This is a genomic window from Burkholderia sp. E168m15 (genome assembly GCF_016586105.1).
Classification (GTDB): domain Bacteria; phylum Pseudomonadota; class Gammaproteobacteria; order Burkholderiales; family Burkholderiaceae; genus Burkholderia; species Burkholderia orbicola.
This window is the reverse complement of sequence record NZ_BCPO01000063.1, coordinates 1-42374: the sequence shown is the minus strand read 5'-3', so window position 1 is coordinate 42374 and position 42374 is coordinate 1. Positions and strand designations below refer to the sequence as shown.

General features: G+C 66.2%; 36 protein-coding genes and 4 tRNA genes. 29 read left to right on the top strand and 11 right to left on the bottom strand.

What is annotated here, in order from left to right:
• On the bottom strand, window positions 1-649 hold a 649-nt coding region (locus JMF86_RS10345; RefSeq protein WP_201316985.1), incomplete at its 3' end, for a cupin domain-containing protein.
• 32 nt (window positions 650-681) lie between these two features.
• On the opposite strand from JMF86_RS10345, the gene JMF86_RS10340 reads away from it, so the two are divergent.
• Complete coding sequence (locus tag JMF86_RS10340; RefSeq protein ID WP_011694320.1) at window positions 682-1224, top strand: peptidylprolyl isomerase; 543 nt, start codon at window positions 682-684, stop codon at window positions 1222-1224.
• On the opposite strand, the gene JMF86_RS10335 is transcribed toward JMF86_RS10340, so the two are convergent.
• Both JMF86_RS10335 and mutS read right to left on the bottom strand, forming a co-directional pair.
• Window positions 1204-2451: a hypothetical protein gene (locus JMF86_RS10335; RefSeq protein ID WP_201316984.1), complete on the bottom strand. Its 1248-nt coding sequence runs from the start codon at window positions 2449-2451 to the stop codon at window positions 1204-1206. The genes JMF86_RS10340 and JMF86_RS10335 overlap by 21 nt on opposite strands.
• A 4-nt stretch (window positions 2452-2455) precedes the next feature.
• Window positions 2456-5113: a DNA mismatch repair protein MutS gene (mutS, locus tag JMF86_RS10330; protein ID WP_200093644.1), complete on the bottom strand. Its 2658-nt coding sequence runs from the start codon at window positions 5111-5113 to the stop codon at window positions 2456-2458.
• Window positions 5114-5456: 343 nt separating this feature from the next.
• On the opposite strand from mutS, the gene JMF86_RS10325 reads away from it, so the two are divergent.
• On the top strand, window positions 5457-5783 hold the full coding sequence (locus JMF86_RS10325; RefSeq protein ID WP_027805802.1) for an EthD family reductase: 327 nt from the start codon (window positions 5457-5459) through the stop codon (window positions 5781-5783).
• A 226-nt stretch (window positions 5784-6009) separates the two neighbouring features.
• Here JMF86_RS10325 and JMF86_RS10320 read toward each other — a convergent pair whose 3' ends face one another.
• Window positions 6010-7632 carry an NAD(P)/FAD-dependent oxidoreductase gene (locus tag JMF86_RS10320; protein ID WP_201316983.1) on the bottom strand — a complete coding sequence of 541 codons (1623 nt, stop codon included), beginning with the start codon at window positions 7630-7632 and terminating at the stop codon, window positions 6010-6012.
• 307 nt (window positions 7633-7939) lie between these two features.
• Window positions 7940-8743: an inositol monophosphatase family protein gene (locus JMF86_RS10315; RefSeq protein WP_011549489.1), complete on the bottom strand. Its 804-nt coding sequence runs from the start codon at window positions 8741-8743 to the stop codon at window positions 7940-7942.
• Window positions 8744-9024: 281 nt separating this feature from the next.
• On the opposite strand from JMF86_RS10315, the gene JMF86_RS10310 reads away from it, so the two are divergent.
• Together JMF86_RS10310 and cysE are read left to right on the top strand one after the other, a co-directional pair.
• Window positions 9025-9849, top strand: coding sequence for an RNA methyltransferase (locus JMF86_RS10310; protein ID WP_200093642.1), 825 nt, complete (start codon window positions 9025-9027; stop codon window positions 9847-9849).
• A 303-nt stretch (window positions 9850-10152) separates the two neighbouring features.
• Complete coding sequence (gene cysE, locus JMF86_RS10305) at window positions 10153-10926, top strand: serine O-acetyltransferase (protein ID WP_200093641.1); 774 nt, start codon at window positions 10153-10155, stop codon at window positions 10924-10926.
• Window positions 10927-10978: 52 nt separating this feature from the next.
• Here cysE and JMF86_RS10300 read toward each other — a convergent pair whose 3' ends face one another.
• The 4 genes from JMF86_RS10300 to JMF86_RS10285 form a co-directional block, all read right to left on the bottom strand.
• A complete protein-coding gene (locus JMF86_RS10300) occupies window positions 10979-11779 on the bottom strand; it encodes a UDP-2,3-diacylglucosamine diphosphatase (protein ID WP_006478427.1) in 801 nt (266 codons plus the stop codon).
• Between the two features lie 26 nt (window positions 11780-11805).
• Window positions 11806-12297: a peptidylprolyl isomerase gene (locus JMF86_RS10295; protein ID WP_006478428.1), complete on the bottom strand. Its 492-nt coding sequence runs from the start codon at window positions 12295-12297 to the stop codon at window positions 11806-11808.
• An 88-nt stretch (window positions 12298-12385) separates the two neighbouring features.
• Window positions 12386-12961 carry a peptidylprolyl isomerase gene (locus JMF86_RS10290; protein WP_006478429.1) on the bottom strand — a complete coding sequence of 192 codons (576 nt, stop codon included), beginning with the start codon at window positions 12959-12961 and terminating at the stop codon, window positions 12386-12388.
• A 39-nt stretch (window positions 12962-13000) separates the two neighbouring features.
• Window positions 13001-13723: a tetratricopeptide repeat protein gene (locus tag JMF86_RS10285; RefSeq protein ID WP_023475929.1), complete on the bottom strand. Its 723-nt coding sequence runs from the start codon at window positions 13721-13723 to the stop codon at window positions 13001-13003.
• Between the two features lie 234 nt (window positions 13724-13957).
• Here JMF86_RS10285 and cysS point away from each other — a divergent pair, with 234 nt between their 5' ends.
• The 12 genes from cysS (at window position 13958) to cyoD (ending at window position 28287) form a co-directional block, all read left to right on the top strand.
• Window positions 13958-15355 carry a cysteine--tRNA ligase gene (gene cysS / locus JMF86_RS10280; RefSeq protein ID WP_200093640.1) on the top strand — a complete coding sequence of 466 codons (1398 nt, stop codon included), beginning with the start codon at window positions 13958-13960 and terminating at the stop codon, window positions 15353-15355.
• A gap of 43 nt (window positions 15356-15398) precedes the next feature.
• A complete protein-coding gene (locus JMF86_RS10275) occupies window positions 15399-16226 on the top strand; it encodes a DNA-3-methyladenine glycosylase (RefSeq protein ID WP_006478432.1) in 828 nt (275 codons plus the stop codon).
• Window positions 16227-16329: 103 nt separating this feature from the next.
• Window positions 16330-17301, top strand: coding sequence for an acetyl-CoA carboxylase carboxyltransferase subunit alpha (locus JMF86_RS10270; RefSeq protein WP_006478433.1), 972 nt, complete (start codon window positions 16330-16332; stop codon window positions 17299-17301).
• A 46-nt stretch (window positions 17302-17347) separates the two neighbouring features.
• On the top strand, window positions 17348-18769 hold the full coding sequence (gene tilS / locus JMF86_RS10265) for a tRNA lysidine(34) synthetase TilS (protein ID WP_200093638.1): 1422 nt from the start codon (window positions 17348-17350) through the stop codon (window positions 18767-18769).
• A gap of 342 nt (window positions 18770-19111) precedes the next feature.
• Window positions 19112-20365 carry an aspartate kinase gene (locus JMF86_RS10260; protein ID WP_011549493.1) on the top strand — a complete coding sequence of 418 codons (1254 nt, stop codon included), beginning with the start codon at window positions 19112-19114 and terminating at the stop codon, window positions 20363-20365.
• A gap of 110 nt (window positions 20366-20475) precedes the next feature.
• Window positions 20476-20569, top strand: a tRNA-Ser gene (locus tag JMF86_RS10255).
• 207 nt (window positions 20570-20776) lie between these two features.
• Window positions 20777-22165, top strand: coding sequence for a hypothetical protein (locus JMF86_RS10250; RefSeq protein WP_054927949.1), 1389 nt, complete (start codon window positions 20777-20779; stop codon window positions 22163-22165).
• A gap of 478 nt (window positions 22166-22643) precedes the next feature.
• Window positions 22644-24173 carry a NuoM family protein gene (locus tag JMF86_RS10245; RefSeq protein ID WP_011549495.1) on the top strand — a complete coding sequence of 510 codons (1530 nt, stop codon included), beginning with the start codon at window positions 22644-22646 and terminating at the stop codon, window positions 24171-24173.
• A gap of 275 nt (window positions 24174-24448) precedes the next feature.
• A complete protein-coding gene (gene cyoA / locus JMF86_RS10240) occupies window positions 24449-25336 on the top strand; it encodes a ubiquinol oxidase subunit II (protein ID WP_200093637.1) in 888 nt (295 codons plus the stop codon).
• Between the two features lie 3 nt (window positions 25337-25339).
• Window positions 25340-27346, top strand: a complete 2007-nt coding sequence (cyoB, locus tag JMF86_RS10235; RefSeq protein WP_006478439.1) for a cytochrome o ubiquinol oxidase subunit I — start codon at window positions 25340-25342, stop codon at window positions 27344-27346.
• On the top strand, window positions 27346-27954 hold the full coding sequence (gene cyoC, locus JMF86_RS10230; RefSeq protein ID WP_011549497.1) for a cytochrome o ubiquinol oxidase subunit III: 609 nt from the start codon (window positions 27346-27348) through the stop codon (window positions 27952-27954). The genes cyoB and cyoC overlap by 1 nt, the downstream gene beginning before the upstream one ends.
• A complete protein-coding gene (gene cyoD, locus JMF86_RS10225; protein WP_006478441.1) occupies window positions 27955-28287 on the top strand; it encodes a cytochrome o ubiquinol oxidase subunit IV in 333 nt (110 codons plus the stop codon).
• Window positions 28288-28398: 111 nt separating this feature from the next.
• Here the strand turns inward: cyoD and JMF86_RS10220 are convergent, their stop codons facing one another.
• A complete protein-coding gene (locus JMF86_RS10220; RefSeq protein WP_053525551.1) occupies window positions 28399-28698 on the bottom strand; it encodes a DUF4148 domain-containing protein in 300 nt (99 codons plus the stop codon).
• 218 nt (window positions 28699-28916) lie between these two features.
• On the opposite strand from JMF86_RS10220, the gene JMF86_RS10215 reads away from it, so the two are divergent.
• The 9 genes from JMF86_RS10215 (at window position 28917) to JMF86_RS10175 (ending at window position 38955) form a co-directional block, all read left to right on the top strand.
• On the top strand, window positions 28917-29591 hold the full coding sequence (locus tag JMF86_RS10215) for a response regulator transcription factor (RefSeq protein WP_175681382.1): 675 nt from the start codon (window positions 28917-28919) through the stop codon (window positions 29589-29591).
• An 11-nt stretch (window positions 29592-29602) separates the two neighbouring features.
• Complete coding sequence (locus JMF86_RS10210; RefSeq protein WP_200093635.1) at window positions 29603-30994, top strand: HAMP domain-containing sensor histidine kinase; 1392 nt, start codon at window positions 29603-29605, stop codon at window positions 30992-30994.
• A 19-nt stretch (window positions 30995-31013) separates the two neighbouring features.
• On the top strand, window positions 31014-31679 hold the full coding sequence (locus JMF86_RS10205) for a response regulator transcription factor (RefSeq protein WP_200093634.1): 666 nt from the start codon (window positions 31014-31016) through the stop codon (window positions 31677-31679).
• A gap of 242 nt (window positions 31680-31921) precedes the next feature.
• Window positions 31922-32278 carry a hypothetical protein gene (locus JMF86_RS10200; protein ID WP_027808916.1) on the top strand — a complete coding sequence of 119 codons (357 nt, stop codon included), beginning with the start codon at window positions 31922-31924 and terminating at the stop codon, window positions 32276-32278.
• Between the two features lie 141 nt (window positions 32279-32419).
• On the top strand, window positions 32420-34294 hold the full coding sequence (locus JMF86_RS10195; RefSeq protein WP_200093633.1) for an extracellular solute-binding protein: 1875 nt from the start codon (window positions 32420-32422) through the stop codon (window positions 34292-34294).
• A gap of 52 nt (window positions 34295-34346) precedes the next feature.
• On the top strand, window positions 34347-35390 hold the full coding sequence (locus JMF86_RS10190; protein WP_011549504.1) for a microcin C ABC transporter permease YejB: 1044 nt from the start codon (window positions 34347-34349) through the stop codon (window positions 35388-35390).
• A gap of 48 nt (window positions 35391-35438) precedes the next feature.
• The gene (locus tag JMF86_RS10185; protein WP_011549505.1) at window positions 35439-36536 is read left to right on the top strand and encodes an ABC transporter permease; all 1098 of its coding nucleotides are present in this window, start codon (window positions 35439-35441) and stop codon (window positions 36534-36536) included.
• Window positions 36533-38155 carry an ABC transporter ATP-binding protein gene (locus JMF86_RS10180; protein WP_011549506.1) on the top strand — a complete coding sequence of 541 codons (1623 nt, stop codon included), beginning with the start codon at window positions 36533-36535 and terminating at the stop codon, window positions 38153-38155. The genes JMF86_RS10185 and JMF86_RS10180 overlap by 4 nt, the downstream gene beginning before the upstream one ends.
• A gap of 128 nt (window positions 38156-38283) precedes the next feature.
• Window positions 38284-38955 carry a C40 family peptidase gene (locus JMF86_RS10175; protein ID WP_011694316.1) on the top strand — a complete coding sequence of 224 codons (672 nt, stop codon included), beginning with the start codon at window positions 38284-38286 and terminating at the stop codon, window positions 38953-38955.
• A 153-nt stretch (window positions 38956-39108) separates the two neighbouring features.
• Here JMF86_RS10175 and JMF86_RS10170 read toward each other — a convergent pair whose 3' ends face one another.
• Window positions 39109-40026: a patatin-like phospholipase family protein gene (locus tag JMF86_RS10170; protein WP_011549508.1), complete on the bottom strand. Its 918-nt coding sequence runs from the start codon at window positions 40024-40026 to the stop codon at window positions 39109-39111.
• Between the two features lie 278 nt (window positions 40027-40304).
• On the opposite strand from JMF86_RS10170, the gene gltX reads away from it, so the two are divergent.
• The 4 genes from gltX to JMF86_RS10150 all read left to right on the top strand — a co-directional run bounded on the left by gltX (window position 40305) and on the right by JMF86_RS10150 (window position 42287).
• Window positions 40305-41714: a glutamate--tRNA ligase gene (gene gltX / locus JMF86_RS10165; protein ID WP_011694315.1), complete on the top strand. Its 1410-nt coding sequence runs from the start codon at window positions 40305-40307 to the stop codon at window positions 41712-41714.
• Window positions 41715-41843: 129 nt separating this feature from the next.
• Window positions 41844-41919 (top strand) — tRNA-Ala (locus JMF86_RS10160).
• Between the two features lie 137 nt (window positions 41920-42056).
• Window positions 42057-42132, top strand: a tRNA-Glu gene (locus JMF86_RS10155).
• Window positions 42133-42210: 78 nt separating this feature from the next.
• Window positions 42211-42287, top strand: a tRNA-Asp gene (locus JMF86_RS10150).
• Window positions 42288-42374 lie beyond the last annotated feature (87 nt).

Here is a 42374-nt window from a genome sequence, read left to right as displayed (position 1 = left end):
CCACGCCGTCGTGCGCGATGTGAGGCGGCAGGTACAGCATGTCGCCGGGCTCCAGCACCCATTCGTCGCTCGGCTCGAAGTTTTCGAGGATCTTCAGCGGCACGTCCGGCTGCAGCGACAGATCCTTCTGCGCGCCGACGCGCCAGCGGCGCCGGCCTTCGACCTGCAGCAGAAACACGTCATACGAGTCGAAGTGCGGGCCGACGCCGCCGCCGTCCGTCGCATACGAGATCATCAGGTCGTCCAGCCGCGCGTCGGGGATGAAACGGAACCGGTCGAGCAACGCGCGCGCCGCGTCGACGTGCAGGTCGAGCCCCTGCACGAGCAGGGTCCAGGATTTGCGCGTGACGGCAGGCAGCGCGTCGGGCTCGAACGGACCGTGCGCCAGTTGCCACTTGTTACGAAAATGGGTGATCAATCGCGATTCCGCGTCATAGTCGGCGGCGAGCTCGAACAGCGCATTGCGCGTGACCGGCGACGCGACGCCGGGGATCGCCTGGCGGATCAGCAGCGGCTTCTTTTGCCAGTAGCCGCGCATGAATTGCGCCGGCGTGAGGCCGCCGAGCAGCGGCGTGGGAAGATCGGAGGGCGGCGCGCCGAGCGGGGCGGCAGCGGTATCCCGTGGTTCGGCTTGAGACCGGTTGCGCATCGTATAATGAGACTTGTATTTGGGAGAATTGGATGAAAATCGCAAAAAACACCGTCGTGTCGGTCACTTACAAGCTGTCGGACGCACAGGGCAATCTGATCGAGGAAAGCGACGAGCCGATGGTCTATCTGCACGGCGGCTATGATGGCACGTTCCCCAAGATCGAGGAACAGCTCGACGGCCACGAGGCAGGCTACCAGGCGCAGATCCAGCTCGAGCCGGAGGACGCGTTCGGCGACTACGATCCCGAGCTCGTGAAGATCGAGCCGCGCGACCGTTTTCCCGAGCCGCTCGAAGTGGGCATGCAGTTCGAAGGCACGCCGGAAGACGGTGACGAGGAAGCCGACTCGCTGATCTATACGGTCACCGATATCGCCGAGGACAAAGTCGTGCTCGACGGCAATCACCCGCTGGCGGGCATGGCGCTGCGTTTCGCGCTGACCGTGAAGGACGTTCGCGAAGCCACCGAAGACGAAATCGAGCACGAGCACGCGCATGGCGCGGAAGGGCTCGAAATCGTCGACGAGGATGACGACGAAGACGGCGAAGCGCCGTCAGGGCGTACGCTGCACTGAGCTTGCCGGCAGGCCCGGCGCCGGCCCTGATGCGGCGGGCGGTGCCGGCCACGACGCGCCGCCCGGTGCGGCGCCGTCACCCTGCAACGGCGGCGCGACCGACGACGCGTCGGGCAGCGCCGGCAGCGCGGGGATTTCCGGCATCTGCGGCAGCGGCACGTCGTCGCGCGGCACGAGCGGCAGCGTGGGCGGCACCGGCAGGTTCTTCGGCACCTCCTGCAGGCTGACGTTGAAGATCGTCTGCCGTGCCGGCGATACGCTCACCTTCACCCACTGATTCGCCGGATGGCGCGGTCCGATCGCGACGCGCGTGACGTTTCCTACCAACTCACCGTCGTCGGCATGCAGCGGACGGTCGATCAGAAAGCCGTTCGGCAGCGGTTCGCCGCTCGCGTGCATCACCAGAATGGGCCCGCGGAACGTCGCCGCCGCCTTCACCAACGTTCGTTTCAGCTCGCGGAAGCCGTCGCGCACGCGCGGCCGGTTGAAACGCAGCCACGCAAAGCGTTCCGCGCGTTCATAGCGCTCGAACTGCGGATCGCCTTCGAACATCACGACCATCGCGCGCGCTTCGCGCCGCTTCGCATACTCGGCCGCGTGATCGATCCAGAAGCCGTTCGCGATGATGCGGTCCTCGAATTCGCCGTTGCGGCCGCCCGCGGTCAAATAATGGTTGTTCGGCGCCGGCGCATTGAGTGCGACGTACACGATGTCGTCGCGCATCCAGCGTGCGTTCTCGCGATACGGCCGGAACCGTGCGACTTCGCTCTCCCGCGTGATCTGCAGTGCACCGGGGTCGGGCAGTGCCGAATCGGCGAGCAGCGTCTGCCGCAGGAAGTCGAGCCGCTCGACCGGGTCGTAGCCGCCGCCGGCCGCGGTGTTGCAGGCGATCCAGTCGTCGTGGCCGGGAATGAACACGAGCGGCACGCGCGCCGCATCCAGGATCGCCCCGCGCTGCGAATACAGCGCGTCGCGGCATGCTTCCTTCGAGCCTTTGAGATCGCCTGCGTAGACGACGAACGCGAGATTGCGCTCGCGCGCGATCGCATCGAGCAGCCGCTGCGCAGCCGGTTCGTCCGCCGGAGCATTGATGACGCCCGACACGACCGCGAACGAGTAGGGCGCTGCGCTGCGCTTGGGTGGCGCGGCTACTGCATCGGCCTGCGCCAGCGCAAGCGCCGCCGCGACGAGCGCGGCGGCGGCGCGGGCCGGCAGGCCCCGCGGCATGCGCTTACGCGTGCCCGTCGGCATCGTGCGACCGGACCAGCGTGCGCAATTCATACAACAGGTCGAGCGCCTCGCGCGGCTTCAGATCGTCGGGGTCGATGTCGCGCAGCTTTTCGAGCGCCGGATGCGGCGTGTCGGGCAATGCCGGCGCGTCCGCGCATTCGAGATCGTCGACGGCCGCGGGCGGCGCGCTGAAGAGATCGAGTTGCGGCGTGTGCTGGGATGCCGACTGCTGTTCGAGATACGCGAGGTGCTTGCGTGCGGCGCGGATCACCGGTGCCGGGACGCCCGCGAGTTGCGCAACCTGGAGGCCGTAGCTCTGGTTCGCCGGGCCTTCGTTGACCGCGTGCAGGAACACGATGCCGTGGCCGTGCTCGACGGCCGACAGGTGGACGTTGGCCGCTTGCGGGAATTCGGCCGGCAGTTGCGTCAGCTCGAAGTAGTGCGTCGCGAACAACGTGTAGCACGCGTTGTGCGCCAGCAGGTGGCGCGCGATGGCCCAGGCGAGTGCAAGGCCGTCGAAGGTCGACGTGCCGCGGCCGATCTCGTCCATCAGCACGAGGCTTTGCGGTGTCGCGTCGTTGAGGATCGCCGCCGCTTCGGTCATCTCGACCATGAAGGTCGAGCGGCCGCCCGCGAGATCGTCGGCCGCGCCGATGCGCGTGAAGATCCGGTCGATCGGGCCGAAGCACGCCGCCTTCGCCGGCACGTAGCTGCCGACGTATGCCATCAGCGCGATCAGCGCGGTCTGCCGCATGAACGTCGACTTACCGCCCATGTTCGGCCCGGTGATCAGCAGCAGCTTGCGCTCGGTGCCGAATCGGCAGTCGTTGGCGATGAACTGCTCGACCTGCGCTTCGACGACCGGGTGGCGGCCCTGTTCGATTTCGATGCCGATCTCGTCGGTGAAGGTCGGCGCAACCCAGTCGAGCGCCCGGGCGCGTTCGGCGAAGGCGGCGAGCAGGTCGAGCTCGGCGAGGGCCGAGGCGACGCGCTGGCATTCGGGGATGAACGGCAGCAGTGCCTGTAACACCGAGTCGTACAGCGCGCGCTCGCGCGCCAACGCGCGTTCCTGCGCGGACAGTGCCTTGTCCTCGAAGGTCTTCAATTCCGGCGTGATGTAGCGCTCGGCGTTCTTCAGCGTCTGGCGGCGGCGGTAATCGTCGGGCACCTTGTCGGTCTGGCCGCGCGTGACCTCGATGTAGAAGCCGTGCACCTTGTTGTATTCGACGCGCAGGTTCGCGATGCCGGTGCGCGCGCGCTCGCGCGCTTCGAGATCGATCAGGAACTGCCCGCAGTTCTCCGAAATGTCGCGCAGCTCGTCGAGCTCGGCATCGTAGCCACGTGCGATCACGCCGCCATCACGCACCATCGCGGCCGGCTCGGGGGCGATCGCACTCGTCAGCAGGTCGAGGCATTCGGCGGGCGGTGCGAGTGCCGCGTCGACGCGTGCGAGCGCATCCGCGTTCGCCACGATCGCAGCGATGCGCTCGCGCAGCGCCGGCAGTGCGGCGAACGTGTCACGCAAGCTCGACAGGTCGCGCGGGCGTGCGGACAGCAACGCGAGCCGCCCGGTGATCCGTTCGACGTCGGCGATCTGGCGCAGCGCGCTGCGCAGCGCATCGAGGCTCGCGTTGGCCGGTGCATCGAGCAGCGCGCCGATCGCCTGCTGGCGCGACTGCGCGGCGACCGACGCGCGCGGCGGGTGATGCAGCCAGTGACGCAGCAGGCGGCTGCCCATCGTCGTGCAGCAGGTGTCGAGCAGCGAATACAGCGTGGGCGACTCGGTGCCGCGCAGCGTTTCGGTCAATTCGAGGTTGCGGCGCGTGGCCGGGTCGAGCCCGATGTATTCGGTTTCGTTCTCCACCTTCAGGCTGCGCACGTGCCGCAGTTGCTGGCCTTGCGTGGCCGCGGCATAGAGCAGCAGCGCGCCGGCCGCGCCGCACGCGCTCGTCAGCGAATGCGCGCCGAACCCGTCGAGGCTCGCGACGTCGAGCTGATCGCACAGGCGCTGCGTGCCCGACGCGATGTCGAAGTGCCAGGCCGGCACGCGCTTGCTTGCGCCCGCGCCGGCGGGAATGGCGTCGGTTGCGCCGTCCGGCGTCAGGATTTCGGCCGGCCGGATGCGTTCGAGCGCGGCGGCAAGCTGGTTGGGCTCGATTTCCGCGAGACGCAATGCGCCGCTCGCGAGGTTCAGCCATGCAAGGCCGATATTGACCGCGACGCCGCGCTTGTTGTGGCCGGTACACATCGCGAGCAGGTAGACGTCGTTCTTGTCGGACAGCAGCGCGGCATCGGTCAGCGTGCCGGGCGTGACGACGCGCACGACCTTGCGCTCGACAGGGCCTTTCGACGTGGCGGGGTCGCCGATCTGCTCGCAGATCGCGACCGATTCGCCCATCTTCACGAGCTTCGCCAGATACTGCTCGACCGCGTGATGCGGGACGCCGGCCATCTTGATCGGCGTGCCGGCCGACGCGCCGCGCTGCGTGAGGGTCAGGTCGAGCAGGCGTGCCGCTTTTTCTGCGTCCTCGAAGAACAGCTCGTAGAAGTCGCCCATCCGGTAGAAGACGAGCGTGTCCGGATGATCGGCCTTGATGCGCAGGTACTGCTGCATCATCGGGGTGTGGCCGGCAAAGGCCTCGGGCGACAGCGTGGTCATAGATCAGGCATGAAGTTGTTGCTTGGGTTGCCCGAGTTTACCAGTGGCTTCGACGTCCACGCGCGAAGTTCGCCGTTTGGCCGATGGCCGGTGATGCCGCGTCGTCGCGATTTGACGGATGTACTCGCCCGACTGCCCACCCACGAAGCGTCCGGGATCGCCGGGCCGCTCCCGCGGCGTCGGGCATCCGGCGCCACCAAACCGGCAAGACGGGTTCACTTACAATCAGCGGAATGCGCTCGCCGTGTCCGGGAGCAATCTTGACCACGCCTATATCGGCGGCCTCGATGTCGTCTCGCGCGCGACGGCGCCTCGATTACCGTGCGGCAACAGGAGAACCTCGATGATCAAAGTCAGTGTCATGTACCCGTACGCCGCAGGCGCGCGCTTCGACCATGCTTACTATCGCGATACGCACATGCCAATGGTGAAACAGCGGCTCGGCGCGGCATGCCTGTACTACACGGTGGACAAGGGTATCGCAGGCGGCGCTCCCGGCGCGGACCCTGTTTACGTCGCCAAGTGTGACTTCGTCTGCACTTCCATCGAAGCTTTTCAGGCAGCCCGCGATCCGCACGCGCAGGAGATCATGGCCGACATCGCCAATTACACGGATATACGCCCCGTGCTGCAAATCAGTGAGGTGGTCGTGGAGCGTTCGGAAGGCTAACCAGGGTTCGGATATCGCCAGGCATCGCATCCGCGTATGACGCAGCGCTCGCGCTATCGTGGCGCGGGTCGCGCTCGCTCGGCCTGATCGGGTACGCTTGCCGCCGCGGAAAGGGCGGTACGAAATTCCGTGCGTCGAGCCACGAGTGAAGCTCCATGAAGCCACGGCGGGGCAGGCCGGCGGCGCTCAGGTCACGAACCTGCGCGCCCCGACCCGCCACCGCAGGTCAGGACGCGTGCCCCGACGTCAGACTGAGCGCCACCGCCTGCGCGACTTCGATGCCGTCGATCGCCGCCGAATAGATGCCGCCCGCATATCCCGCGCCTTCGCCGGCCGGATACAGGCCTTCGACGTTCATGCTCTGGTAGTCGTCCTTGCGTCGAATCCGGATCGGCGACGACGTGCGCGTCTCCACGCCGGTGAGCACGGCGTCGTGCATCGCGAAGCCGGCGATCTTCTTGTCGATCTCGGGCAGCGCTTCGCGGATCGCTTCGATCACGTAGTCCGGCAGTGCGGTACTGAGGTCGGTCGGATTCACGCCGGGCTTGTACGACGGCTCCACCGAGCCCAGCGACGTCGACGGCCGGCCCGCGATGAAATCGCCGACCAGCTGGCCCGGCGCGCGGTAGTCACCGCCGCCGAGCTCGAACGCGCGTTCTTCCCATTTGCGCTGGAACGCGATGCCGGCGAGCGGGCCGCCCGGATAATCGTCCGGCGTGATGCCGACGACGATGCCCGCATTCGCGTTGCGCTCCGCGCGGGAATACTGGCTCATCCCGTTGGTGACCACGCGGCCCGGCTCCGAGGTCGCGGCGACCACCGTGCCGCCCGGGCACATGCAGAAGCTGTAGACCGCGCGCCCGTTGCTGCAGTGGTGGACTACCTTGTAGTCGGCTGCGCCGAGCTGCTTGTGGCCCGCGAACTTGCCGAAGCGGCTGCGATCGATCAGCCCCTGAGGATGCTCAATGCGGAAACCGAGCGAGAACGGTTTCGCTTCGATATAGACGCCGCGGTCGTGCAGCATCTGGAACGTGTCGCGCGCGCTGTGGCCCACAGCCAGCACCACGCGGTCGCACCGCAGCGTTTCGCCGTTCGACAGCTTGAGCGCGCGCACCTTGCCCTGGTCGATTTCGATGTCGTCGACGCGGGTTTCGAAACGCACTTCGCCACCGAGTTCGTGGATCGACGCGCGCATTTTTTCCACCATGCTGACGAGGCGGAACGTGCCGATGTGCGGGCGGCTCAGGTACAGGATGTCCTCGGGCGCGCCGGCCTTGACGAATTCGTCCAGCACCTTGCGGCCATAGTGGTTCGGATCCTTGATCTGGCTGTACAGCTTGCCGTCGGAAAACGTCCCCGCGCCGCCTTCGCCGAACTGCACGTTGGACTCGGGATTGAGCACGCTCTTGCGCCACAGGCCGAAGGTGTCCTTGGTGCGCTCGCGCACGGCCTTGCCGCGTTCGAGGATGATGGGACGGAAACCCATCTGCGCGAGGATCAGCCCCGCGAACAGTCCGCACGGCCCCATGCCGATGACGACCGGGCGCAGGAAGTCGGCGTGTTCGGGCGCCTTCGTGACGAAGTGGTACGCCATGTCGGGCGTCACGCCGCAATGCGGCTTGCTGGCGATGCGCTCGAGCGCGGCCGCTTCGTCCTTGACGTCGATATCGACGATATACGTGAGCTTGATGTCGGCACGCTTGCGCGCGTCGTGCGCGCGGCGGAACACGGTGTAACGGAGCAGTTGGTCTGGCGCCACGCCGAGCTCCGCGAGGCGCGCGCGAATCGCGGCCTCGAGCGCGCTCTCGGGGTGGTCGAGGGGGAGTTTAATTTCGCTTAGCCGTAACATGGGGACTCGGATGCGATTGCCACGGCGCCGTGGCGGTGTTGATACAGGCGGGGTCGGCACCCCGGCGGCGGCGTCGTTCGCCGCGCGGGCATGCCGGACGCAAACCCTTCGCTGTCGTTGCGGGACAAGCGGTACGGGCGGCAGTACGCCGACTCGTCCGGGCAACTCGGGCAACTTCAGGATAGGCGCACGAAGCGGCCCGTGTGCACGGAAAATTGTCCCGCGTGTCGGGCGATCGGCGCGCCATCATGACGATGCCGCGCGAGCGGTTTGCGTGAAAGCCGCGCCACGCGGGCGCGGCCCGGGCTTACTCCGCTGCCGGATGCACGCGGCTGTAGCGGTTCAGGATCGGGATCATCTGCGCGTAGATCTTCGGGTTCGCGGCGACGATCTCGTGGCGATGCAGGAAATCGGCGTCGCCCGTGTAGTTACCGACGAGGCCGCCGGCCTCGGTGATCAGCAGGCTGCCCGCCGCCATGTCCCACACGTTGATGCCTTGCTCGAAGAACGCGTCGAGGCGGCCGGCCGCGACGTTCGCGAGATCGAGTGCCGCCGCGCCCGGGCGGCGCAGGCCCGTGCAGGCCTGCGTCATTTCGGTGAAGAGGCGTGCGTAGGCGTCGAGGCCGTCCTTCTCGCGGAACGGGAAGCCCGTGCCGACGAGTGCATCTGCCAGGCGGTCGCGGCGGCCGACGCGGATGCGGCGGTCGTTCAGGTACGCGCCGCGGCCGCGGGTGGCCGTGAACAGGTCGTTCTTGTTGGGATCGTAGACGACGGCCTGCGTGACGACGCCCTTGTGCTCGAGCGCGATCGACACGCAGTAGTACGGGAAGCCGTGGATGAAGTTGGTCGTGCCGTCGAGCGGATCGATGATCCACTTGAATTCGGATTCGTTCTCGGATTCGCCAGATTCCTCCGCGAGGATCGCGTGGTCGGGGTAGGCGGTCTTCAGCGTCTCGATGATCGCGTCTTCGGCGGCCTTGTCCACTTCGGTGACGAAGTCGTTCTGCTGCTTCTTGCGGATCTCGATCAGGTCGAGATCGAGGGACGCGCGATTGATGATCTGTCCGGCGCGGCGCGCAGCCTTGACAGCAATGTTGAGCATGGGATGCATGAGCCTGGATCCTATAGCCGGCGGCACGGGCCGCCACGAAGTGGGACAACCGCCCGGAACGGCGCAAGCGTGCCGGGGCGAGGTGAGACGCGAATTGACAAAGAGCGGGGTACGACCCGCGCTGCGCCGGGCGCAACGCGTAAAGGCATGATTTTACCCGATTTTCGGCGGTTTCAGGCGACCGGCATGCGGGGAAACCCCCACTGGCCATCCGGACGAGTGGGTTTGCCGGGGCGATGGCGATACCATACGGCCATTCTGATGAACCGAGTCGTATCGTAGTGGAAACTCCGCAGAACACCGCCGCGCCGTCCGAATCGGGCGCGGCCTCGTCCCCGCCGCCGTCCGGCGGCTTCACGTCCACCCGCTTCGTGCTCGTCGAGCCGAGCCATCCCGGCAACGTCGGGGCGGCCGCCCGCGCGCTGAAGACGATGGGCTTCTCCCGCCTCGTGCTGGTCGCGCCGCGCGTGCCGCACGTGCAGAGCGACCCCGAGGCGGTCGCGATGGCCAGCGGCGCGGACGACGTCCTCGCGTCCGCGCATGTCGTGCCGACGCTCGGCGAAGCGCTGTCCGGCGTGCACTGGTCGATCGCGCTGACCGCGCGCACGCGCGAATACGGGCCGCCGCGCCTCGCGCCGCGCGCGGCTGCCGCACAGGCGAGCGCGCAGGTCGGCACGGGCGACATCGCGCTCGTGTTCGGCAACGAGCGCACCGGTCTCGCGAACGAGCATGTCGAGCAGTGCAGCGCGCTCGCGCACATTCCGGCCAACCCGGCCTACAGTTCGCTGAATCTCGCGCAGGCCGTGCAAGTGCTCGCATACGAGTTGCGCGTCGCGTTTCTCGAGCAGGCGAGCGAGCCGTCGGCGCAGCCGCAGGGCGAAGCCGGCACGCTCGCGCAAAGCGACGAGATCGAGCGGATGTACGTGCACCTCGAGAACGCGTTGATCGCGCTCGACTTCCTCGATCCGCGCAATCCGAAGAAGCTGATGCCGCGGCTGCGGCGCCTGTTCGCACGCACGGGCCTCGAGCGCGAGGAGGTCAACATCCTGCGCGGCATCGCGAAGCACATCCTGCTGAAGTCGGGCAAACCGGGCGGCGACGCGTAAGCGGCTGGCGCTCCGATTGCCGGGGGCGGGGGAGTTCGCTCGATGCGGCGTGCGTTGGGCCGGGCCATGTGTCGACCGACCGCACGCGTCGAACCTGCTGTTTCTCCCGACCGATCGGCCCCGGAAACCCCCGCGTAGCAAGCGTTCCGGCCGAATACCCGTGCCGACGGCGGGGTGAACGCGCGGCCGCGTGCGGCCGGGCACGACTGGCCCTACAATCGCCGGACGTCATAAGTAAATTACCCGGCGCGATAACGGCCGGCATTGCCGGCGATGCGCGCCGGCCTTTTCCCAGATCACATCATGTTCACGAGACTGCGCGAAGACATCGCAACGATTCGCGAGCGGGATCCCGCCGCTCGCAGTGCGTGGGAAGTGCTGACCTGTTATCCGGGGCTGCATGCGCTCGTGCTGCACCGTTTCGCGCACGCATGCTGGCGCGCGAAGCGCTACTGGCTCGCGCGGTTCGTGTCGCAGGCCGGCCGGTTCCTGACCGGCATCGAGATTCACCCCGGCGCGACGATCGGCCGGCGCGTGTTCATCGATCACGGCATGGGCGTCGTGATCGGCGAGACGGCGGTCATCGGCGACGACTGCACGATCTATCAGGGCGTGACGCTGGGCGGCACGTCGCTCACACGCGGCGCGAAGCGCCACCCGACGCTCGAGGCCGGCGTGATCGTCGGCGCCGGCGCGAAGGTGCTCGGCGGTTTCACTGTCGGTGCGGGCGCGAAGATCGGCTCGAACGCGGTAGTCGTCAAGCCCGTGCCGGCCGGCGGCACCGCGGTCGGCAACCCGGCACGCATCGTGATGCCGGCGCAGCCGAAGCCGCAGACCGAGCGCGCGGCATTCAGCGCGTACGGGATCACGCCGAACGCCGACGATCCGATGTCGCTCGCGATTCACGGGCTGATCGATCACGCGGCGAAGGAAAGCCGCCGCGTCGACGAGATCGTCGCGGCGCTCGAGCGGCTCGGCACGCATCTGGAAACGCTGCAGGGCGCCGACGCGGCACGCCTCGACCTGCGCAGGCTGTCAGCGGTGCTGGAAGGCAAGACGGTGGAACGCCAGACGTAACCCACGCGATGGGCGCTGATCGCTGCCGGTCAGTGCGACGGCAGCGCCGGCGTCAGTCGAGCGGCATCGCGTGGATGCCTTCCGCGTCGACGCGCAGGTAGCCGCCGCGCGGCGTGCCGTGATCGAGATCCCAGTCGGGCAGCACCCAGCGGATTCCGCCCGGTTCCGCGTGGCGCGCGGGGCGGTGCGTGTGGCCGTGAATGATCACGCTCGCGCGGCTTTTCCGGAACAGCGCGGCCACGCCATCCCGCGTGACGTCGTAGATGGCCGAAGCCGGGCGCATCCGGCCCGCTTCGCTGTTCGAGCGCATGCGCTGCGCGAGCGCGCGGCGCCAGCGGAACGGCCAGGCGAGAAACAGCCATTGCGCGACGCGATTGCGCGCGAAGCGCCGGAACACCTGGTAGCCGCGGTCGGCCGTGCATTGCGCGTCACCGTGCGCGAGCACGATGCGCTGGCCGAACGCCATGATCAGCGAAGGGTCGGGCAGCAGCATCGCGCCGGCCGCCTTCATGAAGCGCCGGCCGAGCAGGAAATCACGGTTGCCGTGCATCACGTAGAGCGCGATGCCGCGTTCCGAGAACGTGTGCATCAGCGCGGCCATGCGCGCGGCGAACGGATCGTCGTCGAGGATGTCGTCGCCGATCCAGTATTCGAACAGGTCGCCGAGGATGAACACCGAGTCGGCGCTGTCGGCGGTGTATTTCACGAAATGCTCGAACGCGGCGACCGTCTTCGGAATCGCCTCGCTCAGGTGCAGATCGGAGAGAAACAGGAACGGGCGTGCGGCTTGCGCGTACTCGCGCTCGCCCGGCACGCCCGCGGAGACGCTTCGCGGCGGACTCTCCTGCAACATCGAAGTGCCTCCGTAACGACTATGCGTCAGACCACCACGGCCTTTTCGATCACGACGTCGTCGGTCGGCACGTCCTGATGGAAGCCCGCGTTGCCCGTCTTGACGCCCTTGATCTTGTCGACCACGTCCTGGCCTTCGACGACCTTGCCGAACACTGCGTAGCCCCAGCCCTGCGGCGTCGGCGACGAGTGGTTCAGGAAGTCGTTGTCGTTCACGTTGATGAAGAACTGGGCGGTCGCCGAGTGCGGATCGTTCGTGCGTGCCATCGCGACCGTGTAGTTGTCGTTCTTCAGGCCGTTGTTCGCTTCGTTGTCGATCGGCGCGTCGGTCGGCTTCTGCTTCAGGCCCGGCTCGAAGCCGCCGCCCTGGATCATGAAGCCGTTGATCACGCGATGGAACACGGTGCCGTCGTAATGGCCCTTCTTCACGTAGTTCAGGAAGTTCTCGACCGTCTTCGGTGCCTTCGCGGCGTCGAGTTCGAGCTTGATCACGCCGTGGTTCGTATGCAGTTCAACCATGATGAATTCCTTCGGTGAGGCGGTTTAAATGGCACGCGGCCGGTCGTACGACGCGGCCGCGTGTGGCGCCGGACGTGCCGGCAGGTGCTTACTTCGAGACGATGCTCGCCGATTCGATCACGACCGGTTGCGCCGGTACGTCCTGCATCGGGCCGCGCGAGGTCGTCGCCACGCCTTCGATCTTCTTCACGACGTCGAGGCCGGACACGACCTTGCCGAACACCGCATAGCCGTTGCCGTCCGGGTTCGGATAGTCGAGGCCGCCGTTGTCGACCGTATTGATGAAGAACTGCGCGGTGGCCGAATTCGGATCGCTCGTGCGCGCCATCGCGATCGTGCCCGTCAGGTTCTTCAGACCATTGCGGCTTTCCAGCGGGATCGGCGCGCGGGTCGGCTTTTCCTCGAAGTTGGTCTTGTAGCCGCCGCCCTGGATCATGAAGCCCTTGATCACGCGATGGAAGATCGTGCCGTTGTACTGGCCGGCCTTCACGTAATCGAGGAAGTTGGCGACGGATTTCGGCGCCTTCTCCGGATAGAGCTCGACGCGGATGTCGCCCTGCGAGGTCTTCAGCTGCACGACGGGGTGCGCGGTGGCCGTTTGCGCGAACGCGGGCGCGGTCGCGAGAAGGGCGGCGCCGCCAAGCGCCAGCAACAGACGTTTCATTGCGATCCTCAGGTTGGGAGGGAAGGAAGGCCGCGCCGCTTATTGCGACGGCGCGACGTACGGTGCCGCCAGTGCGCCCGACGGACCGCTGAACTGGAACGTCGGCGACATCGGCAGCGTGGTGGTGCTCACGTTCGCGGCGGCGCGGTCGGTGTAGTCGCGCGTGGCCGGCGACGTCGCGCGGGCGTTCGGCGCGGCTTTCGACGGCGACACGATCTTCTGCAGATCGGCGAGGCGCTGCGCGGTCGCGCCGCTCGTGCGGCCGAGCGATTGCGCGCGCTTGTACGACTCGGCCGCGAGACGCAGGTAGAGATCGCCGAGGTTCTCGTACGCGAGCGAGTAGCCCGGGTTCGATTGCGTCGCGGTGACGAGCGCGGTGCGCGCCTCGTCATAGCGGCCGTGCTTCGCGTAGAGCGCCGCGAGGTTGTTGTACGGCTCGGGCAGTTCGGGGTACGCCTGCGTGATCGCGACGAACTGCTGGATCGCGTCGTCGTCGCGGTTCAGGCGGGCCAGCACGGTACCGCGCTTGAACTGCGCCTGCACGTCGTGCGGGTTCGACGCGATGCGCGCGTCGAGCTGCGCGAGCGCCTGCTGCCACTGCTTGCCGGCGATCGACGCGTCGATTTCGGGAGTGCCGTCGGCGACCGCCGGGGCCTTTTGCGCATGCGCCGCGGGAGCCGCGAAAAGCGTCAGCGCGACGCCCATGACGGTGGTCGCAACGAGGGTCGCAGCGCTCGGCGCGCGGCCGCGATGAGGTTTCATAGGCGTAAATCGGAATGTTATACTCCGAGCCATTCTAACAAAACGTCTGCGCGTTCCGGCGAGCGGCAGACAGTCTTTCTTAGCCTCTCGTGGCCGTCACCGCTGTGCTTGCAGCCTGACCGCCCCATGTGATATCGAGGACGCGCGGCCTGGCGCCGCAGCAGATGGTCCGTCCGTTTCACATGCTGGGCGAGCTTCGCCAGGGCGGTTTCCTTCGGCTCACGGTTCATCTCTATGGAATCACTGCGCATCTACAACACGCTCGCGCGTGACAAGCAAGTTTTCGTGCCGCGCCAGCCCGGCGAAGTGCGGATGTACGTATGCGGGATCACCGTCTACGACTATTGTCACGTGGGCCACGCGCGCATGCTGGTCGTGTTCGACCTCGTCCAGCGCTGGCTGCGTGCGATCGGCTATCGGGTCACGTACGTGCGCAACATCACCGACATCGACGACAAGATCATCCGTCGCGCGGTCGAGAACGGCGAGACGATCAAGTCGCTGACCGACCGCTTCATCGGTGCGATGCACGAGGATGAAACCGCGCTCGGCATCCAGCGGCCCGACGTCGAGCCGCGCGCGACGCAGTTCATCCCGCAGATGCTCGGCATGATCGAGACGCTCGAGACGAACGGCTACGCGTATCAGGCGGCCGACGGCGACGTCAATTACTCGGTGCGCAAGTTCGCAGACTACGGGAAGCTGTCGGGCAAGTCGCTCGACGCTCTCCGCGCGGGCGAGCGCGTCGCCGCGAACGATGCGAAGCAGGACCCGCTCGACTTCGTGCTGTGGAAGCGCGCGAAGGCGGACGAGCCGGAAGGCGCGTCGTGGGCGTCGAAGTATGGGATGGGCCGCCCGGGCTGGCACATCGAGTGCTCGGCGATGGGCTGCTCGCTGCTCGGCAATCATTTCGACATCCACGGCGGCGGGCAGGACCTGCAATTCCCGCACCACGAGAACGAGATCGCGCAGAGCGAAGGCGCGACCGGCGAGACGTTCGTCAACTACTGGATGCACAACGGCTTCGTGCAGGTCGACAACGAGAAGATGTCGAAATCGCTCGGCAACTTCTTCACGATCCGCGAGGTGCTCGAGCGTTACGACGCGGAAGTCGTGCGCTTCTTCATCGTGCGCACGCACTACCGTTCGCCGCTCAATTACAGCGACGTGCATCTCGACGATGCGCGCGCGTCGCTCACGCGCCTGTACATCGCGCTGAAGGACGTCGAGCCCGACACGCTCGTGCTCGACTGGAACGAGCCGCACGCGCAACGTTTCGCGGCGGCGATGAACGACGATTTCAACACGCCGGTCGCGGTGGCGACGCTGTTCGAGCTGGCGGGTGAGGTCAACCGCACGCGCGATGCCTCGCTCGCACGGCAACTGAAACAGCTGGCGGGCCTGCTCGGCCTGCTGGGCCGCGAACCGCGCGCGTTCCTGCAGCAGGCGTCCGGCGCCGCGCAGGCGGGCGGGCTCGCGGCCGACGAGATCGAAGCGCAGATCGCCGCGCGCGTCGCGGCGAAGCAAGCGAAGGACTATGCCGAAGCGGACCGGATCCGGGCGGAATTGCTCGAAGCCGGCATCGCACTTGAAGACAAACCGGGCGGATCGACCGAATGGCGTCGCGTATGAGCGCAGCGCGTTCCACTGACCGATCCGTCAGGTAGGAGGCAAGATGGCAACGGCCAGAAAAGCGCCGGTCAGGCGTGCGACCCCGGTCGCCGCGCGTCCGGCAGCCAAGCGCGTACCGGCGGCGAAGGCGGACGCGACGCGCGCCGTGCCGAACGGCGCGCTGAACGGTCATGCGCAGCCGGCGGCCGCGCAGCCGGCCGCCGACGCGGCCCGCAAGATACGTGCGTCCGAAGCGGACGGCGAGGAGGGCGTCGTGCGTCCCGCCTATTGGGACAAGGCGTGCGCTGACCTCGTCAAGCGCGACCGGATTCTGAAGAAGCTGATTCCGAAGTTCGGCCCCGCGCATCTGGTGAAGCGCGGCGACCCGTTCGTCACGCTCGCGCGCTCGGTCGTCGGCCAGCAGATTTCGGTGCCGTCCGCCCAGTCGCTGTGGGCGCGCATCGAGGATGCCTGCCCGAAACTCGCGCCGCAACCGGTGATCCGGCTCGGCGCGGACAAGCTGATCGCGTGCGGGTTGTCGAAACGCAAGACGGAATACATCCTCGATCTCGCGCAGCATTTCGTGTCGGGGGCGCTGCACGTCGACAAATGGACGTCGATGGACGACGAGGACGTGATCGCGGAACTCACGCAGATCCGCGGCATCAGCCGCTGGACGGCCGAGATGTTCCTGATTTTCAACCTGTCGCGGCCGGACGTGCTGCCGCTCGACGACCCGGGCCTGATCCGTGCGATCAGCGTCAATTACTTCAGCGGCGAACCCGTCACGCGCAGCGAGGCGCGCGAGGTCGCGGCCAACTGGGAGCCGTGGCGCACCGTCGCGACCTGGTACATGTGGCGCAGCCTCGATGCGCCCGACGCCGACGCCTGAGCGTCGGCTATCGGGTTTTAAACATCAATAGTTGAGAGCCGGTTTTGAGCGTCGCCCGCGCGGGTAGAATACGCGCTGCCGCAAGACCCAAGGATTCGAACACATGAAGACCACGTTTCTGGATTTCGAACAGCCGATCGCCGAACTCGAGGCCAAGATCGAAGAGCTGCGATTCGTGCAGGACGACTCGGCTGTCGATATTTCGGAAGAAATCGAGCGGCTGTCGAAGAAAAGCCAGCAACTGACGAAAGACCTCTACGCGAACCTGTCGCCGTGGCAGGTTTCGCAGATCGCGCGGCACCCGCAGCGGCCGTACACGCTCGACTACGTCGCGGAACTGTTTACCGATTTTCACGAGCTGCATGGCGACCGCGCGTTCGCGGACGACCTGTCGATCGTCGGCGGTCTCGCGCGCTTCGGCGGCCATCCGTGCATGGTGATCGGTCACCAGAAGGGCCGCGACACGAAGGAGCGCGCCGCGCGCAACTTCGGGATGCCGCGTCCGGAAGGCTATCGCAAGGCCGAACGCCTGATGCGTCTCGCCGAGAAGTTCGGGCTGCCGATCTTCACGTTCGTCGACACGCCGGGCGCGTACCCGGGCATCGGCGCGGAAGAGCGCGGCCAGTCGGAGGCGATCGGTCGCAACCTGTACGTGATGGCCGAGCTGAAGACGCCGATCATCACGACGGTGATCGGCGAGGGCGGTTCGGGCGGTGCGCTGGCGATCGCCGTGGCCGACACCGTGATGATGCTGCAGTTCTCGACCTACTCGGTGATCTCGCCGGAAGGCTGCGCGTCGATCCTGTGGAAGAGCGCAGCGAAGGCGCCGGAAGCCGCGGAAGCGCTGGGCCTGACCGCGCATCGCCTGAAGGCGCTCGGCCTGATCGACAAGATCATCAACGAGCCGCTCGGCGGCGCGCATCGCGATCCGAAGGGCATGGCCGCGTTGCTGCGTCGCGCGCTGGCCGATTCGCTGCGCCAGTTCCAGGGCATGAGCATCGATGCGCTGCGCGAGCGCCGCTTCGAGCGCCTGATGGCCTACGGCAAGTTCAAGGAAACCACGCCCGGCGCATGACCGGCCGTGTATTCACGGCGCGTGCGGCTGCACGCGCGTCTCGCTCGTGATCCCACCCACCGAATTCTCCGCCGATCGCGTCGTCCTCGACGCGGTCGGCGTTGCGCTTTCTGGTCTGCCGCCGCAGGCGCGCATCGCGATCGCCTACAGCGGCGGCCTCGATTCGACCGTGCTGCTCGATGCGGCCGTGCGCGTCGCGGGCGCGTCGCGCTGCGTCGCGCTGCACGTGCATCACGGCCTGAGCGCGAACGCCGACGCATGGGTCGCGCATGCCGAAGGGCAAGCGGCGCGGCTCGGTGTCGCATTCGAATCGATGCGCGTCGACGTGCCGCGCGACAGCGGGCTCGGCATCGAGGCGACCGCGCGCGAGCGTCGCTACACGGCGCTCGACGAGATGGGCGAACGCCATGGCGTGGCGGCGCTGTGGCTCGCGCAACATGCGGACGACCAGGCGGAAACGGTGCTGCTGCAACTGTTGCGCGGCGCGGGAATCGCGGGGCTCGCCGCGATGGCGCCGCGTTATCGCCCCGACGGCGTGAGCATCGAGCGTGTACGTCCATTGCTGCGACTGTTGCGCGCACAACTCGAGCGCTATGCGGAGCAGCACGCGCTCGCGTGGATCGACGACGAATCGAACGGCGATACGCGCTATGCGCGCAATGCGCTGCGCGTCGACGTGCTGCCGGCGCTGGCCGTGCATTTCCCGGGCTTTCGCGACGCGCTCGGCCGCGCGGCCCAGCATGCGGCCGCCGCTCAGCGGCTGCTCGACGATCTGGCCGAGCTCGATTTCGCCGTCGCCGCGCGCGATGACGGTCGGGCGCTGTCGCGCGACGCACTGGTCGGATTCGACGACACGCGCGGCGCGAACCTGCTGCGCTTCTGGATGCGCCGGCTCGGTTTGCCGGGCGCGTCGGCTGCCCGTCTGGCCAACATGATGCGGCAACTGCGCGCGGCGCACGACGCGCATGCGCTGCGTGTCGATCACGCGGGGCAGTGCCTGCGGCTCTATCGCGATGTCGTGTACTGGGAGGCGGGCGACAGCAGCGAGCCGGCCGACGACGGCACGGGGACGCCGCAGCCGGAGGCGGCACTCGCGTGGGACGGGCAGGAAGTGTGGCATCTGCCGGGATGGCGCGGCACGTTCGTGTTCGCGCCCGCCGACGCGGGCAGCGCCGACGCGGTGCCCGAGGCGCTGCTGCGCGGTACCCGGCTGGCGGCGCGCGCCCGTGCCGGCGGCGAACGGATGCGCACGTCGCCGGGCGGGCCGGGCCGGACGCTGAAGAACCTGTTCCAGGAGCGCGGGGTGCCGGCCTGGCAACGCGACGTGCCGCTGTTGTTCGCGGGTGACCGGCTGATCTACGTGCCGCGACTGGGCGTCAATCGCGACATCGGCGAGCCGGCCGACGCGGCGCCCGGTGACGCGGCATGGCGCCGGATCGAATGGCGCCCCGATTTGCTGATCGCCTAGCAGCGGCAGGCGGTCGAACGCGCGATGGCGGGCCCATTTTCACCATTTGGTAAACAGCGCCGGAACGGCCGCCGACACGGCGCGCGGCTTGTCAAGCGGGCTTCTATCGGGTACGCTCGGTCGTTTGCTCGGCTCGATTTTTGAGCGTTTTGTGCAGGTTTTCCGCGTGACGTACCCGGTTTGCGCGGCCTGATCGGCCTTCCGGGCAAAATCCGCCACGCTTGCGTGTTGCGTCCCAGCCGTCCCCCTCGTCGTCCGTCCACAGCCACAAGCCGCGTGACCGAACGGCTACGCGGCCTGCCCAGCGCGCCCGTGCGGTTTCTCCTCCAGTTCAGAACGACAATGGCACTCATCGTACACAAATACGGCGGCACTTCGATGGGCTCGGTCGAGCGCATCAAGAACGTCGCGAAACGCGTCGCAAAATGGCATCAGGCCGGGCACCAGATGGTGGTCGTGCCTTCGGCGATGTCCGGCGAAACCAACCGTCTGCTCGGTCTTGCGAAAGAGATTTCGAGCCAGCCGAGCCCGCGTGAGCTCGACATGATCGCGTCGACCGGCGAGCAGGTCAGCGTCGGCCTGCTGTCGATCGCGCTGCAGGAAATCGGCGTCGAGGCCGTGAGCTATGCCGGCTGGCAAGTGCCGATCAAGACGGACAGCGCGTTTACGAAAGCACGTATTCACTCGATCGACGACGAGCGTGTGAAGGACGATCTGAACGCAGGCAAGGTCGTGATCATCACGGGCTTCCAGGGCGTCGATCCGGACGGCCACATCACGACGCTGGGCCGGGGCGGCTCGGACACGTCGGCGGTGGCGGTGGCGGCTGCGCTGGGTGCCGAAGAGTGCCTGATCTATACCGACGTCGATGGCGTCTACACGACCGATCCGCGAGTCGTCGAAGAGGCGCGCCGCCTCGACCGCGTGACGTTCGAGGAGATGCTGGAAATGGCCAGCCTCGGCTCGAAGGTCCTGCAGATCCGCTCGGTCGAATTCGCCGGCAAATACCAGGTGAAGACGCGTGTGCTGTCGAGCCTGACCGATCCGCTGATTGCGCTCGACGAAGAAATGCGCTCGGGCACCCTGATTACTTTTGAAGAAGACGAGACCATGGAAAAGGCAGTCATTTCCGGCATCGCGTTCCAGCGCGACGAAGCACGCATTGCTGTGATGGGCGTGCCCGACAAGCCGGGCATCGCATATCAGATCCTCGGCCCGGTGGCCGATGCGAACGTCGACGTCGACATGATCATCCAGAACCAGAGCGTCGAAGGCAAGACCGACTTCACGTTCACGGTCGGCCGCGGCGACTACCAGAAGGCGATGGACATCCTCACCAACCAGGTGCAGGGCCATGTGAGCGCCGAGCGCGTGCAGGGCGACCCGAAGGTGTCGAAGGTGTCGGTCGTCGGCGTCGGCATGCGTTCGCACGTGGGCGTCGCGAGCAAGATGTTCCGCACGCTGTCGGAAGAGGGCATCAACATCCAGATGATCTCGACGTCCGAAATCAAGATTTCGGTGCTGATCGACGAGAAATACATGGAGCTGGCCGTCCGCGCGCTGCACAAGGTATTCGAACTCGACCAGGCGTCGTGAATTTTCCGTGATGCATTGAAGAAAATGCATCACGGAAATTGACGTACGGTTCGAAACCCTATATTATCTCGTTCTCGTCGCACTGCCTCCCTGGTGCGAGCGAAAGTTTGGGAGACGTGGCCGAGAGGTCGAAGGCACTCCCCTGCTAAGGGAGCATCTGGGCCAAAACCTGGATCGAGGGTTCGAATCCCTCCGTCTCCGCCAAAAGCGGTGACAAAGCCCCGCAAGTTCTCGGACTTGCGGGGCTTTTTCTTTTTCCGGCCCACCGTGTGGTGTCGTGCGCCAAGCATCGATGCCGTCGAGTTTCGTCCTCGGGCGCGCATCGTCGATACGTCATGCGGGCAATGGGTGCTCGACGGGAGTGGCGGTCATGCGCTACATATCGCGTATCGTTCCGCGCGACTCGAGGTGATGCTCGTGGCAACCCCGCATTCCGTTCTGACCGTCCTGTCTCATCGACCTGTCGACGGATTGATCGACAACCACGCACGTTACGCGCATCTGCACGGCTACCGGCATGCAATGGCCGACGGCATGCACGTGTATGGCGAGCGCCAGCAGGTGCTGTACAAGTACCACGCGATCATCGCGCAACTCGTTGCGATGGAGCACGGTGCGTTGCTGCTCGTGCTCGACCCGTTCTCCGTCGTGTTCGATCCGCATGCGCTGACGGATGTCGCGCACGGTTACGACGCGATCGTCACGACGCAGACGTCGAAATCGGCGTTGCCCGCCGCGAGCGGCATGATCTTCCGCAACGTGCCCGACGTACGCGAGCAGTTGCGCCGGCTGGCGCTCGAACTGGGCAAGTGGGCGATGCATCTTCCGGAGCGGCAGCACGCGTGCGAGGCGACGCTGCTGGCAGCGCACTTTCCACCGCTACCGTTCGACGTACCGCTTGCGAACGGCCATTTCGCGTCGGCCCAGACGGTCTGGAGCGACGGCGTCTCGATCGATTCGATCGCCGGCGCGCGACCGCTCGTGGCGCACCAGGCACCCGAGTGGCGAGACGTGAACGGCTTCTGGGCGCCGGTGCCCGATTACGACTTCCGTTACGTGACGGCGCTCGTCGACGATGCCGAACGGTACCAGCGCGGCGACTGTCCGCGCGCGATGGACGACTGGTGCGCCGCGCAGCAGCGACCGCGCGAAGCAGAGCGGCATGTGAATCCGCATGCGCCGATCGCGTTCGTGAGCCTGCATACGTCGCATATCGCGGGCTATGGCGACCTGCACGAGGAGAATTTCGTCCGCTACTGCACGCGACACGGCTATGCGTACCACACGTATCGCGCCGCGCCCGCTTTCCTGCCGGACGGCATCGACGCGAACTGGGCGAAGCTGCATCTGATTCGCGAACATCTGCCGCATCACGCGTTCGTGTTCTGGGTCGATGCGGACATCCTCGCGATCGACCAGCGCCAGCGCATCGATGGCACGATCGAGGGGCGCGACTTCGTGATCGGGACCGATCACACGGCGTGGGCGATCAACTCGTGCATGATTGGCGTGCGCAACGTGGCGCCGATGCGTGAGCTGGTCGAACGCATCTGCGCGCGCATCGAGCGGTTCGACGATCGCTCGTCGGTCTATGCGAGTGGTGGCGACCAGCAGGCGATCTATGTGGAGTTGCTTGAGTCCGGCATGATCGACGCGCGCCATATCGTCGATGCGACGACGCTCGCGTCGTCCCCGGTCTATGCGACGCGCGACAGCCGCTTCGTCCATTTCCCCGCCCAGCACGACCACTATCGTGCGGTGACGATGCGCGTATGGGATCGCTTGAGTCACCTGCGCTAATGGCCGCTCGCGTGAGAGGTGGTGCGCGAGGGTAACTCGATCTGCGGTATGCGCCGCATGAGATCGAATGAAATAAAAATGAAAGTATTTCTGTAAGATAGGAGAGGCCACGCGACCGCGGTACTGGGGAACGCTGAGCATGTCGTTCCGGCCCTCCGAAATGACCGGTTGACATCAAAAATGCGGCGCTGCGTCGATTTCTGTCGCACGCGGCATCGAGCAATACGAAAAATTACTCATAAAAATCAGTAGGCTACGCGGGCACGCAAAATTGATGTTCTGCTGCGCTGCAGAAAATATTCAATCGTTTTATGCTGGTTAACCCGATCGCATTTGAGCGGCATCAACTTTTCCGGTGATGCCGCTTTACATTTTGCCAACATTGGCGATTCACGAAATCTACCTGTCGATTTGATTTCGTTCCTTTCGTTGCGCCTGTCCCCGATGCAGGGCGCGACCTCCTCAAGGCGTTGTTGACATGCATGATTTCCCCTTCCTGAGCCTGGCCATCTGGGTTCCGATACTGTTCGGCGCGGGGCTGCTGCGCGCCGGTTCCGACCAGCATTCACGCCGGATACGACTGATCGCGCTGGTCGGCGCGATCGCCGGGCTGGCGGCCGTCGTGCCGCTGATCGCTGGTTTCGACGCGCATTCGGCGGCGATGCAGTTCGTCGAAAGACGCGACTGGCTGGCGGCATTCAATGCCGGCTGGCGGGTCGGCATCGACGGCGCGTCGCTGTGGCTCGTCGTGCTGACCGCATTCACGACGCTCGTGGTGGTGGTGGCGTCGTGGGAGTCGGTCACGGTGCGCGTCGCGCAGTACTACGCGTCGTTCCTGATCCTGTCGGGGCTGATGGTCGGCGTATTCGTCGCGCAGGACGGGCTGCTGTTCTTCATCTTCTTCGAGGCGACGCTGATCCCGCTGTACCTGCTGATCGGTACGTGGGGGCGCGAGCGACGCGTGTATGCGGCCGTGAAGTTCTTCTTCATCTCGTTCGCCGGCTCGCTGTTGTTGCTGATGGCGATGCTGTACCTGTACGCGCAGTCGCATACGTTCGACATGGCCGTTTGGCGCACGCTGCAGCTCGGCTTCGCGCCGCAGTTGCTGGTGTTCCTCGGCTTCTTCGCGGCGTTCGCGGTCAAGGTGCCGATGTGGCCGGTCCACACGTGGCTGAGCGACGTGTACACGGACGGCCCGACGGGTGCCGCGCTGATGCTCGCGATGCTCAAGCTCGGCGGTTACGGGTTCCTGCGCTTCGCGCTGCCGATCACGCCGGACGCGAGCCACTTCTTCGCGCCGGCCGTGATCGCGCTGTCGCTGTTCGCGATCGTCTACGCGAGCCTGATCGCGCTCGCGCAGACCGATCTCGGCAAGCTGCTCGCGTATTCGACGGTCGCGCACATGGGAATCGTCACGCTCGGGCTGTTCCTGTTCAACCGGATCGGCGTCGAAGGCGCGATCGTGCAACTCGTGTCGTACGGCTTCGTGGCGGGCGCGATGCTGTTGTGCGTGAACGTGCTCGTGGATCGCACCAGGCAGCGCGAGATCGCCGCGTACGGCGGCGTGGCGGGTGTGATGCCGCGTTTCGCGACCTTCACGCTGCTGTTCGCGATGGCCAACGTCGGTCTGCCGGGCACGTCGGGGTTCGTCGGCGAGTTCATGGTGATCATGGGCGCGATCCGCTTCAACTTCTGGATCGGTGCGATCGCGGCGCTCACGCTGATCCTCAGCGCGTCGTACACGCTGTGGATGCTCAAGCGCGTCGTGTTCGGCAAGGTCGCGAGCCAGCGGATCGCGAAGCTCGCCGACCTGAATCGTCGCGAGATCGTGATGTTCGCGTCGCTCGCGCTGATCGTGCTCGCGGTCGGCATCGATCCGAAGCCGTTCACCGATGCGATCGATCCGACCGTCGGCAAGCTGATCCAGGAAGCGAGCCATTCGAAGGTGCCGGCAGGGGATGGCCCCGCGCCGGCGCTGCCGTCGTACATGGCGTCGACGCACGACTGATCCCGGCACACCGCGCCGCGCAGGCGAGCCGCATTCGCGCGGCAGGTATCGTTGCGCACGCATCGATCGAGGCTCGGCACGGGGCGTGCCGGGCCCGCTTCCGGCTGCGTGAAATTGCCCCGCGACAATGTGACTCACGGCAGATTTTGCAATGATGATTTGCCGCCTGCACCGGTTTTTCATCGCACTCGCGCGACGTATGATTCGGCCAATTTCGTGAATCGAATGCGCATCGGGCATACGCAAACGGATTCAATGACCCGCGGGGCTGTGTGATGAAAAGAAGAGCTTCAAGAGGCTGGTCGGCGCTGATGGCCATGGGCACGGCGCTGAGCCTGTCAGGTTGTAATTTAGATGTACTAAATCCGAAAGGAAGCGTGGGTGCGGCTGAAAAGGCGCTGATCGCGACGTCCACCTGGGCGATGCTGATCGTCGTCGTGCCGGTGATCCTGCTCACGCTATGGTTCGCGTGGCGTTACCGCGCGTCGAACCGCAACGCCGCCTACGCGCCGCACTGGTCGCACTCGACCGCGATCGAGGTCGTGATCTGGACGGTGCCGACGCTGATCATCCTGTTCCTCGGCGTGCTCACGTGGAAGACCACGCACGAGCTCGATCCGTACAAGCCGCTCGAATCGGCGGTGAAGCCGATCGACGTGGAAGTGGTCGCGCTCGACTGGAAGTGGCTGTTCATCTATCCGGAACTCGGTATCGCGTCGGTGAACCAGCTCGCGATTCCGGTCGGCACGCCGGTGAACTTCCGCATCACGTCGGATTCGGTGATGAACTCGTTCTTCATCCCGCAGCTCGGCGGCCAGGTCTACGCGATGGCCGGCATGCAGACGCGCCTGCACCTGATCGCCGACGAGCCCGGCAACTACGCGGGCACGTCCGCCAACTTCAGCGGCCGCGGTTTCTCCGACATGAAGTTCCGCACGCTCGCCGAGCCGCGCGAGCAGTTCGATGCGTGGGTGCAGAAGGTGAAGGCGTCGCCGGACCGGCTCGACGCGACTATGTACGGCGGCGTCGCGCAGCCGAGCGAGAAGGCGCCGGTGCGCTATTTCTCGTCGGTCGATCCGCGGCTCTTCCACAACATCATCGCGAAATACAACGATGGCCACGTCCTCGACCTGAAGGACGCCGCCTGCGGCACGAAGGGGTAACGCATGTTCGGCAAACTCACACTCTCGGCGATCCCGTTCGATCAGCCCATCATCATGGGGGCCGGCGCCTTCATGGGTCTGGTCGTGCTGGGCATTCTCGCCGCGCTGACGATCACCGGCCGCTGGAAATGGCTGTGGACGGAATGGCTGACCACGGTCGACCACAAGAGACTCGGCGTGATGTACATCATCGTCGCGCTGATCATGCTGCTGCGCGGCTTCGCCGACGCGATCATGATGCGCATGCAACTCGCGCTCGCGTACAACGCGCCCGGCTACCTGCCGCCGCACCACTATGACCAGATCTTCACGGCGCACGGCGTGATCATGATCTTCTTCATGGCGATGGTGTTCATGGTCGGCCTGATGAACCTGGTCGTGCCGCTGCAGATCGGCGCGCGCGACGTCGCGTTCCCGTTCATCAACTCGCTGTCGTTCTGGATGACGGCGGTCAGCGCGATCCTGATCAACCTGTCGCTCGTGATCGGCGAATTCGCGCAGACGGGCTGGCTCGCGTACCCGCCGCTGTCGGAGCTGCAGTTCAGTCCGGGGGTAGGGGTCGACTACTACCTGTGGGCGCTGCAGATCTCGGGCGTCGGCACGCTGCTGACCGGCGTGAACTTCTTCGTGACGATCATCAAGATGCGCGCGCCGGGCATGACGCTGATGAAGATGCCCGTGTTCACGTGGACGGCCCTGTGCACGAACGTGCTGATCATGGCGTCGTTCCCGATCCTGACCGCGACGCTCGCGCTGCTCGGCCTCGACCGTTACCTCGGCATGCACTTCTTCACGAACGATGCCGGCGGCAATGCGATGCTGTACCTGAACCTGATCTGGGCGTGGGGCCATCCGGAGGTGTACATCCTGATCCTGCCGGCGTTCGGGATCTTCTCGGAAGTCATCGCGACGTTCGCGAAGAAGCCGCTGTTCGGCTACAAGACGATGGTGTACGCGACCTGCGCGATCATGGTGCTGTCGTTCCTCGTGTGGCTGCATCACTTCTTCACGATGGGCTCGGGCGCGAACGTGAATGCGTTCTTCGGGATCATGACGATGATCATCGCGATTCCGACCGGCGTGAAGGTGTTCAACTGGCTGTTCACGATGTACCGCGGCCGGATCGAATTCACGACGCCCGTGCTGTGGACGATCGGCTTCATGGTCACGTTCACGCTCGGCGGCATGACCGGCGTGATGATGGCGATTCCGGGCGCGGACTTCGTGCTGCACAACAGCCTGTTCCTGATCGCGCACTTCCACAACGTGATCATCGGCGGTGTGCTGTTCGGCTATCTGGCGGGCTTCAACTACTGGTTCCCGAAGGCGTTCGGCTTCAAGCTGAACGAGAAGCTCGGCAAGGCCGCGTTCTGGTTCTGGCAGGTCGGCTTCTACGTCGCGTTCGTGCCGCTCTACGTGCTCGGCTTCATGGGCATGACGCGCCGCCTGAACCACTACGACAACCCGGCCTGGCATCCGTGGCTGCTGGTCGCCGCGTTCGGCGCCGTGCTGATCGCGATCGGCATCGCGTGCCAGCTGCTGCAGCTGGTGGTCAGCATCCGCAACCGCCATCTGCCCGAGTACCGCGACACGACGGGCGACCCGTGGGGTGGCCGCACGCTGGAGTGGGCGACCTCGTCGCCGCCGGCCGACTACAACTTCGCGGTGATCCCGCAAGTGCGCACGCTGGATGCGTATGCGGACATGAAGGCACGCGGTGAAGGCCGGCCGAACCCGGCGACGTTCCGCGACATCCACATGCCGTCGAATACTTGCGCGGGCCTCGTGATCGCGGTCTTCAGTCTGGTGCTCGGCTTCGCGCTGGTGTGGCACATCTGGTGGATGGCGATCGGCGGGCTCGTCGGGATCATCGCGACGCTCGTGATCTACAGCTCGCGCGATAACGACGGCTATTACATCCCTGCGTCGACGGTGCGCAAGACCGAAGACAAGCAGCCGACGCGGCGCACGGCCGCGCGCGTCGACGACGTGGAACTGGAGGCCAACTGATGTTGCAGAAAACCTTGAGCGCAACCCTGCTCGAACACGACGACCATCCGCCGTCGCATTCGGTGTTCGGGTTCTGGCTGTATCTGATGACCGACTGCGTGATCTTCGCGGCGCTGTTCGCGACGTTCGCGGTGCTCGGCCACCAGTACGCGGGCGGGCAGACGGCGAAAGAGCTGTTCGACATTCCGGGCGTCGCGGTCGAAACCGCCGCGCTGCTGCTGTCGAGCATCACGTACGGCTTCGCGATGCTCGCGGCGTACCAGCAGCGGCGCGGCGCGCTGCTCGCATGGCTCGCGGTGACGTTCGTGCTCGGCGCGGCGTTTCTCACGATGGAACTGCGCGAGTTCTCGCACCTGATCGCGGAAGGCGCGGGCCCGCAGCGCAGTGCGTTCCTGTCGGCGTTCTTCACGCTGGTCGGCACGCACGGGTTGCACGTGACGGCCGGCCTGTTGTGGATGATCGTGCTGGCCGCGCAGATCGTGTTGCGTGGCGGCGACCTGACCGATCGCGACCTGCGGCGCCTGACGTGCCTGAGCCTGTTCTGGCACTTCCTCGACATCGTGTGGATCTGCGTGTTTTCCTTTGTCTATCTCGCGAGCGTGATCTAAATGGCCCATTCGCATTCGTCTCAACTCGAAGAAGGGCACGGCAGTGTCGGCGGCTACGTCGCCGGTTTCATCCTGTCGGTGCTGCTCACGGCCGCGTCGTTCGGCCTCGTGATGGGCGGCGTGCTGTCGCCGCATGCGTCGCTGATCGGGCTGGCCGTGCTCGCCTTCGTGCAGATCGTCGTGCACCTCGTGTATTTCCTGCACATGAACGGCTCGTCGGGCCAGCGCTGGAACGTGATGGCGTTCAGCTATACGGTGCTGACCGCCGCGATCGTGATCGTCGGCACGCTGTGGGTGATGCACAACGTCAGCATGAACATGATGTCGCGTTGAGCGACGTCGTCGCGCATCGGGTTCGCATCCTTGCGCGTTCATGAAGAAAAGGCGGCACATGCGTGCCGCCTTTTGTTTTTTCCGGCTGCCGTGTTGCGCCGGGCAGTGTGGTCAGTGCCGCGCGCCGGCGTCGGCCGTCAGCGCATGCGTGCAGTCGGCGCGGTACTCGGCGGCGAGCCGATGCTTCGCGCCGTCGAGATCGTCGGGATAGTACGGGCTCGCGTGGGCCGGATCGTAGCCGACCTGTTCGAGCTCGGACAGCTCGCGTACGAGGTCCGCACGCGAGACGCCGCTACCCGTGTGCACGAACGGGTACGCGTGGCATTCCTGCGGGGTGAGGTGCGGCCCCGCGAACGCGGCGGTGCTGGCGCATGCGAGCAGCATGCAGGCGACGGTGGTCGACAGTTTCATCCGGTGGCTCCTGGTTTCGCGGCCCGATGCCGCATGACGTCAGCGTAGGCGGCAGCCGTCGCAGGGCGGGCGACGCCCGGATGAAACATGTTTCACCTACGCACGTCGCGATACCGAATGAAGTTATTTTCATCTGGCGCCGCACGGCAATCGTGGCGCTTACGATAGTGGCGGGCGCATCGTGCGCGCCCGTGTTGAAGTTCATTGCGAGGGCAACCATGCGAGTACTGACGGTCGAGGACGATGCGGTGACCGCGAACGAAATCGTCGGCGAACTGACCGCCCGCGGGTTCGAGGTCGACTGGACCGATAACGGTCGCGAAGGGATGATGCGCGCGATGAGCGCATCGTACGACGCGATCACGCTCGACCGGATGCTGCCGGGCGCGGACGGCCTCGCGATCGTGACCGCGATGCGCACGGTCGGCATCGACACGCCGGTGCTGATGCTGAGCGCGCTGGGCGACGTCGACGAGCGCATCCGCGGGCTGCGCGCGGGCGGCGACGATTACCTGACGAAGCCGTTCGATTCCGGCGAACTGAGCGCGCGCATCGAAGTGCTGCTGCGCCGCCGGCAGGCATCGGGTGTGCCGCAGCAGACGCTGCTGAAGGTCGGCGTGCTCGAGCTCGACCTCATTTCGCGCTGCGCGCGCCGCGGCGCCGACGAGATTCCGCTGCTGCCCACCGAGTTCCGCGTGCTCGAATTCATGATGCGCAACGCAGGCCAGACGATCACGCGCACGATGCTGTTCGAGGCCGTGTGGGGCTATCACTTCGATCCCGGCACCAATCTGATCGACGTCCATATGGGGCGGCTGCGCAAGAAGATCGATCCGCCCGGCGCGAACCCGATGATCCAGACGGTGCGCGGATCGGGCTACATGCTCGCTTGACGGAGGCGCGAATGGACGCAGCCCGCGCGGCGCACTTCACGCGCCGCTGGCATACGACGACGTTTCGCTGGCTATGCGCATACGCGGCGATCTTCTCGGTGTCGCTGCTGCTGCTCGCGGGCGTGATCAGCGTGGCCGCGACGCATACGATGACGCGCGACACCGACGAAGTGCTCGCGTGGCAACTGATCTATTTCGATTCGATTCCGGATGCCGAGCTGCCGCTCGCGATCCACCGGCGGCTCGAGCACGAGCACATGCATACGAATTTCTACGGGTTGTTCGATGCGAGCGGGCGCCGCGTGGCCGGCGACATCACTAAGTCGCCCGAGCTGCAGACCGATCGCCGCGGCCGGACGCTGAACCGCACGCTCGCGCTGCTCGACGGCCAGCCGTCGCCGATCGCGCGCGCGATGGCCGTGCGCCGCGACAACGGCATGACGCTGGTGGTCGCGCGCGACCTGTCGCATTTCATCCAGATCCGCGACGTCGCGATCCGCGGGCTCGTGATCGGCGGCGTGGTGATCCTGATCGCGGGCATCGCGGGCGGCAGCATGCTCGGCATGCGGCAGATGCGCCGCGTCGCCGCGATCCGGCGCGTCACGCGACAGATCGCCGAAGGTGATCTCGGCAAGCGACTGCCGGTCGGCGGCTACGATGAACTCGATCTGCTCGCGCATCTCGTGAACCACATGCTCGACGAAGTCGAGCGGCTGATGGGCGAGGTGCGCCATACCTGCGACGGGATCGCACACGACCTGCGCACGCCGCTCGCACGCGTGCATACGATGCTGGCGCGGCTCGCCGACCAGCCGTTCTGCGCGCATGATCCCGCGTCGGCGGCGCTGCTGGCTTCGGCGCGCGACGAAACCGACCGGTTGCTCGAACGGTTTCGCGCGATGCTGCGCATCTCCGAGATCGGCACGCTGAGCCGGCGCGGCGGTTTTGCCGCGGTCGACGTCGCGGCCCTGCTGCGCGACGTGTGCGAGCTTTACGAGCCGCTGGCCGAGGATGTCGACGTGTCGTTCGCGCTCGAAGCGGCCACGGTCGGCGGCATCCATGGCGATCGTGCGTTGCTGTTCGAGGCGTTCAGTAATCTCGCGGACAACGCGATCAAGTTCACGCCGCCGGGCGGCCGCGTGCGCGTCGTGCTCCAGACGACGCCGCACGGTCCGCTCGTCCGGTTCGAGGACACCGGGCCCGGCATCCCGCCCGGCGAGCGCAATGCGGTGCTCGAACGCTTCTATCGCGGCGAGCGCACGCGCCATGTGAACGGCTCGGGGCTCGGCTTGAGCATCGTGTCGGCGGTGATGCGCGTGCATGGTTTCGCGCTGCGGATCGGCGACGCGCAGCCGGCCGGTACGGCGATCACGGTCGAATGCTGGCCGCGTTCGCTCGCATGACGGCGCGGGAGACCGAGTGATGCGCATCCTGCTGATCGCGCCGCCGAATCCGCACGCGTTGCGGCTCGACAAGGCGTTTCGAGAGAGCACGCACGGCGTCGAGCGCGTCGACGCATGGCGCGACGGCTGTTTCGCGGCGACGCAGGACCGGTTCGACGCGATCGTGATCGTCGCGACCGATGGCGGGGCCGCGGCGGCGATTCTCGATGAATTGCCGCGGCTCGCCGCGTCGGCCGGCGGTGCGACGATCGCCGCGATCGTTGCCGGCACCACGTCCGCCCAGCGCGCGCAGCTGCTGAACGCAGGCTGCGACGTATGCCTGGCTCATCCGTGTTCGTTCGTCGAATTGCACGAACGGTTGCGCGCGCTGTGGCGCCGCGCGGGCATCATCGCGATGCGTGAATCGATCCGGCTCGACACGGCGACGCGTGCGCTCGAGGAGCAGGGCCGGCGGCTCGCGCTCAGTGTACGGGAGTTTCGCGTGGTCGAATGCCTGCTGCGCGAAGCGGGGCGACCGGTCGGTCGGGACGCCGTGCTGCGTTATGCGTGGGACGATGCCGACATCGAACCTGAAACGGTCAATGCGCTGGTCGTCCGGTTGCGGCGCAAGCTGGTCGCGCATGCGTTTTCCGCGCGGATCGAAACGGTTGCGCGATTCGGCTTCCGGTTCGACACGGGCGGGTGACGGGGCGGATATCGACGCAGGGCTGAAAGAAGCTCTTGACGGGCGGCGTGCGCCGCGCCGCGCCGCGCAGCCCGGCCCGGCCCGGCCCGGCCCGGCCGGCAGCCAGGCGTCGATTGTTACAAGACGTTAGCGCGCGTGTCCTGTTGCGATGCCGCGCATCAGTTCTTACAAACTTGAAATATGCGGAGCGGGTGCTTGCCGCTATAGTCGAATCACACATGACACAACCAGAAGAGGAATCCATGAAGACTTTGCGTGTTGCCTCGCTCCTGACCGGTATGACGGCCTTGCTCGTGTCGGGCGCAGCAATGGCGGGAGTCAATGTCGGGATCAACGTCGGCGTGCCGGCACCGGTCTACGTCGCGCCCGCGCCCGTGTATGCGCCGCCGCCTCCGCCGGTCGTCTACCAGCCGGCGCCTGTCTATGCACCGGCGCCCGTGTACGCGCCGGCGCCGGCGATCGTGATCGGCTGGCACGGCGACCGCTACTGGGACGGCCGTCGCTACTGGGGCCGCGACGAGTGGTATCGCCACCATGGCCGCGGCTGGGGCGGCGATCGCGGTCACTGGGATCACGGCCGCCACAACGGCTGGCGCTGATCGAACGGTCGCGCATGCGTGCCGCGTGCGCGACAACCGCTCGCGAGAAAACCGCCCGCGTGGCGGTTTTCTTTTGGCTCGACGGACTGAATGGGTAGAATCGCTCCACGTTACTACCCTTATTCGACCGACAGGGCCTCTATGACGAAGGGTTCGCCCCGGGCCGCCGCCGCGCGTGCCTGCCTCGGCGCGCTGCGGGCCGCCGGCCGCGTGGCCGCGGTGCTGGCGCTGCATGCGGTGCTGGCCGCGCCGGCCGCGCACGCGGCCTACGCCATCGCGCAGTACGGCGAGCCGAAGTATCCGCCGGGCTTCAAGCATTTCGACTACGTGAACCCCGACGCACCGAAGGGCGGCACGCTCGTGCTCGCGAATCCGAGCCGGCTGACGTCGTTCGACAAGTTCAATCCGTTCACGATGCGCGGCAACACCGCGCCCGGCATCGACATGCTGTTCGAGAGCCTCGCGACCGGCAGCTCCGACGAACCGGCGTCCGCCTACGGGCTGCTGGCCGACGACATCGACGTCGCCCCGGACCGCCGTTCGGTCACGTTCCACCTGAATCCGCGCGCACGCTTCTCGAACGGCGATCGCGTCACGGCCGACGACGTCAAGTTTTCGTTCGATACGCTCAAGAGCAAGCAGGCCGCACCGCAGTTCGGCGCATATTTCGCGGAAATCGCGAAGGCCGTGGTCGTCGATCCGGCGACCGTGCGCTTCGAGTTCCGTAGCGCGAACCGCGAACTGCCGCTGATCGCCGGCGGCGTGCCCGTGTTTTCGCGCAAGTGGGGATTGCGCGCGGACGGCTCGCGCATCCCGTTCGACCAGCTTGCGTTCGAGCAGCCGATCGGCAGCGGCCCGTACGTGATCGAGCGCTACGACAACGGCCGCACGATCACCTACCGGCGCAACCCCGCGTACTGGGGCGCCGACCTGCCGGTACGAGTCGGCACCAACAACTTCGAGCGGATCGTGTACAAGCTGTACGGCGACGGCGTCGCGCGGCTCGAGGCATTCAAGGCCGGCGAATACGACGTGCTCGTCGAGTACATCGCACGCAACTGGACGCGGCGCGACGTCGGCAAGCGTTTCGACAGCGGCGAACTCGTCAAGCGCGAATTCCGCCAACATAACGGCGCCGGCATGCAAGGCTTTTTCATGAACCTGCGCCGGCCGCTGTTCCGCGACGTGCGCGTGCGCCAGGCGCTCGACCTCGCGTTCGATTTCGAATGGCTGAACCGCCAGTTGTTCTACAGCGCATACACGCGCCTCAACAGTTATTTCGCCGACACCGACCTGCAAGCGACTGGTACGCCGAGCGAAGGCGAGCTGAAGCTGCTGGAGCCGCTGCGCGCACAGCTCGATCCGGCCGTGTTCGGCCCGACGGTCACGCAGCCGGACACGAATCCGCCGGGCTCGCTGCGCGCGAACCTGCTGAAGGCGCGCGCACTGCTCGCGCAGGCCGGCTGGACCTATCGCGACGGCGCGCTGCGCAATGCGAAGGGCGAGCCGTTCACGTTCGAGATCCTCGACGATGCGGGCGGCGCGATGGAAGGCGTCGTGACCGCCTACCAGCGCAACCTGGCGAAGCTCGGCATCGTCGTGCGGTTTCGCACGGCCGATTACGCGCTGCTGCAAAAGCGCCTCGATGCATTCGACTACGACATGACGACGATTCGCCTGCCGGGCGTGCAGGTGCCGGGCGCCGAGCAATACTCGCGCTACGCGAGCAAGTTCGCCGACGAGCCGGGCTCCGACAACTTCATCGGGCTGAAATCGCCGGCCGTCGACGCGTTGCTGCATGCGCTCGGCGCCGCGCAAACGCGCGAGGAACTGCTCGACGCGACGCACGCGCTCGACCGCGTGCTGATGCACGGCTACTACGCGGTCCCGCAGTGGTACAGCACGACGCACCGCATTGCGTACAAGCGCACGCTCGCCTATCCGCAGACGCTGCCGCTGTACTATTCGGCCGAGGGCTGGGTCGTGTCGACCTGGTGGGCGAAGCCCGATCACTGACCCGCGCCGGCCCTTCGTCCAACCCCGCCATCCGATCACGAGTCGACGCCCTATGTGGAGCTACATCCTCAAACGCCTGCTGCTGATGATCCCGACGCTCGTCGGCGTGCTGACGCTCACGTTCGCGGTGATCCAGTTCGTGCCGGGCGGCCCCGTCGAGCAGGCCGTGCAGGAGTTGCGCAAGGGCGCGACGGAGCAGGGCGCGACGCCGTTCGGGATGCGCGCGCACACCGGCGTCGACGCGCATCAGCTCGCGCAACTGAAGGCGTTGTACGGTTTCGACAAGCCGCCGCTCGAACGCTACTGGCTGATGCTGAAGCGCTTCGCGCGCTTCGATCTCGGCGACAGCTATTTCCGCCACCAGAGCGTGTGGTCGCTGGTCGTGCAGAAGCTGCCGGTGTCGATCAGCATCGGGCTGTGGACGTTCTTCCTCACGTACCTGATCTCGGTGCCGCTCGGCATCGCGAAGGCCGTGCGCAACGGTTCGCCGTTCGACGTCGCGACGAGCCTCGTCGTGCTGGTCGGCTATGCGATTCCGGGCTTCGTGCTCGGCGTGCTGCTGCTCGTGCTGTTCGGCGGCGGCTCGTTCTGGCAGCTCTTTCCGCTGCGCGGCCTCACGTCGGACAACTTCGCGCAGCTGTCGCTCGTCGGCAAGGTGCTCGACTACCTGTGGCACATCGCGCTGCCGATCACCGCGTCGGTCGTCGGCAGTTTCGCGGTCGTCACGATGCTCACGAAGAACGCGTTCCTCGACCAGATCCGCCGGCAATACGTGCTGACCGCGCGCGCGAAGGGGCTCTCCGAGCGCAGCGTGCTGTGGAAGCACGTGTTCCGCAATGCGATGCTGCCGTTGATCGTCGGCTTCCCGGCCGCGTTCATCGGTGCGTTCTTCACCGGCAGCCTGCTGATCGAGACGCTGTTCTCGCTCGACGGCCTCGGGCTGCTGTCGTACGAGTCGGTCGTGCGGCGCGATTATCCGGTCGTGCTCGGCACGCTGTACCTGTTCACGCTGATCGGGCTCGCGACCAAGCTGATCTCCGATCTTTGCTATGTGTGGGTCGATCCGCGCATTCAATTCGACAACCTGGAGCGCTGACATGAAACGAGCCATTCGCATGCCCGGCGCCAGCGGGCGGGGTGCGCGATGAACCGGGCCGTCGCCTCTTCCCGTATCGACGCCGCACGTGCGCGCGTGTCGCCGTCGCCCACCCGCCGCGTGTGGCAGCGTTTCAGGCAGCAGCGCCTCGGCTACTGGAGCTTCGTGATCTTCGTCGTGGCCTTTGCCGCGAGTCTCGCGGCGCCGCTGTGGTCGAACGACAAGCCGCTCGTGGTGCGCTACGACGGCCAGACCTATTTCCCGATGTTCCATGCGTACCCGGAGACGACCTTCGGCGGCGATTTCCCGACGCCGGCCGACTATCTCGATCCGTACGTGCGCAAGCGGCTCGAGGCGCCCGGCAACTTCGTCGTCTATCCGCCGAACCGCTACTACTACGACACGCTGAACTACTTCTCGAACGTGCCGAACCCGGCGCCGCCGTCGCGCGAGAACTGGCTCGGCACCGACGCGCAGGGCCGCGACCTGCTCGCGCGGCTCGTGTACGGGTTCCGCGTGTCGGTCGAGTTCGGGCTGATCCTGACGGTGATCGGCACGCTGCTCGGGATCGCCGCGGGCGCGGTGCAGGGCTTCTTCGGCGGGCGCATCGACATCGTCGGGCAGCGGCTGATCGAGATCTGGAGCTCGCTGCCGGAGCTGTACCTGCTGATCATCTTCGCGTCGATCTTCGAGCCGAGCTTCCTGCTGTTGATCGTGCTGTTGTCTCTGTTCGGCTGGATCGGCCTCGCCGACTACGTGCGCGCGGAATTCCTGCGCAACCGCACCCAGGACTACGTGCGCGCGGCCCGCGCGATGGGGCTGACGAACTGGCAGATCATCTGGCGCCACGTGCTGCCGAACAGCCTCACGCCGGTGATCACGTTCCTGCCGTTCCGGATGAGCGGCTCGATCCTCGCGCTCACCAGCCTCGATTTCCTCGGGCTGGGCGTGCCGCCGCCCACGCCGAGCCTCGGCGAACTGCTGGCGCAGGGCAAGGGCAACCTCGACGCATGGTGGATCTCGCTGTCGACGTTCGGCGTGCTGGTCGCGACGCTGCTGCTGCTGACCTTCATGGGCGACGCGCTGCGCAACGCGCTCGATACGCGGATCGCCGATTCGGTGCGCGCGGCGGGAGGCCAGCGATGAGCGAGCCGACCGTATCGACGCAGCACGAACCGCTGCTGTCGCTCGAGCGTCTGCATGTGCGCTTCGGCGACACGGTCGCGGTGGACGACGTGACGCTCGCGATCGGGCGGGGCGAGCGGGTCGCGCTCGTCGGCGAATCGGGGTCCGGCAAGAGCGTGACCGCGCTGTCGATCCTGCGGTTGCTGCGCGACGCAGAGGTCACGGGCGCGATCCGCTTTGCCGGGCAGGATCTGGCGACCAGGAGCGAGCGCGAGATGCGCGGGCTGCGCGGCTCGGACATCGCGATGATCTTCCAGGAGCCGATGACGGCGCTCAACCCGCTGTATACGATCGGCGTGCAGATCGGCGAGACGATCGTGCTGCACGACGGCGTATCGGCCGTCGAGGCGCGCAAGCGGGCGATCGCGTTGCTCGCGCGCACCGGCATCGCGGAGCCGGAGAAGCGGGTCGACAGCTACCCGCACCAGTTGTCGGGCGGCCAGCGGCAGCGCGCGATGATCGCGATGGCGCTCGCGTGCCGGCCGCGCCTGCTGCTGGCCGACGAGCCGACCACCGCGCTCGACGTGACGATCCGTGCGCAGATCGTCGACCTGCTGCTGGAACTGCAGCGGGAGGAGGCGGAAAAGCGCGGGATGGCGATCCTCCTGATCACGCACGATCTGAATCTCGTGCGGCACTTCGCGCAGCGGGTGGCGGTGATGGAACACGGCCGGCTCGTCGAGAGCGGGCCGGTCGAGCAGATTTTCGCGGCACCCGAGCATCCGTATACGCAGCGGCTGCTGAACAGCCGGCCGCAACGCACGGTCACGCCGGTGATGCCGATCGCGCCCGTCGTGCTCGACGCGCGCCACGTGAGCGTGCAGTTCGCGCGCAAGCGGCCGGGCTTCGCGGGCTGGTTCGGCACGGTGCCGGTGACGGCCGTCGCCGACGTGTCGGTGTCGGTGCGGCAGGGCGAAACGCTCGGCATCGTCGGCGAATCGGGCTCAGGCAAGTCGACGCTCGCGATGGCGCTGCTCGGGCTGCAGAAGACGGCCGGCGGCGAGATCGAATTCCAGGGGCGCGCGCTGTCGACCTATCGCGGCCGCGAGCAGACCGCGCTGCGCTCGAACATGCAGGTGGTCTTTCAGGATCCATTCAGTTCACTTTCGCCGCGTCACACGATCGAGCGGATCGTCGGCGAAGGGCTCGAACTGCATCGCCCGGACATGACGCCCGACGCGCGCCGCGCGAAGTCGCTCGCGGTGCTGCGCGAAGTCGGGCTCGACCGGACGGTGCTGCAGCGTTATCCGCACGAATTCTCGGGCGGCCAGCGCCAGCGGATCGCAATCGCGCGCGCGCTGGTGCTGGAGCCGCGCATCCTGATCCTCGACGAGCCGACGTCGGCGCTCGACGTGTCGATCCAGCAGCAGGTGCTGAAGCTGCTCGCGAATTTGCAACAGAAATACAACCTCGGCTATGTGTTCATCAGCCACGACCTGGAGGTGATCGGTGCGATGGCGCACCGCGTCGCGGTGATGCAGGACGGCGCCGTCGTCGAGTCGGGGGACGTGGCCGACGTCTTCACCAGACCGTCACATCCTTACACACAAAAGCTGTTGAAAGCGGTCTGGAAAGCGTGATAGGCGTCCAATGGTCTGACCATCTCGATTGTATTTATTAATTTGTTTTGACAAACGATTACGCGCTGGCTAGTATCGACCGAAATTTTCCGCCAATCAGCTGATTTTTAAGCACATTCCATCGACCAATGCAGCATCGATCCCTGACCCAGGCATGCGCGCGCACCATCGCCGGGCTGTTCATCGGCGCCCTGTTCGCAGCAGCACCCGGCGCATTCGCCGACGAAGTCAGCAGTTTTAACCAGAATGTCACCAATTCGACTCAGATCGGGTCGGGTTCCTCCCTCCAGCAGACCAGCGCGCAGCCGTCGAGCGGCGGCGCGAAGTCGTTCCTTGCCGGCATGGCGGGCAAGGCGGGCGACGTGGTCGTCGGCGCGCTGAACATGATCGGCGTGCGGTATCGCTGGGGCGGCAACTCGCCGGATTCGGGCCTCGACTGCAGCGGCTTCGTGCGCTACGTGTTCCAGGACACGCTCGGCATGTCGCTGCCGCGTCGCGCGGAAGAAATGAGCCGCGTCGGCGAGAAGGTGAGCATGAGCAACCTGAAGCCGGGCGATCTCGTGTTCTTCAACACGATGCGCCGCACGTTCTCGCACGTCGGCATCTATATCGGCGACAACAAGTTCGTGCACTCGCCGTCGACGGGCAGCACCGTCCGCGTCGACGATCTCGACAGCGGCTACTGGGAAAAGCGTTTCACCGGCGCGCGCCGGATCGAATCGGAATTCCCGATGAAGCCCGAAGACCTGCGCCGCGTGCGCGCGACGATCGGCGACGATTCGGCGAACGGCAACAACTGACGTTTGCCGGTCGGTCAGGCCGGACGATAAAAAACCCTGTCACCGAAAGGCGGCAGGGTTTTTTGTTTTGAGGCTGGCGCCGACGGCGAGGCGTAAGTCGTTCCGTCGGCCACCGGGAGGCGGCGCGTGCCGCGGCCTCCCGCCCATCGCGGCTTACGCGGCGGCAGTCACGCCCCGCGCCGCCGCGAGCTTGCGCTGCAGTTCCGGCATGATGCGCGCGACCGCTTCCTCGCCCGCGAGGATCGCCGCGTTGCGCTGGTTGAAGTCGCTGCCGCCCATCGCCGCCAGGTTCGGGCGAATCACGACGTCCGCATATTTGTCGAGCTCGTAGGTCTTGATCGTCTGGCCCATGATCGTGAAGGTCTGCAGCAGCATCTCGATCGGGTTGTTGGTCGCCGCGCCGTCCGGCCGGGCGGAGATGTCGACCGCGATCACGAAGCTCGCGCCCATCTTGCGCGCGAACGACGCCGGCACCGGGCTCACCAGGCCGCCGTCCACATATTCGCGATTGCCGATCTTCACCGGCTCGAACACCGACGGCACGCTGCACGACGCGCGCACCGCGAGCCCCGTGTTGCCTTGCTGGAACAGGATCGGCTGGCCGCTTTGCAGGTCCGTCGCGACGATGCCGAGCGGCTTCGCCATCTTCTCGATCGGCCGGTTGTTGAGCGTCTTGTTCAGGAAGTTTTGCAGCGCGACGCCTTGCAGCAGGCCGCGCGAGCGAAACGGCAGCGCCCAGTCGCTGATCGATGCCTGGTCCATGTCGAGGGCGATCTTGTTGATCTGCAGCGCGTTCATGCCCGACGCGTAGAGCGCGCCGACCACCGAGCCCGCGCTCGTCCCGGCGACGATCTCGATCGGAATGCCGCGCGCCTCGAGCGCCTTCAGCACGCCGATGTGCGAGAACCCGCGCGCGGCGCCGCCGCCGAGCGCGATGCCGATCTTGACGGGCTTCTCCTGCGGCAGGGCCGTGCCGGGGCGGGACTTGTCGCCGAAGGACGTACAGGCGGCGAGGCTGGCGGACGCGCACGCGATCGTGAAGTGGCGGCGCGACAGGCGAGGGGACGACATCGAATGGTTCTCCGGCGGCTTGGCGGCGGGTCACACGGCCCGCGGCGGCGATAGGTTCCGAGCGGCCGCGCAGCGGGTTCCGTGCGGCCGGCGCCGCGCCGGCTGGCGGCCGCGGCGCGCACATCATAAAGCAAGCGGTGCGCTTGGCGCGATGTCCGGCGCGAGTATAATTCCGGCTTCTTTCCCGTTCCGGGCGCCGCCGGCTCCGTTGCTGTCCGGGCTGCCGCATCGTCCCGCGTCGAATCATTCATGCGCCCCAGGCGTTCGAGTTACCGTTTATGACCCGTCCTGTCCGTACCCGCTTCGCGCCGAGTCCCACCGGCTTCATCCACCTCGGCAACATTCGCTCCGCACTTTATCCGTGGGCGTTCGCCCGCAAGATGAAAGGCACGTTCGTGCTGCGCATCGAGGATACCGACGTCGAGCGCTCGTCGCAGGAAGCGGTCGATGCGATCCTCGAGGGGATGCAGTGGCTCGGGCTGGATTTCGACGAAGGCCCGATCTACCAGATGCAGCGGATGGACCGCTATCGCGAAGTGCTCGCGCAGATGCTCGAGAAGGGTCTCGCATATCCGTGCTACATGTCGGCCGAGGAACTCGACGCGCTGCGCGAACGCCAGCGCGAAGCCGGCCTGAAGCCGCGCTACGACGGTACGTGGCGTCCGGAGCCCGGCAAGGTGCTGCCGGAGCCACCGGCCGGCGTGAAGCCGGTGCTGCGCTTCCGCAATCCGCTGACGGGCACGGTCGTGTGGGACGATGCGGTGAAGGGGCGTGTCGAGATCTCGAACGAGGAGCTCGACGACCTCGTGATCGCGCGCCCGGACGGCACGCCGATCTACAACTTCTGCGTGGTGGTGGACGACATGGACATGGGCATCACGCACGTGATCCGCGGTGACGACCACGTGAACAACACGCCGCGCCAGATCAACATCCTGAACGCACTCGGCGGCGAGCCGCCCGTCTATGCGCACTTGCCGACCGTGCTGAACGAGCAGGGCGAGAAGATGAGCAAGCGGCATGGCGCGATGAGCGTGATGGCGTACCGCGACGCGGGCTTCCTGCCGGAAGCCGTCGTCAACTATCTCGCGCGTCTCGGCTGGTCGCACGGCGACGCCGAGATCTTCTCGCGCGAGCAGTTCGTCGAATGGTTCGATCTCGAGCATCTCGGCAAGTCGCCCGCGCAGTACGACCACAGCAAGCTGAGCTGGCTGAACGCGCATTACATCAAGGAAGCCGACAACGCGCGCCTTGCCGAACTCGCGAAGCCGTTCCTCGACGCACTCGGCATCGACGACGCGGCGATCGCGACGGGCCCCGCGCTCGACGCGGTGGTCGGCTTGATGAAGGATCGTGCGACGACGGTCAAGGAGATCGCGGAAGGTGCGGCGATGTTCTATCGTGTGCCGGCACCCGACGCCGACGCGCTCGCGCAGCACGTGACCGATGCGGTGCGTCCGGCGCTGGCCGATCTCGCGGCCGCGCTGAAGGCGGCCGACTGGACGAAGGAAGCGGTTTCCGCCGCGCTGAAGGCGACGCTCGCCACGCACAAGCTGAAGATGCCGCAGCTCGCGATGCCGGTGCGTCTGCTGGTGGCGGGCACGACGCATACGCCGTCGATCGACGCGGTGCTCGTGCTGTTCGGTCGCGATGTCGTGGTGACGCGCATCGAGGCCGCGCTGGCTTGACGTTCGTGCGCGCGCGAAGCTGTCCGTGCATGAGGTACGCGGCGGCTTCGCAAAAAATTTCGCACGAATCGTAAAAAGGGTATTTACAAGTTCGAAATCGGTCCATATAATCTCATTTCTGTTCTGCAAGGGGGTATAGCTCAGCTGGGAGAGCGCTTGCATGGCATGCAAGAGGTCAGCGGTTCGATCCCGCTTACCTCCACCAACAGAACAAGATGGATTGATTTGCGAAGCGGCGGTAGTAATAAATGCTTCACAAAATGATTCAAAGCAGTTAGAATTTCGGCCTTCGCTGTTGACCAGAAGTGAATAGCGAAAGTCAGACAAATCTGAAAAGATTATGTCCCCTTCGTCTAGAGGCCTAGGACATCACCCTTTCACGGTGAGTACAGGGGTTCGAATCCCCTAGGGGACGCCAGATTCAGCGGCGTTTCATAGAAGTGTCGCAAGGCTTGCAGGAACGTAACCGACGTCCTGCAGGTTGGGTAAGAAAGCTGGAGCGGTAGTTCAGTCGGTTAGAATACCGGCCTGTCACGCCGGGGGTCGCGGGTTCGAGTCCCGTCCGCTCCGCCAGAACGAAGCCCGTTCAAGACGTTTTTGAGCGGGCTTTTGTATTAAAGATGTAAGCAGTACGTTGTCCCCTTCGTCTAGAGGCCTAGG

Bases quoted from the DNA above. Each gene is read 5' to 3' on its own strand.
- JMF86_RS10200 (WP_027808916.1), top strand. From the start codon at position 31,922: ATGAAGACTTTGCGTGTTGCCTCGCTCCTGACCGGTATGACGGCCTTG.
- JMF86_RS10205 (WP_200093634.1), top strand. From the start codon at position 31,014: ATGCGCATCCTGCTGATCGCGCCGCCGAATCCGCACGCGTTGCGGCTC.
- JMF86_RS10220 (WP_053525551.1), bottom strand. From the start codon at position 28,698: ATGAAACTGTCGACCACCGTCGCCTGCATGCTGCTCGCATGCGCCAGC.
- JMF86_RS10215 (WP_175681382.1), top strand. From the start codon at position 28,917: ATGCGAGTACTGACGGTCGAGGACGATGCGGTGACCGCGAACGAAATC.
- JMF86_RS10295 (WP_006478428.1), bottom strand. From the start codon at position 12,297: ATGGTTGAACTGCATACGAACCACGGCGTGATCAAGCTCGAACTCGAC.
- JMF86_RS10300 (WP_006478427.1), bottom strand. From the start codon at position 11,779: ATGTTGCAGGAGAGTCCGCCGCGAAGCGTCTCCGCGGGCGTGCCGGGC.
- JMF86_RS10270 (WP_006478433.1), top strand. From the start codon at position 16,330: ATGAAGACCACGTTTCTGGATTTCGAACAGCCGATCGCCGAACTCGAG.
- JMF86_RS10190 (WP_011549504.1), top strand. From the start codon at position 34,347: ATGTGGAGCTACATCCTCAAACGCCTGCTGCTGATGATCCCGACGCTC.
- JMF86_RS10285 (WP_023475929.1), bottom strand. From the start codon at position 13,723: ATGAAACCTCATCGCGGCCGCGCGCCGAGCGCTGCGACCCTCGTTGCG.
- cysS (WP_200093640.1), top strand. From the start codon at position 13,958: ATGGAATCACTGCGCATCTACAACACGCTCGCGCGTGACAAGCAAGTT.
- gltX (WP_011694315.1), top strand. From the start codon at position 40,305: ATGACCCGTCCTGTCCGTACCCGCTTCGCGCCGAGTCCCACCGGCTTC.
- JMF86_RS10210 (WP_200093635.1), top strand. From the start codon at position 29,603: ATGGACGCAGCCCGCGCGGCGCACTTCACGCGCCGCTGGCATACGACG.
- JMF86_RS10325 (WP_027805802.1), top strand. From the start codon at position 5,457: ATGATCAAAGTCAGTGTCATGTACCCGTACGCCGCAGGCGCGCGCTTC.
- cyoD (WP_006478441.1), top strand. From the start codon at position 27,955: ATGGCCCATTCGCATTCGTCTCAACTCGAAGAAGGGCACGGCAGTGTC.
- JMF86_RS10185 (WP_011549505.1), top strand. From the start codon at position 35,439: ATGAACCGGGCCGTCGCCTCTTCCCGTATCGACGCCGCACGTGCGCGC.
- JMF86_RS10290 (WP_006478429.1), bottom strand. From the start codon at position 12,961: ATGAAACGTCTGTTGCTGGCGCTTGGCGGCGCCGCCCTTCTCGCGACC.
- JMF86_RS10245 (WP_011549495.1), top strand. From the start codon at position 22,644: ATGCATGATTTCCCCTTCCTGAGCCTGGCCATCTGGGTTCCGATACTG.
- JMF86_RS10275 (WP_006478432.1), top strand. From the start codon at position 15,399: ATGGCAACGGCCAGAAAAGCGCCGGTCAGGCGTGCGACCCCGGTCGCC.
- JMF86_RS10180 (WP_011549506.1), top strand. From the start codon at position 36,533: ATGAGCGAGCCGACCGTATCGACGCAGCACGAACCGCTGCTGTCGCTC.
- JMF86_RS10260 (WP_011549493.1), top strand. From the start codon at position 19,112: ATGGCACTCATCGTACACAAATACGGCGGCACTTCGATGGGCTCGGTC.
- JMF86_RS10335 (WP_201316984.1), bottom strand. From the start codon at position 2,451: ATGCCGCGGGGCCTGCCGGCCCGCGCCGCCGCCGCGCTCGTCGCGGCG.
- JMF86_RS10170 (WP_011549508.1), bottom strand. From the start codon at position 40,026: ATGTCGTCCCCTCGCCTGTCGCGCCGCCACTTCACGATCGCGTGCGCG.
- cysE (WP_200093641.1), top strand. From the start codon at position 10,153: ATGTTCACGAGACTGCGCGAAGACATCGCAACGATTCGCGAGCGGGAT.
- JMF86_RS10315 (WP_011549489.1), bottom strand. From the start codon at position 8,743: ATGCATCCCATGCTCAACATTGCTGTCAAGGCTGCGCGCCGCGCCGGA.
- cyoC (WP_011549497.1), top strand. From the start codon at position 27,346: ATGTTGCAGAAAACCTTGAGCGCAACCCTGCTCGAACACGACGACCAT.
- JMF86_RS10320 (WP_201316983.1), bottom strand. From the start codon at position 7,632: ATGTTACGGCTAAGCGAAATTAAACTCCCCCTCGACCACCCCGAGAGC.
- cyoA (WP_200093637.1), top strand. From the start codon at position 24,449: ATGAAAAGAAGAGCTTCAAGAGGCTGGTCGGCGCTGATGGCCATGGGC.
- cyoB (WP_006478439.1), top strand. From the start codon at position 25,340: ATGTTCGGCAAACTCACACTCTCGGCGATCCCGTTCGATCAGCCCATC.
- JMF86_RS10340 (WP_011694320.1), top strand. From the start codon at position 682: ATGAAAATCGCAAAAAACACCGTCGTGTCGGTCACTTACAAGCTGTCG.
- JMF86_RS10195 (WP_200093633.1), top strand. From the start codon at position 32,420: ATGACGAAGGGTTCGCCCCGGGCCGCCGCCGCGCGTGCCTGCCTCGGC.
- JMF86_RS10250 (WP_054927949.1), top strand. From the start codon at position 20,777: ATGCTCGTGGCAACCCCGCATTCCGTTCTGACCGTCCTGTCTCATCGA.
- JMF86_RS10175 (WP_011694316.1), top strand. From the start codon at position 38,284: ATGCAGCATCGATCCCTGACCCAGGCATGCGCGCGCACCATCGCCGGG.
- mutS (WP_200093644.1), bottom strand. From the start codon at position 5,113: ATGACCACGCTGTCGCCCGAGGCCTTTGCCGGCCACACCCCGATGATG.